Below are 56309 nucleotides of genomic sequence, written 5' to 3'. Positions count from 1 at the left end.
GCGGGACGTGGACGTCTCGCCCGGATTCTTTTTCGGTCATAGATGGAATGTGTAGGCACCACCCGTAATGCGTCGTTCCCTGTCCCGTGCGACGGCGGCTTGCGCGGCTTACGCCCTGGTCCTTTCGCTGGGGGCGGCCGCTCCCGCCACGGCCGTTGAGGAGGAGGCTCCCTCCGTCACCGACGGCACGGCCGTCTCCGGTGGGCGCGGCGCCTCGGGGGAGCGAAGCGGTGCACCGGGCAGGTACGCCTCGGCCGCTGGGGGACCCCGCGACCAGGCAGGGTCCGACGGCGCCTCCGCCGTCGACGGTCCTCCCGCTCCCGTGCGTTCCGGCGGTGGCCGGGCCGAGGCCGGGAGCTCCTTGTGGACCTACGTGGACCGCGCCTTTCCCGACCGCTCCTACGGCGGCGCCGATACCGCCAGCGTGGGCACGGGGCGCCTCGCGTGGGACCGTGTCTACACCCGCAGGGCCCTGTTCCGGTTCCCTGTCGCGCTCGGCCCCGGCACCGCCGTGGACTCCGCCGTACTGCGCACCGAGGTGGTGTGGTCCTACGACTGCGAGGGCGACTCCTTCGTGCAGCTGCACCGGGTCGACCCCTTCGACGGCGAGGCCACCTGGAACGACCAGCCGGCCGCTCGCGCCCTGCTCGACACCCGAAGGATCAGGGGCGGTCGGGCCGCCTGCCCCGTGAGCGGCGGTGTGGAGTTCGACGTGACCCAGGCCTACCAGTGGGCCGTGGACAACGGAGAACGCCACATCCACCTGCGGCTCGGGGAACGCGACGAGTCCGGAAGCACGGCCTGGCGCCGTTTCGACGTCGGGGGCGACCCGCCGGTGCTGGTGGTCGACCACGGCACACGGCGGACTCCGGGCACGGCCTCTGATCCGGGCGGCTCCCGGGGTGGTGCCGCGGACGCCGGGCCACCCGGTGAGCGCGCCGCCGTCCCCGGCGAGGAGTCCCCCGGCCCCGCACCGACCCGGTCCGCGGAAGGACCCGCCCTTTCCGGCGGCACCGTCCCCGGACCCGGGGGAACCGACGACGTCCGTGTCCGGGGCCTTGTTTCCGGCGGCCGGCTCCGGACCGGGGGTGAGCGCGTCCTTTCCCGGCGGGGGGAGCGGACCGGCCGCCCGACCGCTCCGGGCGGCCGTCGGCGACAGGGCGGGGACACGGTTCCCAGAGCCCGGGGACCCCCGAGCACCACACCAGTCGGAGACCGCACCTCGGTTCACCGGCCGCGGGGAACCGGTCGACAGGCGACGGACCCCTCTCTCCCGATGCGGCATCCGGGCGGGCGGAGGAACGCGTCGGCGGTGGCCCGAGGGGATCGGGCGGTCCGCTCCCGGAGCGCCACGGCGGGCGGCGCACGGACGCGGGCAGGGAACCGTCTCGCCGCCGCACCGGCCACAGGGCAGAGTGGCCGCCTGCGGTGACGGCACGGTTTCGCGCCGACAGGAGAGGTGTTCGTCCCCGACGCCGGACGCACCTACGGCGGAGCCCGGCGGGGGGCTCCGCCACCGGAGGCCGTGGTGGTCCGGAACCGCCTGTGCGCGTGGGCACCGCACAGGAGGACTCCGGGCCGCCACCGGCGTCTGCGCGCGGAGGCCGCGACGAGCACGGGCGCCGGCGGTGCCCATATCGCGAGGTCGCGGCAGCGGCCGACGCGCTCCTGGACACGTTGTCGAAGGAGCGGCGCCGGGCCGTCGTGTACGACTTCGACGACGAGGCCGAGGCGACGGGGTGGTCGAACTTCCCGGTCACCTCCATGGAGCGAGGCGGACCTCGCTCGCCGATCCGGACGAGGAGGCGGCCGGTGCGCCGGCCGACGGGTACGTCCTCGAGTACGACGGGTACGTCCTCGAGTACGACCGGACCCATCTGAGCCGGAGCGGTTCCACCGAGCCCGACGACGTCGGCACCTATGTCCGTCTCGACGGGCCGTCCGCGTGGACCGAGTACCCCGGCCAGCCCGGCGTGGAGGCCGGCCGGGTCCACCAGCACACCGTGTTCCGCGACCGGACGGCCGGCTACGGCGGGGAGCGGGACGGCGCACGGGGCCGCTCGGGGAACGGGGGACGCACCCGGCGGCCGCCGTCGCCGGAGTCACTCGGTACGCAGTCCCTCGGGGCTCGTCATCCGCCACAGGTACGGCAGGCTCGCCAGCGTCACCAGCGCGATCACGCCGAATCCGGCGCCCACGAGTGGGACGAAGCCCCACCAGTCGGTGACCGGGAGGCCGGCGAGCCGCAGCAGGAGGAGGCCGAGACCGACCCCGCCGGCGACGGCGACCACCAGTCCGAGCACCACCGGGATCGCGGTCTGCCACAGCACCGACGCGGCGAGCGTGGACCGGCTGGTCCCGAAGGCGATCAGCACCGAGAGCTGCCGTCTGCGCTCCCGCAGCTGCTCGACCGTGGAGACGACCATGCTCGCACCGATCACCAGCATCGTCAGGACGGCACCGGCCCGGAGCGCCTCGCCGATGTCCGCCAACACGCCGTTGCCGCTCTCCTGTTCCAGGGCGCGCAGTTCGCTCCCGGCGCTGTCGACACCGACATGGTTTCGCACGTGTTCGACGGCGTCCGGATCGCTCCCGTCGAGGGTGGCGAGCACCGTGGACCGGAGGCTCTCCACCTCCTCGACCGGAAAGGCCGACGGGGTGAGGAACAGGCCCTGGTGGGTCTGCCCGGCCAGGACGTCCGTGACCCGGGCCTCGCGCACCCGCGGAACGGTCCAGGGGCGGGGTTCGTCGGTGGGACCGCCCGTGCGGTCGTTGTCGAGGTCCAGCCGGTCCCCCGGACGCACGGCGGAGGCCCCGTCACCCGCGACGAAGGCGTCGCCGTCGGCGCAGGAGGAGAACTTGATCAGCCTGTCCAGGGCGGCGCAGTCGGCGACGACGACCGTCCGCGTCTCCTGTGTCCCGTCGGCGCGGGGCGGAACGTCCACCAGGGGGAGGCGGGCCACGAGGAACGGGAGGGAGGACTCCACACCCCTGGCGCCGTCGATGCCGCGGGCGAACTCCGTGCCCTCGGCGCCGCTCTCCACCGGGGCCGACGCGAGCACCCGCGCCCGGTCCGGGTCCGGGTCGTCGGCGGAGGGGATCTGGTCGTTCATCGCGGAGAAGAGCATCTGGAGCGCGATCGCCCCGGCCACGGCGACGGTGACGCCGCTGACGGTACGGGCCGCGATCCCGCTGTTCAACTGCAGGCGCCGCGTGGCCATCTGCCACGACAGCGGACCACCGCGTAGGCGGCCCACCACGGCCTCGACGACCCACGGCAGCAGCAGGGTGAACCCCGTCAGGGCCACCGACACGCCGACGGCGACGACCCACTCCGTGCCCTCGGAGTTCGTCCCCTGCCCGGGTGCGAACAGGACGGCGCAGCCGACGGCCAGGACCACCACGCGCCACCACAGTCGCCGACCGCGGTCGCCGCCCTCCCGGAAGACGCCCAGCGGGCCGACCTCGACCTTGCGCAGCGCGAAGAGAGTCACCAGGACGGCGCTGGCCGGGACGAGCACCACGACGAGGGCGGCGATCAGCGGCACCGGTGTGACGTCCGCGGGCAGTACGCCCGAGCCCGGGAGCCGCACGTCGTCGGCGAACGTCCGGGCCACCAGGAAGAACCCGGTGCCGAGGAGCAGGCCCAGGACCGCGCCGACGAGGGACTCGCCCGCGGCGATCCTCCGCGTCATCCCCCTGTCGGCGCCCACCAGCCGCAGCGCGGCCAGACGCCGGTCGCGGCTCTCGGCGCCGAAGCGCATCGCGGTGAGGATGAAGGCGGCGATCGGCAGCAGCAGCACCACGATGATGACGACGACGAGCAGTACGAGGACCGCGGTCATGCCATTGGCCGACCGGTCCGCGCCGAAACCGGAGACGGCGTGCTGCGCCGGGTCCTGGGAGAGGGTGTCCGTGCCCAGGTAGAAGTAGAGCTCGTGCGGCCCCCGCAGGCCCTCGTCGCCGATCACGCCGGTGATCGGGGCGCCGTCGAACCGCTCGGCGAGCAGGGCGCCCTCCGGGGAGTCCAGAAGGGCGCGCAGGGCCGGGGAGACGTAGAGCTCGCCCGCCTTCGGCAGCCGGTCGATCCCCGGCGGGCGGACGTCCGCGCGCGGGTTCCCGAGCGGTTCGAGCAGCATGCCCGTGAACATGTCGCCCCGGTACTCGACGATCTCCGGGTCCGCGAGAACCGTGTCCTCGGCGGCCCGCGCCCCCTCCTCCAGATACGCCGGTGCCCGCGCGTCCATCCGCTCCTGGGCCGCGGCGCGCACCGAGGGCGCCGCGGAAGCCAGCAGGAGCACCATCACCCCCAGGCCCACACCCAGTGCCGTGAGCAGGGTCCCCGTCCAGCCGGCACGCCCGCCGCTCAGGGTGAACCTGGCTCCCAAGGCCAGGTCGCGGTACCACCGTCCGATCACGGTGCACCTCCGAACCCGGTGGCGGGAGAGAGGGCCTGGCCGTCGCGGACGACGACCTCGCGGTCCGAGTAGGCCGCGACCCGGACGTCGTGGGTGACCAGGACGACCGCGGCCCCGGTGTCGCGTGCGGCGCCCGTGAGCAGTTCCATGACGCGCTCTCCGTTGAGCGAGTCCAGCGCGCCGGTGGGCTCGTCGGCGAAGACCAGGCGCGGGCCCGCCACCAGCGCCCGCGCGACGGCCACCCGCTGCCTCTGCCCGCCGGACACCTGGCCGGGGCGCTTGTCGTGGACGTCGTCCACTTCCAGGCGGGCCATCCACTCCATGGCGGAGGACTCCGCCCTCCCGCGCCCGGCACCGGTCAGGCGCAGGGACAGCGCGACGTTCTCGACACAGGTCAGCTCCGGGACGAGCTGGCCGAACTGGAAGACGAAGCCGAAGTCGCCGCGCCTGAGCCTGCTGCGCTCGGCGTCGGACAGGGCCGACAGTTCGCGGCCGTCGTAGCGCACCGTTCCGCCGTCGGGTTCGAGGATGCCCGCCAGGCAGTGCAGCAGTGTGGACTTGCCGGATCCGGAGGGTCCCATGACGGCGACGACCTCACCGGAGTCGATGGTGAACTCCGCTCCGTTCAGCGCGGCGGTCGAACCGAAGTACTTGCGAAGCCTGGTGGCGGTGAGCAGGGCTGCCGTGTTCTCGGCCGCCGTGGTGCCGCTCATGCGACCTCCCCGGCGAGCTGGTCGAGGCGGTCGGCGGCCAGCTCCAGCCACCGGATGTCGGCTTCCAGGTGGAACAGGGCGTGGTCGCAGACGAGGCGGTCGGCGAGGTCGCCCTCCGTCTTGCGGCGGGTGAGTTCGCGCATCAGGCGCAGGTGCTCGCTTCGCTGGACGTCCAGCAGTCCGGCGGCGTCACGGCCGGTCAGCAGCGCCAGCACGACCTTGGCGTAGAGGGTGCTCTGCAGGTACGGCTCGGGCCTCTCCGGCGTGGCGAGCCAGCGGCCGACATCGGTGATGCCGGCGTCGGTGATGGCGTAGCGCTTGCGCTCGGGACCGCTTCCCGTCTCCACGCCGTCCACCTCGACGAGGCCGTTCCTCAGCAGGCGCGACATCGTGGAGTAGACCTGGCCGTAGTGCAGCGGGCGGTCGTGTCCGAACCGTTCGTCGAAGAGGCGCTTGAGGTCGTAGCCGTGGCGGGGGCCCGATTCGAGCAGACCGAGCAACGTGTTACCGATAGACATGACGGTGACTATACACAATATGTATACATGGGGTGTATAGAGCGGATGGGGTCCGAGCGCGGTACCGGTCCGCGAGCCGCCCTTGGGCGGGCGGCGTCCACGGGGACGCGTCCACGGGGCAGTCCGACGCCCCGATCCGCGGGATGACCGTCATGCACCGGTCCCACCGGCTTGGCCTGCCGGAAGTCGACGGCGGCGGTGTGGTCCAGCCACCAGCGGGCCCAGGCTGACCGGCAGCATGCGCCGTTCGCCGTACATGTCGCCCAGACGGCCCGCCACAGGGGTGGCCACGGAGCCGGCGAGCAGGGTGGCGGTGATCGCCCAGGCGGCGTTCGCGCTCGAGGTGCCCAACAGCGGAGGGAGGTCGGGCACCAGGGGAATGATCAGGGCCCGCACCGGGGCGGTGAAGCGGTCGACGGGTCGGCTCCGGTCCCACCCGAGCAGGCCCGCCGGGGCTTTTCCGTTCCGAGGGCACGGCACACAACCGGATCGAAGCCGCCAGGCCGTCGGCCCCGGCCGACGGAGGCCGTGTCAGCCCGGGAACCTGGCACGGCTCCCTCGTCCAGGGGTCAGTCCTGTTCGCTCATCCGGGATATCTGCCTGCCCACGGCCCGGAACCCCTGTTCGAGTGCGAGCAGGTCCTCCATGGGCAGGTTCATGAGGATGTCGCTGTGAAACGGTCGGGCCATCATCAGGCGCCGCACGACCGAGGCGCCCCGGGGCGTGGCACGGACGCGGCGGACGCGCTGGTCGTCGGGGTCGGCCGAGCGCTCGGCGACACCGTGGGCCACGAGCCGATCGAGCACGCCGGACATCGACGCCATGGAGACGCCGAACGAGGTCGACAGGCCCCTCCCCGTCGCACCCTCCTCCGTGGTGACCAGGACCATCAGCACCCTGAGCTGCTGGATGGTGAGATCCATCGAAAGCAGCTGCTGGAGGAGGGCGGCCATCACGGTCTCCTCCATGGCCCCGTTCAGGGTCTGGATCTCGTGCACGATGCGTTCGCGTTCACCCTGTTCGACCACCTCTTGCCGCATGCCGCCATGATAGAGCGCCGCTTCGGCCACCCCCGAACACGATTACTTAGCCTGATGCTAACCTTTTTCGTGCACGGTTCGACGACACCACCGTCGCAGCAGGGCGACGGCCGCCCGGATTCCGTTCCACGCTCCCGTGAGCACCACGGTCATCCCCCGCGCGAGCCCGGCGCCGCGTCCGCGTCGTGTGCGACGGCAACGAAGTGAGGACGGCACATGGGCACAGCCTCCGACACGCCCCCAGGCGCCAACGACCACACCGAGATCGATCTCGACGCGCTGCGGGCCAGGTACGCCCGCGAGCGCGACCGCCGCGTCCGCCCGGACGGTGCCACCCAGTACCGCTCGGCCGCGGGCGAGTTCGGCTACTACGCCAAGGATCCCTACACTCCCCGCGCCGAACGCGAGGCGCTGACGGACACCGTGGAGGTGCTCGTGGTCGGCGGCGGGTTCGGCGGCCTGGTGACCGGGGCACGGCTACGGCAGGAGGGCGTGGAGTCCATCCGGATGATGGACGAGGCCGGCGACTTCGGCGGAACCTGGTACTGGAACCGCTACCCGGGCATCCACTGCGACATCGAGTCCTACTCCTACATGCCCCTGCTGGAGGAGGTCGGCTACGTGCCCGAGTGGCGCTACGCCCCCGGCGAGGAGATCCGCCGCCACGCCGTGGCGATCGCCGACACCTTCGGCCTGTACCGCGACGCGGTGTTCCACACACGCGTCACCGGTCTGAGCTGGGACGACCACAACGACGAGTGGGTGGTCGAGACCGACCGGGGCGACCGGATGCGCGCCCGGTTCGTCATCACCTCGTCCGGCACGCTGACCCAGCCCAAGCTGCCCGGCATCCCGGGGATCGAGACCTTCAAGGGCCACACCTTCCACACCAGCCGGTGGGACTACGACTACACCGGCGGCGACGCGGGCGGCGGCCTCACCGGACTCGCCGACAAGAGGGTCGCGGTCGTGGGCACCGGGGCGACCGGTGTCCAGGTCATCCCGCACCTGGGGCGCGACGCCCAGCACCTGTACGTGTTCCAGCGCACGCCCTCCTCGGTGGACGTGCGCGACAACCGCCCCACCGACCCGGAGTGGGCGGCCTCCCTCAAACCGGGCTGGCAGCGCGAGCGCATGGAGAACTTCCTCGCGATCGTCTCCGGCGAACGGGTCGAGACCGACCTGACGAGGGACGGCTGGACCTCCACGGCCCGGCTCCAGCGCAAGATGATCTCCGGGGCGCTGGACACGAGCATGTCCCCGGAGGAGCGCGAGCGGATCGACGAACTCGTCGACGCGCAGAAGATGAACCAGATCCGGGCGCGCGTGGACGAGGTCGTCGAGGACCCGGCTACGGCCGAGGTGCTCAAGCCCTGGTACCGCTACATGTGCAAACGGCCCTGCTTCAGCGACCACTACCTCCAGACCTTCAACCGGCCCAACGTCACCCTGGTCGACACCGCCGACCACGGCGGCATCACGCGCATGACCGAGGACTCGGTCGTCGTCGGCGAGACCGAGTACCCCGTGGACTGCGTGGTCTTCGCCACCGGGTTCGACGTCGGCGTCTCCGGGGTGATGTCCGGAACGATGCCGGTCAGCGGCCGCGGCGGACAGGACCTGCTCGCCTCCTGGAGCCGCGGGCCCCGGACACTGCACGGCTTCTACAGTGACGGGTTCCCCAACTTCTTCCAGTTGGGCGCCGTCCAGAACGCCAACTCGGTCAACTTCGCGCACATCCTGCTGGAGCAGGCCGGGCACATCGCGGCCGTCATCGCCCAGGGCCGCAAGGACGGAGCCCACGTCGTCGAACCCTCGAAGGAGGCGGTCGAGGAGTGGGTGCGGACGGTACGGGAGACCGCGCACGACAACTCCGCCTTCCAGGCGGAGTGCACACCCGGTTACTACAACCGTGAGGGCGCGGGCATCCACGGCGGTTTCTCCTACAGCCCCGGCCCCGTGTCCTTCCACCGGCTGCTGGCGGACTGGCGCGGCGACCGCATGCACGAGGTGCTGGGCACACGTTCCTAGCGCTGCGCCGGTACGGCGCGACCACTCGCGAACGGGGCGCCTCCGCCGTAACCGGCGTTCCCCCGTGGCGCCCCGGCACCCCGGTCCCAGGAGAGCCCCATGCAACCGCCTTTCCACAGGCCACGACGGACCGCGACCACCCGCACACTCACGGCGCTGGCCCTGGTGGGCGCGGTGGCGGGATGCTCCACCACCGCCTCCACGAGCACGGACCAGGCAAAGGACCCGACGGCCGAACTCCTGGTCCAGGTGACCTCCGTCCACGAGGCGACGGGGATGACCCTGCTCGAGGGCCCCACCTTCGACGCCGACGGAGGCCTCGTCGTCGTCGACGTCACCGCTCCTCCCGGAGAACCCAAGGTACTGAGGGTGGACACCGGCTCCCAGGAGGTGGAACCGGTCTTCACCAACGAGACCAGTGCGTACACCTCCGCGCAGTTCAGCCCGTCCGACGGCCGGCTCTACCTGACGGACTTCGTCAGCGGGGAGATCGACAGCATCACGCCGGAAGGGGACGACCACACCACGTTCTTCTCCGGTGACGTCGACGGGACGCCGATGAAACCGGACGATCTGGCCTTCGACGAGGCCGGGAACATGTACGTCAGCGACACGACCGGCCATGCGGGCCCGGCCTGGGAGGCGCGAGGCAGGATCGTCAGGATCGACGGGAAGACGGCGGAGGCCACCGTCCTGGCGGAGAACCTCCCCGCGCCGAACGGCATCTCGTTCAGCGAGGACTTCGCGGGCCTGTGGGTCAGCCAGTACGCCGCGAACCGCGTCGACTACCTCGCGCTCGACGAGCACGGGACCGGGGTGGAGACCTCCCACGCCGCCGTCCACTTCGACGGCGGCACGAGCCAGGTCGACTCCAACGCGGTGGACGCCGCCGGGAACGTCTACCAGGCCGTCCACGGGCAGCCCGCGATCTTCGTGTACAGCTCGACCGGTGAGCACCTCACGACGATCAGCGTCCCGCCCGACGATGCCGAAGGGCTGGACTCGGCCACGAACGTCGCCATCGCGCAGGGGACGACCGACGCCTACATGACGGTCAGCGGGAACGACGGTGGATTCGTCTACACGTTCGACGCACTCGACGAAGGGATCCGCCAGTCCAACGGTGGCTGAGACGGCGACGGCCGTCCCGGCGCCGGGTCCGTCACACCCTCGACCCTCACCGCCGTGCCGGAGGCCCCTTCCGCCCGAAGGAAATGGTGCTTCACGTCTGTGGGAGGCGTTCCCGCCATGTCTGCTGTCGGAGCCACGGGGAGTCCTTCCCCTTTCCGCGCGCGCGTGTCGCCGAGAAGACCTCGGTGGACACCGTGAGGTGTATCGCGCCCACAGCCGCGAGGCCGTGGGAAACCCCGTGGTCCACTTCGATGAGGACGTCAGGCGGTGGAGCTCGACGGCCGACAGCCGTCCCGCGAAGACAGGAGCGCACGGTTCCAGCCCGCAGGCCCGGCGGCGGGGCTCCGAGGTGCGGTACGGACTCCTCCTCTTCCTTCGCGACAAGGCCTGGTTCCTTCGCGACAAGGCCTGGACGAACGCCGCCGAAACCGGACGCCCCGGCGTTCGCCGAGGACGGGACCGAGGTGAAGAGGGCTGGGGCCGCTGCCGTCCCGGCGACGTGTGCCGGGGCCCGGACCGGGCATACACGCCGCATGGAACTGATCACCGCGGACGACGTCCGCGCCGCGGAGACCCGCCTGCAGGGACAGGTCGTGCGCACCCCTCTGACGGCGGGGCCGCCGGACGGGCCGCCCTTCCTCCTCAAGCCCGAGAGCCTCCAGCCCACCGGGGCCTTCAAGCTCCGCGGCGCCACCAACGCCGTCGCCCTGCTCGACGGCGCCCAGCGCGGGACCGGCGTGGTGACCCACTCCTCGGGCAACCACGGCCAGGCCCTCGCCTACGCGGCCGCCCGGCACGGGGTGCCCTGCACCGTCGTCGTCCCCGAGGGCTCTCCCAAGGTCAAGGTCGACCGCATACGCGCCTTCGGCGCCCGCGTCGTCACGGTGCCGCCCGACCAGCGCGAGGCCACCGCCCGCGGACTCCGGGAGAACGAGGGGCTCGCCCTCATCCCGCCCTTCGACGACCCCCGCGTCATCGCGGGCCAAGGCACCGTGGGCCTGGAGATCCTGGAGCAGTCCCCCGAGGTGAGGACCATCGTCGTGCCCGTGGGAGGCGGAGGCCTGGCCTCCGGTGTGGCCACCGCGGCCCGGACCGTCCGCCCCCACCACGTCCGCGTCGTGGGCGTGGAACCCGAGCTGGCCGCCGACGCCGCCGAGAGCCTGCGCACCGGGAGCCTCGTCACCTGGCCGCCCGAGCGCACCGGCCGCACCATGGCCGACGGCGTGCGCGTCTGCCTGTCCGAGCGCACCTTCGCCCACCTCCGGGCCCGCCTGGACGAGATCGTCACCGTGACCGAGGAGGAGATCGCCCACGCCGTCGCCACCCTCGCCCACGGGTCGCGCCTGGTGACCGAACCCAGCGGTGCCCTGGCCGCCGCCGCCGTCCTCACGGGCCGCGTGGCCACGGCCCCCGGCCGCCCGGAGGAGACGGTCGCGATCGTCTCGGGAGGGAACGTGGACCCGGAGGTGTTCGCCCGCCTGGTGGCGTGAGGAGACCGGTTCCCCACCACCCGGCGCGGGCCGGGGAACCACCGGGTCCGGTGCCCGGAAGGGCCGGGCCGCAGAAAACCGGTGGTCCCGTCCGCCGCGGGCACGGAACGATGACGCCCATGACCCCTGGACAGGACTCCCCTCCGGCTCGCCCGCTCGCCCTGGTCACCGGTGTGGGGCGCACCGTCGGCATCGGCTCCGCCGTCGCCCGCCGTCTGGCGGTCTCGGGCTGGGACGTGGCCTTCACTTACTGGACGTCCTACGACGCGCGCATGGAATGGGGCGTCGAACCCGGTGCGGCCGACACCGTGCTCGCCTCCCTGGCCGGGCACGGCGCCCGATCCGTCGCCGTCGAGGCCGACCTGGAGGACCCCGCCGCCCCCGCCCGAGTCCTCGACACCGTCGAGGAGCGCCTGGGCGGTGTGAGCGCACTGGTCATGTGCCACTGCGAGTCGGTCGACTCCGGGCTGCTGGAGACCACCGTGGAGAGCTTCGACCGGCACTTCGCCGTCAACGCCCGTGCCACGTGGCAGCTGGTCCGCGAGTTCGGCCTGCGCTTTCGGGGCGAGCACGGAACCGGGCGGATCATCGCCCTCACCAGCGACCACACCGTCGGCAACCTGCCCTACGGCGCGAGCAAGGGCGCCCTGGACCGTATCGTGCTCGCCGCCGCCCGCGAGCTCGCCCACCTGGGAGTGACCGCCAACACCGTCAACCCGGGTCCCGTCGACACCGGCTGGATGTCGGAGCGGACCAGGGCCGAGTGCGCCGGCCGCACCCCGCTGGGACGCCTGGGCACCCCGGACGACACCGCGGACCTGGTGTACTTCCTCTGTTCGGCGCGGGGCCGGTGGGTCAACGGCCAACTGCTGACGAGCGACGGGGGCATCTCCGCCTGAGGGAGGGAACACGGCACGCCGTCACCGGGCGGGGTCCTCAGGCGCGGGGCGCGCCTCCGTCGGACGCGCCGCCGTCGTGTCCGTTCACGGACGCGACGGAGTCCTGCCAGCGGGTGGAGTCCTGCCAGTGGGCGGATCCCCGCTGGTGGGAGGGGTCCTGCGGGCGCACGGAGCCCCGCCGGTGCCCACCGGTCCGGTCGGCCCGGGTGGTTCGCTCGGCACGGTCCTCGCGGCGGCGCATGACCATGTCCGACAGGGCGGCCAGACCGAAGGCGACCACGACCGCGGAGACGGTCAGCATGGTCCACAGCGCGGTGCTGAAGGAGGTCGGATCGGTCACTGGGTTCTCCGAGGGGCGTAGGGGACATGCCGGCACGACAACCGTAATAGGCGTTAACTTTCGAACCCAGTGTTCGCGCGGGTGAACTGCGCCATACGCGTCGTGTGCACCACGACACGCACGGCGGGCGCACGACGGACGCATACGACAAGGGCCCGCGAAGGTGCCGGAGCACCCTCCCGGGCCCGAGGTCCGCGGTCGGAGACCGCTGAGGACGCTAGAGGATCGAACCGGGGGAGTAGGCGGCCGCCTCCGGGTGCGCGGCCGTGACCTCCTCGATCCGGGCCACCACGGCCGCCACCTGGTCGGCGGCCGCACCGGTGAAGGTGATCCGGTCGGCCAGCAGCGCGTCCAGCTCCGCGCGGTCCAGGGGGAAGCGCTCGTCCTGGGCCAGGCGGTCCAGCAGCCGGTTGCCCACACCCTCCTGGCGCATCGCCAGGGCCGAGCCCACGGCGTGCTCCTTGATGAGCTCGTGTGCGGTCTCGCGGCCCACGCCGGCGCGCACGGCGGCCATCAGCATCTTGGTCGTGGCCAGGAACGGCAGGTAGCGGTCGAGCTCGGCGGAGACCACGGCGGGGAAGGCCCCGAACTCGTCCAGCACCGTCAGCATCGTCTCGACCAGGCCGTCGAAGGCGAAGAACGCGTCCGGCAGGGCCACCCGGCGCACCACCGAACAGGACACGTCGCCCTCGTTCCACTGGTCGCCCGCCAGCTCACCGGCCATGGACGCGTACCCGCGCAGGATCACGGTGAGCCCGTTGACCCGCTCGCAGGAGCGCGTGTTCATCTTGTGCGGCATCGCCGAGGAACCCACCTGGCCCTCGGCGAACCCCTCGGTGACCAGCTCCTGTCCGGCCATCAGCCGGATGGTCTTCGCCAGCGACGAGGGCCCGGCGGCCGACTGCACCAGCGCGGTCAGCACCTCGTAGTCCAGCGAGCGCGGGTACACCTGGCCCACGCTCGTGAACCGCCGCTCGAAGCCCAGGTACGCGGCCACCTCGTTCTCCAGCGAGGCCAGCGCATCGCGGTCCCCGCCCAGCAGGTCCAGCATGTCCTGCGCGGTGCCCACCGGGCCCTTGATCCCGCGCAGCGGGTACCGGGCGATCAGCTCCTCCAGCCGCCCGTGGGCGACCAGCACCTCGTCGGCGATCGAGGCGAACCTCTTGCCCAGCGTCGTGGCCTGGGCCGCCACGTTGTGGGACCGGCCCGCCATCACCGTCTCGCCGTACCGGGCCGACAGCCTTCCCAGCCGGGCCAGCAGCGCCACCACGCGGTCGCGCGCCAGCAGCAGGCTGTCGCGTACCTGTAGCTGCTCGACGTTCTCGGTCAGGTCGCGCGAGGTCATGCCCTTGTGGACGTGCTCGTGGCCGGCGAGGGCGTTGAACTCCTCGATGCGGGCCTTCACGTCGTGCCGGGTGACCCGCTCGCGCTCGGCGATGGAGGCCAGGTCCACCTGCTCCAGGACCTTCTCGTAGTCCTCGACCACACCGGCGGGCACGTCCACGCCCAGACGCGCCTGGGCACGCAGCACGGCCAGCCACAGCCGCCGCTCGGCGACCACCTTGTACTCGGGGGACCACAGCCGGGTCAGCTCCGCGGACGCGTAGCGGGCAGCCAGGACATCGGGGATCACAGGTTTCGCGCTCACGTCGCCCGACCCTATCGCCTGAGCTGCGACGGCCGCGCGGCCACTCCCCTGGGGGAGCGGCCCCTCCCTGGTACCCGTCTCCCGCGACCGTGCCCGGGCTCGCGCCCCGGCCCGGCTCGGGAACCGGCGCACCACCCCCGTGCCGACGGCCTCCACGGGTAGGCCCAGCCCCACCTCCGACCGGGTGGCGGAACCGATTCCCCGCCGCTTCCGGCCTGCCTAACGTTGGGGCATGACCACGTTCGACGCGTTGGCGTCCCCCGATGCGCCCTCCGGTGACGACCGCCGTGAGGGCTTTCGCGAGAACCCCCGGAGGCGGCCGCGCACCCTCTTCCAGGCCCTTCTGAGCCCGCGCTTCCTCCTGACCGCGTGGCCCTGGCGGGCCCTGGCCCACTCCGTGAACACCATGTTCGTCGGATGGGCCCTGGCCGCGGTGGCCATGCCGGTCTACCTGCCCTGGGTCGTCTTCGCGGCGATGCTCGCCACCAGGCCGTGGGACACCCTTCCGGCGGTGTCGATGACGGCGGTGTTCGTGGTCGGCCTCGTCATGGTCGTGGTCTTCACCCCGCTCATCGCCCTGCCCCTGGGCGCCCTGGAGCGCCGCCGCCTCCCACTCGTCACACGCGGCCCCTTCAGCAGCGGCCACCGCCCTCCTCCGCCCGGCCTGTGGGGGTGGGTCCGCACCCGCTGCACCGAGGGCGCGACCTGGCGCGAGATGGGTTACGCGGCACTGCTGATGCCCTTCGCCCTCGCGGTCACGATGGTCCTGGGCGCGCTGTTCTCCATGGCGATCGTCATGGCCGTGGGACCGGTCCTGGTCAGCCAGGGGGGTGAGGCCGAGATCGCCCTCGGCCTCACCACCGTCACCACGCCGGAGGAGGCGGTGCCCTACATGCTGCTCTCCCCGGCCGTGCTCGTCGTGCTGCTCTACGCCTCGGGGATCCTCGCCCAGGGGCACGCCGTGGTCGCCCGCGCCCTGTTGGTGGGACCGCCCAAGGACGAGCTGCGCGCCGAGCTCAGCCAGGTCACCGAGTCCCGCGCCCGCCTGGTCAGCGCCTTCGAGTACGAGCGCAGGCGCATCGAGCGGGACCTGCACGACGGGGCCCAGCAGCGGCTCGTGGCCCTGTCCATGGACCTGGGCCTGGCCCGTCTGGACATGGAGGAGGGCAGTGAGGCGGACCGGCGCGTGGCCGCCGCCCAGGCCAAGGCCAACGAGCTCATCGACGAACTGCGCGAGCTGGTGCGCGGCATCCACCCGCGCGTCCTCACCGACCGGGGCCTGCCCGCGGCCCTGGCCGAACTCGCCGACCGCTGCCCCGTTCCCACACGCGTGGACACCGACATCCCCCGCCGCCTGCCCGCGCACGTGGAGGGCACCGCCTACTTCGTGGTCGCCGAGGCCCTCACCAACGTGTACAAGCACACCGGGGCCGACGCCGCCGCCGTGCACGCCGGCACCGCCTCCGGTGGCCCCGGGCGGCCCGACACCCTCCTCGTGGAGGTCACCGACCACGGCCCGGGCGGAGCCGACCCCGCACGCGGGTCCGGACTCACCGGGCTCAGGGACCGCGTCGCCGTGATGGGGGGAACAATGGAGCTGTCCAGCCCCGAGGGCGGGCCGACCCGAATCCGAGTGGAGCTGCCGTGCGGACCGATCCCTCCGACGCCGCTGACGTGAACGCCGACGTGGACGCCTCCGGTCCGGCCCCCGTGTCCACCGTCCTGGCCGAGGACGACGTCCTGCTCCGGGAGGGCCTGTCCGGGATCCTGGAGCGCTTCGGCTTCCCCGTGGCGGCCTCCGTCAGCGACGGGGACGCGCTCCTGGCGGCGGTGGCCGAGCACGGCCCCGGCCTGGTGGTCACCGACATCCGCATGCCGCCGGGATTCACCGACGAGGGCCTGCGCGCGGCCGTCCGGCTGCGCCGTGAGCGCCCCGGCCTGGCGGTGGTGGCGCTCAGCCAGTACGTGGAACTGAGCTACGCCTCCGACCTGCTCGACTCCGGTGACGGCCGGGGCGTGGGCTACCTGCTCAAACAGCGGGTGGGCGACGTCCGCGAGTTCGCCTCCGTGCTGCGCCGGGTGGCGGAGGGCGCCACCTTCGTCGACCCCGAGGTGGTCCGCCAACTGCTGCGCCGCCGCGCCGACCCGCTGGCGCGCCTGACCCCGCGTGAGCGCGAGGTGCTCGCCCTGATGGCCGAGGGCCACTCCAACGGGGCGATCGCCCGCCGGCTCGTGGTCGGCGACGCGGCCGTCGGCAAGCACGTGGGCAACATCCTGGCCAAACTCGACCTGCCGCCGGACGATGACGTGCACCGCCGCGTCCAGGCGGTCCTGGCCTACCTCCGCGGCCGTCCGGCCTGAGGCGCGGAGCGGGCCCGTACCCGCGCTCAGCGGGTGCGGGCCTGGCGGACCCGGGCTCAGCCGGGGTTGGCGGCGCGCCAGTCGATCACGGTGGCGGTCTCGTCGCCGACGACCCAGGCGTCGTGCCCGGCCGGGACGAAGGCCACCTCTCCGGTGTGGAACTCCTTCTCGGTGCCGTCGTCCATCCGGCAGCACAGGGTGCCCGACACGATGTAGCCGCAGTGGGTCATCATGCACGAGTCGGTTCCCTGGAAGGGCTTGGCGTGCTCGGACCAGCGCCATCCGGGCTCCAGCTCCAGGCGCACGACGGTCTGGCCGCCCACGGTCGCCGCCTCGAGGTTCTCGTGGTCGGCCTGCTCCCTCTCCGGGACCGGTGCGAAGCGGGCCGACTCCATGGCCCGGGCCTCCTCGTCCCAGGCCTGCACGGTGGACTGGTGCACGATGCGGCCGTCCCGCAGGTCCAGCATGGTCATGCTCAGGACCTCGTTGCCGTCGGGATAGGTGCACCGTTCGGTGTAGGCGACGTGCTTGTCGTCCGCCACGGACTGGAGCACCTCGTGGGTCATCTCGCGCGAGCAGAGGTCGCGCACGGCCTCACCGATCTCGTCCCTGCCGTGCAGGACGGTGGGGGCGCTGGGCGGGGTGCGCCGGTCGATCATCTCCATCTCGGCGTCGTCGCTGTACTGGGAGACCAGGGCGTCGGCGTCGGAGGCCTCCACGGCCCGGGTGTAGCGGTCGACGTCGAAGCCCGGGCGGGACTGCGTTGGGGCGGACATGGTCTTGCTCCTTCCTCGCCGGAACCGTCTCTGGCGAGGGCGGTCCCACTACCCAGCCTGCGCCCGCCGTGTTCCTCGATTCGCTCAAGCCCCGGCCATGGATCGGTCTCGTCGCGGACCCGCCCGGGGCCCCGGCGACACCGGACGTATCGTGGGAGCAGAGCCCGACACACGGCGCGAGCCCCCTCGCGGCCCGGAGGAGACCGGATGCAGCCGACCGTCGCCGCCCCCGAGAGCGTCACCTGGAAGATCCACCTGGACCGGTCGATGTGGGTGGCGGGCGTGCGCGCCCTGATGCTCCAGGCCCTGCACCCGGTGGCCATGCAGGGGGTGTGGCAGCGCTCGGACTTTCGCTCCGACCCCACCGGCCGCCTGCTGCGCACCGCCCACTTCGTGGCCGTCACCACCTACGGCAGCCCCGTGGAGGCCGACGAACTCGGCGAGCGCGTCCGCCGGGTGCACCGAGCCCTGTCCTTCACCGACCCGGCCACCGGCCGCCGCCACCGGGTGGACCAGCACGACCTTCTGGTGTGGGTGCACTGCGCGGAGGTCTCCTCCTACCTGGAGACCGCCCACCGCGCGGGGGTCGCGCTGACCGGCCGGGAGGTGGACCGCTACATCGACGAGCAGTCGCACACCGCCACCTACGTGGGCCTGTCGCGCGAGGACGTGCCGCGCGGCCTCGCCGACATGCGCCGCTACCTCGCCTCGGTCCGGCCCTCCCTGCGGGCCACCCCCGAGGCGCGCCAGGCGGTGCGGTTCCTGCTGTGGCCCAAGGTGCCCGAACACCTGTCCTGGCTGGCCCCGCTCAAACCGCTCTGGTTCCCGGTCGGGGCCCTGTCCTACGCCACCCTGCCCGCGTGGGCGCGCCGGGCCTACGCGGTCCTGCCCGAGGTGCCCGGAGGGGAGGCCGCGGCCACCGCGTCGCTGCGGGTCCTGCGCACCGCCCTGAACCAGGTTCCCGAGCGCTACTACAACCTCGTCTTCGACGAGGCCACCGTGCGCAGCGCGGACGAGGCCCGGCAGCGCCTGCTGGAGGCGGGGTACGAGATCGAGAACGGGTTCCGGGCCCTGCGCGCCCGCACCCTCTTCCGCGCGCCGTCCGTGCCGCCTCCCCGTGCTCCGGCCGAGGCCTGACCAGGCGGGGAGCGGGTCCGCGAGGCGTGTCCGGGGTAGCGTGGGGAGTTCCCGCTGCCGAGGGGGGACTTCCTGTGAAGCGCCGGGTACGCCGGTACGGCCTCGTCATGGGAGTGTGCCTGGCCCTGTTCGCCGGTGCGCTGCCCGTCTACTACCTGTTCGGCACCGGATGGGCGGTGGCCATGTGCGTGGTGGCGGCCTTCCTGCCGCCCGTCGCCGTGACCCTGGGCAACCTCGCCGACCCCGAGGACCACGACACCAGGTACGGGCCCAACGCCGACTGACGGCCGCACCCGGCACCCCCCGGGTGACCCGGCCCCGCGCACGGCCCGGCCGACCCGGTCGGGAAGGCGGGGCCGGCCGGCGCGTGCCGCCCGGAGGAGGGGGCGGGCGGCGCGCAGAGACGACGGGCCGGGGGTGAGCAATCCCGCATGGTGCCTCCGGCGGGCCCGCGCGTAGTATTCCGGCGGAATCGGGCACCGTACGCCGCCGTGGCGACGGGAGCCCGGAGCGGCGCACGGCGGGGGAGACGCGGTGACACACACCAGTACCGGAGGCACCGGGACGGACCGGCGGACCGACGGTGTCCGCATGCTGCGCGTGCACCACGACGATCCCCGGGTCGCAGGGCTGCTCGCCGGGCTGCGGGAGGAGTACACCGAGCGCTACGGCGCCGAGGGCGCGGCCAACGAGATGGCGCGCTACCCGGTGACCGAGTTCGCCGCCCCGCACGGCCGCGTCGTGCTGGCCGAGGAGGACGGGGAGATCGTCGCCGGAGGGGCCGTGCGTCCCTACAAGAAGGACCGCGCCACGATGGCCGACACCGCCGAGTTCAAGCGCATCTGGACCTCGGCCCGGCACCGTCGCCGCGGCCTGGCGCGCAGGGTGATGACCGCCCTGGAGGAGGCCGCCCGCGACCTCGGCTACACGAGGGTCCTGCTGTTCACCGGCCCCTCCCAGCCCGAGGCGGTCGCCTTCTACGAGCAGATCGGCTACCGGCCGGTCGACCGGGCCGACATCGACGAACTGCCCTACCCGTCCACCATTCCCTTCGCCCACGACCTGGCCTGAGCCGGTCGCGCTCCCTCGCGGGGCCGTCCTTTCGCACGCGCTCCGCGAGTCCACCCTGGATCCACCGGACCTCCCGCACCGGGGGCATGGCGGGAGTCCGCGCGGCGTTGTTATGGGGACCGCTATGCCCACGGGGCGGCCAGGTGTTCGGGCGCCCCCGTACGATGGGCGGCGACGGCCGTCACCAGCGGTCACTCCGACGAATCCGACGAGGAGAGCACCAAGTGAGCGAGCAGCAGCGCCCCCAGGACGAGACGAACGCCCCCGTGTTCAGTCCACGCAAGAACGGGCAGGCGCAGTCGGTCTCCGACGAGCTCGCCGCGTGGATGAGCACCGGGTGGGCCGACACCGAACTGCGCGACCTGGAGCCCGTCGAGCAGGCGGAGCACACCGCCCGCCGCCGCGCCGCGATCAGCGCGGCCTTCCCCGGGGACCGCCTCGTGGTTCCGGCCGGACAGCTGATCACCCGCTCCAACGACACCGAGTACCCCTTCCGGGCCGCCACGAACTACGCCTACCTCACCGGTGACACCTCCGACGGCGGCTGCCTGGTGTTCACGCCCGACGCCGAGGGCGGCCACGACGTGGTCCTGTACCTCAAGCCCCGCTCCAACCGCGACAACGGCGAGTTCTGGCTGGGCGGCTACGGCGAGCTGTGGACCGGCCGCCGCAACAGCCTCTCCGAGGCCGCCGACCTGCTCGGCGTGGCCACCGCAGACGTGACCACCCTGGCCGACGCGCTGCGCTCCGGTGAGGCCACCACCCGCATCGTGCGCGGCCACGACGCCGAGCTCGACGCCCTGGTCGACGAGCTGCGCGCCGACGCCGACGAGGAGTCCCGCGCCAAGTCCGCCCAGCTCGACGAGGACCTCTCCGTCACCCTGGCCGACCACCGCCTGGTCAAGGACGAGTGGGAGGTCGCCCAGCTCCAGTTGGCCGTGGACGCCACCGTGCGCGGCTTCAACGACGTCGTGAGGGCGCTGCCGCAGGCCAAGGACACCTCCGAGCGCTACGTCGAGGGCACGTTCTTCCTGCGCGCCCGCGTGGAGGGCAACGACGTCGGCTACGGGACCATCGCCGCCTCCGGCTCCAACGCCACCACCCTGCACTGGACCCGCAACGACGGCCCGGTGCGCGAGGGCGACCTGCTGCTGCTGGACGCGGGCGTTGAGACCACCACCCTGTACACCGCCGACGTCACCCGCACCATGCCGGTGTCGGGCACCTTCACCGACGTCCAGCGCCGGGTCTACGACCTGGTGTACGCCGCCCAGGAGGCCGGTATCGCCGCCGTCGCCCCGGGGAGGCCGTTCGTGGCCTTCCACGAGGCGTCCCAGCGGGTGCTGGCCGAGGGCCTCGTCGAGTGGGGCCTGCTGGAGGGCCCGGTCGAGCGCGTCCTGGAGCTGGGCCTGCAGCGCCGCTACACCCTGCACGGCACCGGGCACATGCTCGGCATGGACGTGCACGACTGCGCGGTCTCCCGCCAGGAGGTGCACCTGTACGGCGACCTGAAGCCGGGCATGGTGCTCACCGTCGAGCCGGGCCTGTACTTCCAGCCCGACGACCTGACCGTCCCCGAGGAGCTGCGCGGCGTCGGCGTGCGCATCGAGGACGACGTGCTGGTCACCGAGGAGGGCCGCACGGTCATGTCGGCCGGTCTGCCCCGCTCCTCCGCCGAGGTGGAGGCCTGGCTGGCCGAGCGCCTGCCGCGCTAGACCCGTCCCGCAACGCGGGCGAGGGCCGTCCCACCGCTCCGGTGGGGCGGCCCTCGCCCGTCAGGGACGAGAACCCACACCGGGTTCGGTCTGCAACAGGCGCGGGGAAACGGCGAACCCGTGACGGGAGTAGGCGGAGACGGCCCGGTCGCTGGAGTGGACGCTCACCCGCTCCAGCGCGAGCTCGCGGGCCAGTTCCAGCACCGCCTCGATCAGCCGGCCGCCCAGGCCGTCATCACGCCGCTCCGGTAGTACGTACACACACTGCACATCTCCCGAGGCCCGCTCGAACGCGTGCGGCTGTGGCACCCGCCGTGTGACCGCCAGCCACGCCATGCCGATGACCGACTCGTCCAGGACCGCGACGAAGCAGTGGTGGGAGGCGTCGTTCCTCTTCCCCCAGTCGACGAACCGGGGCACGAACTCGTCGAGGGGGAGGTCGGGCTCCCCGTGGTTCTCACGTGTCCACCGCCATCGCAGTTCGGCGACGGAGTCCAGGTCTTCGGGTCGGGCCGGGCGCACGACGACATCGCTCATGTCCGCGGATTGTGTCACGGCGGTCCGGGTGCTCCTGCCGTCGCCGCCCAACCGGCGCCGACGGCCCCGCGTTCGCCGGAGCGCGGGGCCGTGCCGCCTCCTCCGTCAGTCGAGGACGGCGAACGCCTCGACCTCGACGAGCACGTCGGGCTCGAACAGGTAGTCGACGCCGATGAGTGACACGGGCGGCCACGGCTGCGGAATCCCGAGCTCGTCGGCCACGCGCTCCACACCCGCCATGAAGTCGTCCATCCTCTCGGGGCTCCAGTGCGTGACGAAGAACCTGAGGCGCACGACGTCGGTGAAGCCCGCCCCGGCGCCGGCCAGCCCGCGCGCGGTGTTGCGCAGGGCCTGCGCGACCTGGCCGGTGAGGTCGCCCGTCGCGACGGGGTTCGCCTCGGCGTCGCGCGCGATCTGGCCGGCCACGTGCACGTGACGGGTGCCCGTGCCGGTCGCGACGTGGTGGTAGGGCACGGGCTGCATCATGCCCTCGGGGGTGAACAGCTGCACGGTCATGGGAGTTCCCTCACTTGCCAACGGTAGGTATCCAATGTCTACTTGGTATACGCAGGGAACTTCAACGAAACCAGGTGTCATGCAGGAAACCGCCCACTCCGCGCCCGACGGCCAGATCACCGGGGCGCACCGTGAACTGCTCGACCAGGTGCTCGACAAGTGGTCGCTGCAGGTGCTCGACCAACTGTGCGAGCGGCCCTCGCGCTTCAACGAGCTGCGCCGTGCGATCCCCGTCGTGACACAGAAGTCGCTCACGGCGGCGCTGCGGCGCCTTGAGCGCAACGGGATGGTCGAACGCGTCGTCGTGAGCTCGCGGCCCGTCGCCGTCGAGTACCGCATCACGCCGTTGGGAAGGACGCTCCAGGAGCTGATCGACGCGCTCCTGCGCTGGACCACCGTCAGCATGCCCGGTGTCGAGCGCGCACGCGCGCGGTTCGACGGCGAGGCGTGACGGGGGTTCTTCCCCGAGCCCTCTCGCCTAATATGAATCTACGTCGTAAAGGTGCTGCTTCGTTCAAGCACCTTGTCGCGTGAGGAACGACAATCCCTAGAACAGACGCCACCGCACGCGCCGTCGTCTCGCGGGGCAGGGGAGGGGCGGGTTCCACCGGCCTCGGCGGGTACCGGACGGCCCCGGCCCCGGATCAGGCCAACGGGGTGGAGAGCCGGGCCAGGTCGTCCTCCAGGAGCGGTCCGACGAACGCGCGGGTCCGGGCGGCGGTGTCGCGGTCGTGGCCGCGCGGCGTGGGTTCGGTGAACATGATCAGGTACAGGTAGACCCGGTACAGGGTGAGCCTGCGCAGCAGTTCCGGTGTGAAGTCGACGGTGCCTCCCGCCTCGCGGTAGCCCTCCAGGAACGCGGTGTCCTCCCGGATGTCGCCGAAGAGCGCCAGGGAGACCAGGTCGGCCGCCGGGTCGCCCCAGAAAGCGCGCTCGGCGTCGATGATCCCCGAGAGCCCGGGGGCGCCCGCCCCGTCGGGGCCGGTGACCAGGACGTTGCCGTCCCACAGGTCGAAGTGCGTGAGTACGGGGGTGCGCACCGCGGCCAGGTGGGCGAGGTTGGCCCACACCAGCCGCAGGGCCCGCGCCCCGCCGCCGGGCAGCTCGACGGCGAACCGGGAGGCGTCGGCCACCACCGCCTCCACCATCGCGCCGAAAGCCTCGGGCCAGGTGGGCGCCCGCAGCCCCTCCTGTGCCGGGTAGCCGAACTCGTGCCCGGTGACGGTGTGCAGGGCCGCCACGGTGCGGCCCAGCTCGCGGCGGACCGGGGCCAGCCGTCGCGGGGCCAGGCCGGACCGGACGTCGTACAGGGGCGTTCCGGGCAGGTGGCTGAGGAACAGGTACTCGCGGCGCGGGTCTTCGGGCACCGTGCCCGCGTGCAGGACCTCGGGCGCGAGCGGGCCGGCCGCGGCGCGGGCCCGCTCGTAGACCATCGCCTCGGTGGCCATGATGCCGTGCTCGTAGGTGAGCCGGGGACGGTCGGGAGGGGGAGCCAGTTTGAGTACCGACCGGCGGCCGTCGTGCAGGAGGAGGCGGTGCACGGTGTTGTAGGTGCCCCCGGTGAGTGCCGCGTGTTCGCGTACGCGGGCGTCCTCACCGAACGCGGCGCGCACGAGTGTGTCCAGGGCGGCTTCGTCGGGGGACGGATCGGCCGTGGGGGACGAGGAGGTCATGTCGTCTAATTTAGGCGGGCCGGAACGCCGGAGGTAGGTCCTGTTCGTGCCGGATCCGGTTTCGGGGGCGGACACCCGGCCGTCGGTGCGGTCGAGGCGACGGGGCCGCGTGTCGTCGGGCCGCGTCGTCGTGAGGTTTCGTGGGGACCGATCGGGATAGCCGGGGGAGGGGAGCCGCGGACGGCGGCCACGGCAGGGGAGGGGAAGGACATGGGCGCGTTCTCGGGATCGGGCATGGTCCGTACGGTGATGCTCGGCCTCGCCACGGGGTCGCGCGGCACGCTCGGGAGCGCGCCGCTGTGGACCGCCGCGGGACCCGGCAAACGTGCGGCCATGGTGCTGGCCGCCCTCGGGGAGTTCTCCGGGGACAAGATCCCGGGTATTCCCAGCCGTCTGGTCCTGCCGAGCCTGGCGGGCAGGGTCTTCAGCGCGGGCACCGGCGGGGCCCTGCTGGCCCGGAGCCTCGGCGCGCCGGTCGCCCTGGGCGCGGTGCTCGCGGCCGCGGCCACACCGGTGGGCGCCGCGGCGGGTGTGGGGTGGCGCCGGTACTGGAGCGGCACCGGGCGTCCGGGATGGGTCGGCGGCCTCCTGGAGGACGTCTGCGCGGTCGCGCTCGCCGGAGCCGCCTGCCGGGGTGTGCCCGTGGAGGCCTCCGAGGAGGACTGAGGCGGTACGGCGGCGGGGCGGCGGGCTGTTCCGCCGTGTTCGGCGGGGCTCGCGTGAGTATGGCCCATACCACCGCCGTTCCGGGAACGGGCGGATGGTCGGAGGCGTTGGGATGGCTCTGGGGAGGTTCCTCGGAACCCCCGCGCACACCCGATCGACCATCACGACCAGAGGACACCTGTGACAGGGCAGCCCAGTTCACCCGAGGCCGACGGCGGTTCGGTCCAACAGCACGGTGGCGGCGACACGCGCGCCAACCGCTTCGTCATCCCGCTGCTCCTGATGTCGGCGTTCGTCGTGATCCTGAACGAGACGATCATGGGTGTGGCCCTGCCCGCCCTGACCCGCGACCTGGGTGTCTCCGTGGCCACCGGGCAGTGGCTGACCTCGGCCTTCATGCTCGTGATGGCCGTGGTGATCCCCGCGACGGGGTACCTGCTCCAGCGTTTCCACGTGCGCCAGGTGTTCATCGCGGCGATGACGCTGTTCAGCCTGGGCACGCTGCTGTGCTTCCTCGCGCCCGGGTTCGGCTTCCTGCTCGTGGGCCGGGTGGTCCAGGCGACGGGAACGGCCATCATGATGCCGCTGCTCATGACGACCGTGCTGAACCTCGTGCCGCAGGACCGCCGTGGCCGCACCATGGGCAACATCTCCATCGTCATGTCGGTGGCGCCCGCGGTCGGTCCGACGCTGGCGGGCCTCATCCTCAGCGTGCTCGACTGGCGGTGGATGTTCGGGCTCGTCCTGCCCATCGCCCTCCTGGGCCTGGCCATGGGCGCGCTCTTCATCCGCAACCTCACCGAACCGCGTGCCGCCAGCATCGACCTGCTCTCGCTGCCGGTGTCGGCGCTGGCGTTCGGCGGGCTCGTCTACGGCTTCTCGGGTCTGGGTGAGGGGGAGGCCACCGCCGTGGTCCCGCCGGCCGTGGCGATCGGGGTCGGGGCCGTGGCGCTGGTGCTGTTCGTGTGGCGGCAGTTGCGCCTACAGCGTGGGGACCGGGCCCTGCTCGACCTGCGTGTGTTCCGCTCGACGCAGTTCTCCGTCTCGATCGGCCTGGTCATGATCAGCTTCATGGCCCTGTTCGGCACGCTCATCCTGCTGCCGGTCTACATGCAGAACGTGCTGGGCCACGACACGCTCGTCACCGGCCTGACCCTGCTGCCGGGCGGTCTGGCGATGGGTCTGCTCGCCCCGGTGGTGGGGCGCCTCTACGACCGTCTCGGTCCGCGCCCCCTGGTCATCCCGGGGGCGGCGGTGGTGTCCCTGGTGCTGTGGGGCATGACCCTCTTCGACGCCCACACGCCGATCGGCATGATCGTCACCGCCCACATCCTGCTCAGTGGTGGACTGGGGTTCATGTTCACGCCGCTGCTCACCGGTGCCCTGGGGTCGCTGCGGCCCGAACTGTACTCGCACGGCAGCGCCGTGGTCGGCACGGTGCAGCAGGTCGCCGGCGCGGCCGGTACGGCGACGTTCGTGGCGGTCATGTCCGCGACCTCGGCGGGTCTGCTCTCCGACGGGTTCACGGAGGTCGGGGCCCAGGCGGGTGGCGTGCACGCCGCCTTCCTGCTCGGGGCGGTGGTCTCGGTCGTGGCCTTCGCCATGACGTTCTTCGTGCGCCGGGTGGGACCGGGCGCTCCGGAGGGTGCTCCGGCGGCCCACTAGGAGTGGCCGAAGGACGTGCCGGGGGCCGTGCGCGGGAGGGATGCCCCTTCCGTGCGCGGCCCCCGTCGTCTTCACGGGGGCGCCGGCCGGGTCCGGTTCGCGGTGCCTCGGTCGACACCGGCCCGCCGCGACGGGAACGGTTCGGATCGTCGCGGTGCGGGGTAGGAGGTCGGCGCAACGCTATCCGTCCCGGGAGAGACTCATGGCACGACTGATCGACCTGCACGGCACCGCGATGGGGGAGTTCGACCGGCGGGTCCGGGAGATCAGGTTGACGGACTGGGCGCTGCCCACGCCCTGCGCCGACTGGGACGTGCACGACCTGGTCAACCACCTGACCACCGAGCAGTTGTGGGTGCCGACCCTGCTGGGCGGTGCGCGGGTGGAGGAGGTCGGCGACCGCTTCGAGGGGGACAACCTGGGGGAGGAGCCCATCACGACCTGGGAGGTCGCCTCCCGTGAGGCCCGTACGGCCTGGTTGGCGCCCTCCTCCCTGGAGAGCACGGTTCACCTGTCCTTCGGCGACGCTCCCGCCGAACTCTACCTGTGGCAGATGACCTTCGACCTGACGGTGCACGCCTGGGACCTGGCGCGCGCCCTGGGCGTGGACGAGACCCTGGACCCCGACCTGGTCAAGGAGGTCCACACCTGGGCGAGCGGTCAGGGGTTCGGCCCGGGGCCGATGTTCGACGCGCCTGTGGAGGTGGGGCCCCATGCCGGTGTCCAGGACCGGCTCATCGCCCTGACCGGCAGGACGCCCTGACCGTGGCGGGTCCGGCGCGGAGGGCGGGCGCGGCCCGGCGGTGACGCGGGGCCGGGCGGGAGGCCGGCGGCACGGGGTGGGCGCCGGGAAGCGGTGCGGTGTGGCAGGTTTGCGCGGCGGGGCCCGCGGTCAGTGCGCCTGGGGGAGAAGCTTTTTCGTCCGGTGCCCGGCGCCGGAGAACCTCAGGGAGCGGCATGCGCGCGGTGCGGGTACACGAGTACGGAACGGCCCCTTCCGTCGACGAGGTCCCCGATCCGCGGGTCAGGGGGCCGTGGGACGTCCTGGTGCGGGTCGACGCGGCGGGTGTGTGCCGGACGGACCTGCACATCGTCGAGGGCCAGTGGGCGCGAAAGAGCGGGGTCGCCCTGCCCTACGTCCTCGGGCACGAGAACGCGGGGACCGTGGTCGAGATCGGTTCGGCCGTCACCAACGTCCTGGTCGGGGACAAGGTGATCCTGCATCCGCTGGTCACGTGCGGGCTGTGCCGCCCCTGCCGCGCGGGCGACGACGTCCACTGTGAGAACTCCTCCTTCCCCGGCATCGACGCCGACGGCGGGATGGCCGAGTTGCTGCTCACCAACGCGCGTTCCTGCGTCAAGCTCGCCGAGGGGCTGGCACCCGTGGACGCGGCCGCGCTCGCCGACGCCGGACTCACCGCCTACCACGCCGTGCGCAGGGCGGTTCCGCTGCTGTACCCGGGTGCGCACGTGGTGCTGGTCGGAGCCGGGGGCCTGGGCCACATCGGGATCCAGGTGCTCACCGCGCTCAGCCCCGCCGAGCTGACCGTCGTGGACCGTTCGCGGGAGGCGCTGCGTGTGGCCGGGGAGCTGGGCGCCGAGCACACGGTGGTGGCCGACGGCGCCCACGTCGACGCGGTCATGGAGATCACCGGTGGCCGGGGCGCGCAGGTGGTGCTCGACTTCGTCGGTGAGGGCGGTACCGAGAGGGAGGGCGTGGCCATGACCCGCGACGCCGGGAGCTACTTCGTCATCGGCTACGGCGGTGCGCTCGACGTCTCGACCATCGACCTCGTATCCCGGGAGATCTCCGTCGTGGGCAACCTGGTGGGCAGCTACAACGACCTGGACGAACTCATGCACCTGGCCGCCCGGGGCAGGGTGCGCCAGCGCACGAGGACCTACCCGCTGGAGGCCGCGCCCCAGGCCTTCGACGACCTCGACCACGGGCGGCTGCCCGGGGCGCGGGCGGTTCTGGAGCCCGTCACGGGCTGAGTCGGGAGGAGGCCCGGTGCCGTTGGTGCCGGGGAGCGCGCCGTGTCGGCTTTCGGTGGCCCCGAAGGTGTCACAGACTGTGACGAGCCTTCGACGCGGTGCGTGGAGGGGCGAGGACACTGACCGCACACGAGGGAGGACACCGCCGTTGGAGGCCACGATCACCCTGCACGTCGACGGGGAGAAACACGATCTCACCGTCGACACCCGTACCACCCTGCTGGACGCGTTGCGCGACCGGTTGGGGGTGACCTCGCCCAAGAAGGGCTGTGACCACGGCCAGTGCGGAGCGTGCACGGTCCTGTTGGAGGGGCGCCGCGTCGTGTCCTGCCTGGCCCTCGCGGTCGCGCACGACGGCGCCAGTGTCACCACCGCCGCCGGGCTCGCCGAGGAGGGGCGGCTGCACCCCGTCGCCCGCGCCTTCGTCGATCACGACGGTTTCCAGTGCGGCTACTGCACGCCCGGGCAGGTCTGCTCGGCGGTGGGCATGCTGGAGGAGGCCGCCGCGGACTGGCCCAGCCACGTCACCGGGGATCTACAGGCGCCGGTGCGCCTGAGCGACGAGGAGATCCGTGAGCGTATGAGCGGCAACCTGTGCCGTTGCGGCGCCTACGTCAACATCGTCGCCGCGATCAGGGAGGCCGCCCGGTGAGACCGTTCGACTACAGCCGGCCCGCCGAGGCCTCCGCCGCCGTGGCCGCGGTCGCGGGCGATCCCGGCGCCGCCTACATCGGCGGGGGCACCAACCTGGTCGACCGCATGAAGCTGGGCATCACCCGGCCCACCGCGCTCGTGGACGTGCGCGAGGTGCTCAGCGACCGGATCGAGGACCTGCCGGACGGGTGGATCCGTGTCGGCGGCGCCGTGCCCAACAGCGACCTGGCCGCCCATCCCGAGGTGCGCAGGCGCTTCCCCGTCCTCTCCCAGGCCCTGTTGGCGGGTGCCTCCGGGCAGTTGCGCAACGCGGCCACCACCGGCGGCAACCTCCTACAGCGCACCCGGTGTGTGTACTTCCAGAACCGTGCCATGCCCTGCAACAAGCGCGAACCGGGTACGGGCTGTTCGGCGGTGGGGGGCTATGGCCGCTACAACGCCGTCCTGGGCGCCTCCGAGCACTGCGTGGCCACCCATCCCTCCGACATGGCGGTCGCGATGACCGCCCTGGGCGCGCGGGTGCACGTGCTCGGCCCCGCCGGTGAGCGCACCGTGGACATGCCCGGTCTGCACCGGCTGCCGGGCGCGGAGCCCGAGCGCGACACCGTCCTGGAGCACGGTGACCTGATCACCGCCGTGGACCTGCCCCACCTGCCGCTGGCCCTGCGGTCGGCGTACCGCAAGGTGCGCGACCGCGCCTCCTACGCCTTCGCGCTGGTGTCGGTGGCCGCCGCGCTCGACGTCGTGGACGGCACCGTGGTGGACGCGCGCGTGGCCTTCGGCGGCCTGGCGCACGCGCCCTGGCGTGCCCACCGGGCCGAGGAGGTGCTGCGCGGGGGGCCGACGACCGAGGAGGCCTTCCGTGAGGCGGGGCGGGCCGAGCTCGCCGGCGCCGACACCGGGCCGGGCAACGCCTTCAAGGTCCCCATGGCCGTGAACACCCTGGCCCTGGTCCTGCGTGAGCTGACCGCCGAGGAGGCACGATGACCGAGACGACGTCGCAGCCGCGGGCCATGGGCCGGCCGCTGGCCCGGTTGGAGGGCGCGGACAAGGTCACCGGCCGGGCGCCCTACGCCTACGAGCACGCGCTCGAGGACCCCCTGTACCTGCATCCGGTGCTGTCCACCTTCGCTCGGGGGCGTGTCACCGGGGTCGACGCCTCGGAGGCCGAGGCGCTGGAGGGGGTGCGCGCCGTCCTGACCCCCGGCAACGCCGAGCGGCTCGCCGACACCGAGGACCGCGAGTTCGCCGTCCTGCAGTCCGATGAGGTGGCCTTCCACGGCCAGTTCGTCGCCGCGGTCGTCGCCGACACCCCCGAGACCGCCCGCCAGGCGGCCGGGCTGGTGCGGGTGGACTACGAGCGGTCCCAGCACGACGTGGTGCTGACCGTCGACCACGAGGGGCTGTACCGGCCCGAGAGCGAGGGCGGGCCCGCATCCGACACCGAGCAGGGTGAGGTGGAGGAGGCGCTGGAGCGCGCCGAGTTCCTGGTCGACCACACCTACAGCACGCCCACGGAGCACAACAACCCCATGGAGCCGCACACCACCGTGGCCCTGTGGGAGGAGGAGGCCGGGCGCCTGACCCTGTACGACTCCACCCAGGGTGTGCACGTGGTGCGCGCGTCGGTGGCCGCGGTGTTCGGCCTGGAGCTGGAGCAGGTCCGGGTGGTCGCGCCCCATGTGGGGGGCGGTTTCGGTTCCAAGGGGGAGGCGCACGCCCACGACGTCCTGGCCGCGATGGCCGCCCGTGCCCTGCCCGGGCGGCCGGTCAAGTTCGCGCTGACGCGGCAGCAGATGTTCTGCCTGGTCGGCTACCGCACCCCCACGATCCAGAGGGTGCGTCTGGGCGCCGACCGGGAGGGGCGGCTGGGTGTGCTCGTCCACGACTCGGTGGAGCAGACCTCGACCGTCAAGGAGTTCCCCGAGCAGAGCGCGATGTGCTCGCGGTGGATGTACGCCGCGCCCCACCGGCGTACGACCCACCGGATGGCCGCCCTGGACGTGCCCGTCAACTTCTGGATGCGCGCCCCGGGGGAGGCGCCGGGGATGTACGCGCTGGAGGCGGCCATGGACGAGCTCGCCCAGGCGTGCGGGCTCGACCCGGTGGAGCTGCGGGTGCGCAACGAGCCCGAGACCGATCCCCAGAGCGGCAACCCGTGGTCGGACCGGCAGTTGGTCAGGTGTCTGCGTGAGGGCGCTGAGCGTTTTGGCTGGTACGGGCGTGATCCCGCCCCCGGGGCCCGCCGTGAGGGGGACTGGCTGGTGGGCACCGGTGTGGCCTCGGCGAGTTACCCGCACCTGTTCAACCCGGGTTCGGTGGCCCACGTTCGCTACGGCGACGACGGCCGTTACGAGGTGGGGATCGGTGCGGTGGACATCGGTACCGGGTCGTGGACCGCGCTCACCCAGATCGCGGCGGACGCGCTGGGCTGCTCCGCGGACGGGGTGCGGTTGCGCATCGGTGACACGGCTCTGCCCGAGGCCTCGGTCGCGGGCGGGTCCAGCGGTACCAGTTCCTGGGGTACGGCGATCGTGACCGCGGCCCGTGCCTTCCGGGCCGAGCACGGGGACTCACCGGCGCCGGGCGCGAGCGCGCGGGCGAGTGCGGCCCAGGACACCGTCGACGAGGGGTACGCGGTCTACTCCTTCGGGGCGCACTTCGCCGAGGTGCGGGTGCACTCCTACACGGGTGAGATCCGGGTGCCGCGCATGTTCGGCATGTTCTCGGTGGGGCGGGTGGTCAATCCGCGTACGGTGCGTTCGCAGTTCCTGGGCGGGATGGTCATGGGGATGTCGATGGCGCTGCACGAGGAGAGTTTCCGGGATCCGCGCTACGGCCACATCGCCAACGGGGACTTCGCCGAGTACCACGTCCCCACCAACGCCGACGTGGGCGACCTGCGGGTCGACTGGTTGGAGGGGGAGGACCTGCGTGCCACTCCGATGGGGTCGCGGGGCGTGGGCGAGATCGGCATCGTGGGGACGGCCGCGGCGGTGGCCAACGCCGTGCACCACGCCACGGGTGTGCGGGTGCGGGACCTGCCGGTGACCCCGGACAAGGTGTTGCGCTGAGGACGGGGACGCGGGCCGTGGGCGGGCCCGGGTCAGGTGCGGGGCGCGCCCACCAGGGACGGGCACACACCGGTGGCCACGCCGGGCGACCACAGGAGTGACACGGGCTCGCGGTCGCCGACGTGCACGCCCGCGGCCCGGAGCAGGTCGCCCTGGTAGGTCCAGGAGTGGGCGCGGTACAGGGGCCAGGGCCGGTGGTGGACCCGGATCCACAGGGTGCGTCCCGCGTGGCGGGTGTGCAGGCCCCACCGTGCGGTGACGAAGCGCTCCAGCGGGCCGGGATGGTCCATGCGCTCGCCCACGGTGAACCGCCAGCGGCCACGGGCCCCGCCCCGGGGCAGTCGGCGGCGCACCGCGCCCGCGTGCACGTGGCCCCGGGAGCGCAGGGAGACGTCGGACCACATGTAGGGCAGGCCCGTCAGGGTGCGGGCCGCCAGGACGTTGTGGGCCGAGTCGGCGTCCATGGACAGGAAGACCACGCCCCTGCGGCCGTACCCGTCCACCGAGTACAGGCGCACGTTGACCTCGCCGAATCCGCCGACCGGGATTCCGGCGGCCGTGGTGGTCGGGACGCGGAAGGCCACGAGTCCGACGTAGGAGAGCCCGTCCAGTACGTCGGGCCGGGTGTGCTCGGGCAGCAGCGGCGCCACCTGCTCGGGTGGAAGTGCCCAGTGCGCGAAGACCGTCTCGCGCCAGCTCTGCCTGAGCAGCGGCGGTCCGGGCAGCGGAGGCGGGTCGGCGAAGGGCGTCGGCCGTCGCCTCGCGTGTGCGGACGGCTCCTGCACCGGCTCCTCCCCTCGGGGCGGGTGGTGCGACGGTGTCGGTCGCGTGGGAACGGGGCCGCGCCCGGAAAGACGCGGTTTCCAGGCGCGGACCCGCGAACGCGTGTGCGTCCGCTCGGGGCGGACCGCACGGGCCTGGTCTCCCGGAGGGACTACTCCAGGGTGTCCTTGATCTTACCCACGATGCCCTCGCCCTTGGTGGCCTTGGACGGGCCCTTGGCCGACCCCTCACCGCTGGGCTCGCCGTTGGTTCCGTACAGCTTGGGATCCGAGGGCGGCGCGGAGGCCTTCTCGCCGATCGGCTCGGGCTGGTCGAGGTAGCGCAGCTCGTGCCGGCCGTCGGGTGCGGGCCTGTTCGACCAGCCGGCCTGGGCGGCGGCGGTGCCGTCGGACAGGCCCCAGATGGTGTTGGCGTGCTCCTGGTTCTCCTCGTCGAAGAGGGCGGTGGGGGCGATGTCGCCCTCCAGGCCGTCCTCCTGCAGTTCCTCGATGGCGGCCAGCCACATGTTCTGGTGGACGGTGTCCCGGGCCAGGTTGAACTGGAGCATCGCCTTGACGCCGGGGTCGTCGGTCATGTTGTACAGGCGCGCGGTCTGGAGGCGGCCCTGGGCCTCGGCGGCGACGTTGGCGCGAAAGTCCGCCAGCAGGTTGCCGCTGGCCACGATGTACTTGCCGTTCCAGGGGGTGCCCCCGGAGTCGGCGGGTACGGCGCCGCCCCCCGAGACGATGGCCTGCTGGGGATTCATGCCGCCCACGAGCGCCGCCACCACCGGGTCCTCGACGGCCTTGGCCACGGTGGTGGAGGGGGCGCCCTCCAGCAGGCGGGCCACCATGGTGGCGAGCATCTCGACGTGGCCGATCTCCTCGGTGGCCACGTCCATGATCAGGTCCTTGTACTTGCCCTCGATACGGCAGTTCCAGCCCTGGAACAGGTACTGCATGGTGACGGTCATCTCGCCGTAGGCGCCGCCGATGAGCTCCTGGAGCTTCGCGGCGAAGAGCGCGTCGGGCTCCTCGGGCTTGGCGTCGAACTGCAGGTGTTTGGTGTGTCGGAACATGGTCTCGCCTCATCACTGGGGGATGTGGTCGGAACACTGACTGTTGCGAGCCGCTACCCGGGGTCCTGGTGCGTATGCATCGTTGACGGAGAGTTTGTTCTCCGTGGACCGCCTCCGGCCGTGCGGTAGCCGGGCGAAGGCGCGGGTAGGCGGAGGGGGCCGTCGAAGGAGGGGAAGGAGCGAGGAACGACATGGTGGAGGCGCTGTCCCCTCCCTGGCCGCTGGGGTGGAGTGTGGGACTCTTCGCCCTGGTGGCCGTGGTGACGGTGGTGGCCAGTATCAGGATGGCGGGGCTGGGCGACGTGCTGGCCGACCGCACCGGGTGGGGAGAGGCGGTCTTCGGAGCGGTCTTCTTCGGCACGGCCACCTCCCTGTCGGGGATCGTGATGACGGCGGTCAGCGCCTCGGTGGACCATCCGGGGCTGGCCTACGGCAACGCCGTTGGGGGTATCGCCGCGCAGACGCTCGCGCTGGCGGTGGCCGACTTCTTCCACCGGCGCGCCAACCTGGAGCACGCCGCGGCCTCCTCGGCCAACCTGCTCTTCTGCTGCATGCTGATCGGGCTGCTGTCGTTGGCGCTGCTCACGGCCTTCGGCCCGGACGTGGTGGTCCTGGGCGTGCATCCGGCCTCGGTCGGGCTGGTGCTGTTCTACGCGGGCGGGCTCTGGCTGATCCAGAAGGAGAACAAGCATCCGATGTGGCGGGCCGTGCGCACCACCGAGACGGTGGTGGACGTTCCCGAGACCGAGGACGAGGACGGTACCGGTGCCCGGACGAGCGTGCTGTGGGCGCGCTTCCTCGTGGTGGGCGCCGTGGTCTCCGTGGGCGGGTGGGCGCTGGCCCGGTCGGCCGCGACGATCGTGGAGGCCACGGGGGTCAGCGCGGGGCTGGTGGGCGCCGTGGCGATGGGGTTGGTCAACGCCCTGCCCGAGACGGTCGCGGCGGTCGCCGCGGTCCGGCGGGGCGCGATGACGCTGGCGGTGGCCGCCGTCATCGGCGGCAACAGCCTGGACGTGCTCAACCTGGCCGTGGGCGATGCCTTCTACCGGCGGGGGTCGCTGTTCCACGCCGCCACGGCGGACGAGTTGTTCCTGACGGCCGGGGCGCTGTTGATGACCGTGGTGCTGTTGGCCGGGCTCATCCTGCGCCAGGTGCGCGGTTGGGGCCGGATCGGTTTCGAGGGTGTGCTGCTGATCGCGGTCTACGCGGGGATCGTCGGGGTGCTGGCCTTCTGAGGGGGCCGGTCCCGGGGCCCGTTCAGCGCACCTGGTGCAGGCGGACGTCGTGCAGGCGCGCGTCTCGCAGGGTCGCGGTCATGTAGGTGTGGTGGGGCTGGCGGCGCCGGTCGGTGGGCGAGCCGGGGTTGAGCAGCCGCAGCCCGGAGGGGGCGGTGGTGTCCCAGGGGATGTGGGAGTGTCCGAACACGAGCACGTCGTGGTCGGGGAAGCGTTCCTGGCAGCGTTTCTCGCGTCCCCGCGCGTCACCGGTCTCGTGGACGACGGCCAGGCGTACCCCGCCGAGGGTGGCGTGGGCGACCTCGGGCAGCCGTGCGCGCAGGTCGGGGCCGTCGTTGTTGCCGTACACGCCGATCAGGTGCGCGGCCCGCTCCTGGAGGCGTTCCAGGCTGGCCAGGTCGCACCAGTCCCCGGCGTGGACCACCGTGTCGGCCCGTTCGACCTCCCGCCACACCTGGTCGGGCAGGTCGCGCGCGCGGCGCGGGATGTGGGTGTCGGACAGGAGCAGTACACGCATGCTCCCAGCGTAGGTCGGCCGTGTCCGCTCCCCGGGGAGCGGCGGGGGTGTTACTCGTCGCCGCGGAAGGAGTTGTACTCCCCGGCCCGCTCCTGGCCGGACAGGGCGTGGACGGCGTCCATGACGCGGTCGGTGATGACCCGTCGGGCCTTGCCCGGGGGCAGGTGGTCGTAGCCGGCGGAGAAGTCCATCGGTGTGCCGAAGCGGATGGTGAAGGGGTGCGGGCGCGGCATGGACGCGCCGATGGGCTGCACGTGCTGGGTGCCGCTCACGGCCACCGGTACGACCGGGGCCTTGGACTCCATGGCCAGGTGGCCCACGCCGGTGCGGCCCCGGTACAGGCGGCCGTCGCGGGAGCGGGTGCCCTCGGGGTAGATGACGCAGGCCTCGCCCGCGTGCAGCCGGTCCAGCATCATCTCCAGGGAGAGCATGGCGCCGCGCGCGTCGGCGCGCTGCACGGGCATGGCCCCCAGGGAGGAGAACACGGTCTTGGTGAGGCGGCCCTTGAGGCCGGTGCCCTCGAAGTAGTCGGACTTGGCCAGGAACCGTACCCGGCGCTGGGTCACGGACAGGGGGATGACGACGCTGTCCACGAACGACAGGTGGTTGCTGGCCAGCAGTACCGCGCCGGTGGCGGGGATGTTCTCACGGCCCTGGATGGTCGGGCGGCACAGGGTACGGGCGAGCACCGATGCCGTCTGCCGCAACGCGCCGTAGAGCACGTGGTCTCCCTCACGAATGGTCGGATGCCGGAGTCCAATGTAAGGGCGACCAGTGGGTAACAACGGCGTCGGGGCGGGGAGAGTGCCCCAGGTCACCGGTCGGGTGGAGCGGTCCGCGGCGGCGGGCGGGGGACGCGTGCCCGCCCGCCGTGCGGGCACGCGGTGGCTCCGGGGCGCGCGGGCGGGTCAGTCGACGCGCTGCCACTGGGCGTTGGCTCCGCACACCACCAGGCAGGGGCGCTCGCCCGGGACCCGTCCGGCCAGCCAGGCGGCGAAGGGCACGGCCGCGGCCGGTTCGGTGGCGATGCGGAACTCCTCCCACAGCCGGTCCTGTGCCTGGACGATCTCGGCGTCGCTGACCAGCACCGGGGTCACCGGGTGCTCGCGCAGCACCTCGAAGGGCACCCGGCCCAGGGAGGCGGCGCCCAGCGCGGAGGAGGCCACCGAGTCCACGGTGCCCTCCACGGGGTGGCCCGCGGCCAGCGCGGCGTGCATGCTCTGGCAGCCCTCGGGTTCGGCGCCCACGACCTGGCGTCCCTGCGCGCCCAGGCGGACGCCGGCGACCAGTCCGCCACCGCCCACGGCGACGGCGATGGTGTCGCACTCGGGGGCGTCGGCGGCGATCTCCAGCCCGATCGTGCCCTGGCCGGCGACGACGAGGGGGTCGTCGAAGGCGTGCAGGTAGGGCACGTTCTCGGCCTCGGATCGTGCCCTGGCCGCCTCGGCGGCCACCGCGTAGTGCTCGCCGACCCGGACGATCTCGGCGCCGGTGGCGGCCAGGGGCGCGGCCTTGGCCCGGGGGACGGTCTCGGGGACGTAGACCGTGGCGTGGACGCCGAGCAGGCGGGCGGCGGTGGCCACGCCCAGGCCGTGGTTGCCGCCGGAGGCGGTGATCACCCGGTCGGTGGGAGGTCCGCCCAGGAGGGCGTTGAGGGCCCCGCGCAGTTTGAACGCGCCGGTGCGCTGCAGGTGCTCCAGTTTGAGCGTCAGCGGACGTCCGTCGACCTCGGTGTGCAGTACCGGGGTGCGGCGGGCGTGCGGGGCGATGCGTTCGGCGGCGGCACGGACGTCGGTGGCCGTGGGCACTGCGTGTGCGGTCTGAGGGCTCATGTGTCCCACTGTGCCGCTACCGGTCATTAACTTAAAGTTGGGTCTGCTAAAGATCATTAAGCAGGTCTTTGCGTCGTCCGTCGTCGGAGGGAGTGTGGTCGCCGTGTTGGACGCCCACCGGTTGCGTGTGCTCGTGGAGGTCGCGCACGCGGGATCGATCGCGGCCGCGGCCGAGCGGCTCTCCTTCACCCCGCCCGCCCTGTCCCAGCAGCTCACCAAGCTGGAGCGTGAGGTGGGCTGCCGCCTGGTGGAGCGCGGCCGTACCGGTGCCGTCCTGACCGGGGCGGGCCGGGTCCTGCTCGAACACGGCGAGCGGGTGCTGGGGGAGCTGCGTGAGGCCGAGCAGGCGGTGCGCGCCTTCGCCGGCGCGGTCCCCGAGCGGTTGTCGCTGGGTGCCTTCGCCAGCGCGGGCAAGGTCCTGCTGCCCGCCACCCTGGCCGCGTTCGGTCACGAGCACCCCCAGGTGCGCCTGTCGCTGTCCGACGTCGAACCTCCCGGCGGATACGACCTGGTCACCTCCGGTGAGCTGGACCTGTTGCTGACCCACCGCTATCCGAGTGTGCCCCTGCCCCGCGCGGGCGGGCTGCACCGCGAGCGCGTCCTGGTGGATCCGCTGATGGTGGTCGCTCCCACCGGACATCCGGTCACCGACCGCGACCCGTCGCTGGCCGACCTGGCTGGGGAGGAGTGGATCTGCGGTGCGCCGGGCATCCACAACCGGGTCAGCCTGGACACCGCCGCCGCCGACGCGGGGGTGCGTCTGGGCGTGGCCTATGAGACCCGTGACTACGAGGTGGCCCTGGCGCTCATCGAGGCCGGTGTGGGTGTGGCCCTCATTCCGCTCAGCATCCTGGTGTCGGCCCGCCGGGGCGGCTGGGTGAGCCGTCCGCTGCGCGACGTGCGCCTGGCCCGTGAGATCTACGCCGTGCACCGGCGCCGTCCGCCCGATCCGGTTCCGGCGATGGTCGCGATCCTGCGGGGTGTGGCGGCCCGTGCCCTGGAGCCGCAGGGCGGGGACGGCTGAGGGGGCCGGTGCGCGCACCGCACAGCCCGTGCCGCGTGCTCCCGCTCCCGCCGGTCCGCTCGCGCGGGTCCGTTCTGGTCCGTGCCGTGCGGGTCGGCGCGGGGTCTCACAGGGGCGGGGCGCCGGGCGGGCTGGGCGCGCTCCACCGGTACAGCAGGGACAGCAGCCGCACGGTGAAGCACAGCAGCGCCCCCACCACGGCGATCCAGCCCCAGGTCAGGCCCACGGTGTAGAAGGTGGCGACCAGGCCCGCGCCCAGCAGGGCCGGGGTGGCGTACAGGTGCGAGTTCGCGCTGAGCACGGTCGGTACGCGGTTGAGCAGGACGTCGCGGATGGTGCCGCCGCCCACACCGGTGACGACGCCGAGCAGGGTGGCCTGCAGGGGGCCGAAACCCAGCTCCAGGGCCTTGGTCGACCCGATCACGGCGAACAGGCTCAGCCCGGCCGCGTCGAAGACGAGGATCGGTTTGGTCAGGTGGGTGAGCTGGCGGCTGAGGAAGAACGCGGCGGTCGCGCCCAGCAGGGCGGTGCAGATGTAGCGCCAGTCCTGGAAGGTGGCGGGGGTCACGCCCAGCAGCAGGTCGCGGATGACGCCGCCGCCCAGCGCGGTCACCATGCCCAGGGTCAGGACGCCGACGATGTCCACGCGCGCGGTGCGGATGGCGGTCAGCGACCCGTCGATGGCGAAGGCGAGGATACCGATGAGGTCGAGGACGAGGATCAGGGTCTGGGTGGACATGCGCGTGTGCCGGGGAGGGCGCTTCCTTCCGGGTGGAGCGGCTGGGACCGGTGCCGACCGACCATTCCACCACGTCCCGGGCACGCCGGCCGCCCGTTGGCCCTGTGACGCGCCGCACGGTCGGCGCGGGGCGAGGACCTCCCGCGCCTTCGCCCCGCCCCGCGCGGTCGCGGCGGCGGACGGCGCGGGGCCGTGCGACGGCGTGTCGGCCCCTTCCGCGTCCCGGGCGGGGACACCATCGTGGTGAGTGGGACGCGGGCGGAGTGAGGGCACATGGAACACGAACACGTGGACGCGGTCGTCATCGGCATGGGGCCGGGCGGTGAGACCGTCGCGGGCAGGCTGCTCGCCGCGGGCAGGCGGGTGGCGGTGGTCGAGCGCGAGCTCATCGGCGGCGAGTGCGGGTACTGGGCGTGCATCCCCACCAAGGTGCTGCTGCGCCCGCCGGAGGTGGGACGGGAGGCGGAGGGCGCCGCGGGGCTCTCCCGCCCGGACCTGGAGTGGTCGGGGCTGCGCGCCTACCGGGACCGGATGATCCGCCACCTGGACGACTCCGCGCAGGTGCGGGGCTACCGGGACCAGGGTGCGCTGGTGCTGCGGGGCGCGGGGCGCCTGACGGGCCGCGACCCGTGGCGGGTCGGGGTGGGCGAGGCCGAGCTCACCGCCGACCACGTGGTCGTGGCCACCGGGTCGGAGCCGGTGCTCCCGCCGATCGAGGGGTTGGCGGAGCTGGACTCCTCGGTGGTGTGGACCAACCGGGAGGCCACCACCCTCACCGACGTTCCGGAGCGCGCGCTCGTGGTGGGCGGCAGCGCCGTGGGGGTGGAGCTGGGCCAGTTTCTGGCCCGGGTGGGCTCGCGGGTGACGGTGGTCCAGCGCGGCCCCCGCCTGGTGGACCGCGAGGAGCCCCGGCTGTGCGAGCTGATCGGTGACCAGTTCGAACGCGAGGGCATCACCGTGCACCTGAACACCCAGGTCTCCTCGGTGGCGCGCGACGGCGACGGGGTGGAGGCCACCCTGGAGGGCGGTGAGCGCGTGAGCGCCGACGTGGTGGTGCTCGCCACCGGGCGCCGTCCCCGTACCGGGGGGCTGGGGCTGGCGGAGGTCGGCGCGGAGCTGGACCGCTCCGCCCTGGTGGTGGACGAGCGCTGCCGGGCGGCGCCGGGGCTGTGGGGGATCGGCGACGTCACCGGTCGGGCGATGTTCACCCACGTGGCCAAGTACCAGGGGCGCGTGGTCGCCGACAACATCCTGGGCGGGGACCGCGGCGCCGACTACACCGCCGTGCCGCGGGTGGTCTTCTCCCACCCCGAGATCGCCGGGGTGGGGATCACCGCGGACCAGGCCCGGGAGCGGGGGATCGACACGGTCACCGCCGAGGTCGACCTGCCCGCGTCCCTGGCCCGGCCCTGGACCTATGACACCGATCCGCGCGGCACGCTGGGCCTGGTCGCCGACCGCGGGCACGGGGTGCTGGTGGGCGCGTGGGCGTTCGCCCCCATGGCCTCGGAGTGGATCCACACCGCGGCGCTGGCGATCCGCACGGGCCTGCCGGTCGCGGCGCTGGCCGACTCGATCCCGCAGTTCCCCACGTTCAACGAGGCCTACCTCGTCGCCCTGGAGGAACTGGGCCTGTGAGGGGGAGGGCGCTCAGCTCCGCCTGGCCAGGGCGGCCTCCTCCTCGGCCTCCACCCCCTGGTTCCACTCGCCCTTGGATGCCTGCCAGCCGTCCTCGTCGCGGCCCAGGCGCCAGTAGCCCGACACCGACAGCTGCTCCTTGGGCAGGCCGTGCTCGACGCGCAGCAGGCGGCGCAGGTCGCGGACGAAGGCGGCCTCACCGTGCACGAAGGCGTGGACGCGCCCCTGGGGGAAGTCGAGCGCGCGCACGGCGGGGACCAGGGCCGAGCCGGGGACCCGGCCCGCGCGGTGCAGCCAGTGCACGTGCACGCCCTCACCGCCGCCGAGGCCCTGTTCCTCCTCGGGGCCCTCGACCTCGACGAACACGTGGGCGGTGGCGTCGGGCGAGAGGTGCTGCACGGCGGCGGCGATGGCGGGCAGGGCGCTCTCGTCCCCGGCCATCAGGTGCCAGTCGGCACCGGGGTCGGGGGAGTAGCCGCCGCCGGGGCCCAGCAGGCGCAGCCGGTCGCCCGGCTTGGCGCCGGCAGCCCACACGCCGGCCAGTCCGGTCCCGCCGTGGTGGACGAAGTCCAGGGTGAGCCTTCGGGAGCGGGGGTCCCAGGCGCGCACGGTGTAGGTGCGGGTGACCGGCCACTCCTGGCGGGGGCGCTCGGCGCGCACACGCTCCAGGTCGAAGGGCTCGGGGTCCTGCGGGGCGGGCGGTGGGAAGAGCAGTTTGACGTAGCTGTCGGTGTGTCCGTCGGTGGCGAAGGCCGCCAGGCCCTCTCCGCCGAGTACGACCCGGACCATGTGCGGGGTGAGCCGCTCGACCGTCTCCACCCGTCCCGTGTGGACGGTCCTGGCGGGTCGTTCCTGCCGCTGGGCCACGGCGCCCCCTTCTGCCAAAATGAGTTAGGCAAACCTAAGTAAGACATACCGTATGGCATGGGGTGCTACCCGGGCAAAACACGGGACGTTACCGGGGCAGAGCCTGCGCGGGCCGGTCGGCGGGGTCCCTGCCGTGGTCCCTCTCCGGGCGGGTGAAGACCGCGTGCAGCCGGTGGTCGTCCTCGGGCGCTCCCGCCCGCAGGGCCGCCAGCCAGGCCGCCCCGCCCGCCGTGCACCCGGCCATGGCGACCACGGACCCGGCCGTGCCCACCGCCAGCTTGCGGGTGAGCGCGCGGCGCACCGGCTCCGACCCCGCCAGCACCCCGCCCGCCAGCACCACGGGCAGCCTCTCCCCGGGGGCGCGCACCTGGTGCACCGAGTGCGCCAGGTGCCCGGCGGCGGCCTCCACGATCACCTCGGCCGCCGGATCGCCCAGCGCGTGGGCCCGGCTGACCAGCGGTGCGAGCTCGGCGAGCGTGACCGGGGCGGCGGCGGTCAGGGTCCGGGCGAAGTCGCGGGCGTGCTCCTGGGACAGGTGCTCCTGCCCGTCCCGCGGGCGCCGGCCCGGGATGACCCGTTTGGCCACCGCGCGCGCCAGCGGGCTGAGCGGGCCGCCCCGGGACAGCTGCCGCGCCGTCTCCCGCGCGGCCTGGTGCCCGATCCAGAACCCCGAGCCCTCGTCGCCGATCAGCCACCCCATCCCGTCCGCGGAGCGGGTCCGCCCGCGCTCGTCGATGCGGGTGGCGATGGCCCCTGTCCCGGCGATGAGCACCGTGCCGTGCGCGACCGGGGTCCCCGAGGCGAAGGCGATCTCGTCGTCGCCGGTGAAGACCCCCAGCCCCGGGGGAAGGCCCGCCCGGGCCAGGGCCCGCTCCATGTGCTCGCGCACCTGTTCCTCGCGCAGTGAGGACACCCCGGCCAGACCGACCACGGCGGCGGACACGGCCCCGCGCGCACCCCGGCCGGCCGCGTCCAGAGCGCCCCCGACCGCCTCGGCCAGGTGCTCGGCGGCCCTCTGGGCGCCGTGGGCGTTGGGGTTGGCCCCCTCGGCGCGGGCCCGGCCCACCCGCCTGCCGGCCAGCGTGGTCACCAGCGCACGGGTGGTGGTGCCCCCGGCGTCCACCCCGAGGACGAGTCCGGGCCGCCCGTCCGGCTGGTCGTGTCGGGCCCGGGGTGAGGAGATCGTAGGCGTCACAGGGAAGAGGTGCCCCGTGGCGGCGCGTGTTACTCGCCGGGGCGGCCCGCAAGAGGGGCGCCGTGGCGGGCGCCACGCGAAAAACCACTGGCCTCGGGACGGGTGCGGTTGAGAGAGTCGCCCCATGACAGGTGCGCGACAGGACGGTTCCTCCCGAGACGGCGACTCCGCGTGGACCGTGCGCGGGGGCACGGAGTCCGAGCATCCCGAGGCCCTCAGGGTCTTCACCGAGGCCCTCAACATCCCGCTCCAGGAGGAGCTGCGGGGTGAGCGCGAACATCCCGTGATCGAACACGACCGCACCCTGCTCGCCCTGGACGGAGACCGGATCGTGGGCACCGCCATGGCCCACAGCTTCGAGATGACCATGCCCGGCGGGCCGCGCCCGGTGGCCGGTGTGACGGGTGTGGGCGTGTGGCCCACCTACCGCCGCCGGGGCGTGCTCAGCGCCCTCATGCGCCGACAGCTCGCCGACATCCGCGCCAGGGGCGAGAACCTGGCCGCCCTGTGGGCCTCCGAGGGCGGCATCTACGGCCGGTTCGGCTACGGGGTGCCCTTCCGGGAGATGCGGGCGAGCGTCCAGCGCGTCCACGCCCGCCTGCGCCCCGACGCGCCCCGGGACCCCTCCCTGACCGTCGAACTGGCCGAGCCCGCCCAGGCGCGCGAGGAGATGGAGCGCCTCCACCGGCAGGCCGTCCCCACACGGGTGGGGCAGTTCCCCCGCGGCGCCAACTGGTGGAGCCGCATGCTCACGGACAAGCCCGGCCCCGAGGCCGGGCGCACGCGCGTGGCCCTGGTACACGGCCCCGACGGCCCCCAGGGATACGCGCTGCACCGCCTCCTCAGCCGATGGGAGGTGGGCCTTCCCCAGGGGCAGGTCATGGTGCGCGAGCTGGTCGCCGCCACTCCGGCGGCACGGGTCGCCCTGTACGAGCACCTGCTGGAGCGCGACCTGATCGCCGAGACGGTCTTCCAGAGCCTGCCCGAGGACGACCCCCTCACCGCCCTGGCGGCCGACCCCCGGCGCGTGGACCAGCACGGCTTCGACGCCTTGTGGATGCGCCTGGTGGACGTGCCCGGCGCCCTGTCGGACCGCCCCTACAACCTTGGGGTGGAGGTCGTACTGGAGGTCACCGACCGGTTCGCGCCGTGGAACGCCGGGCGCTGGCGTCTGAAGGCCGGCACCGGCGGCGCCCGGGTGGAGGCCACCGACGCCGCCCCCGACCTCGGCCTGGACGTGTCCCACCTGGGCGCGGCCTACCTGGGCCGCGTCGCCCTGACCGCCTTCGTGGACGCGGGGGTGGCCACCGAGTACACCCCGGGCGTGGCCGCGCGGCTGGACACCGCCCTGTACGCGCCGCGCGCACCCTTCTGCGGCACCGACTTCTGACGAGGCGACACCGAACACCGCACACACCAGCCGTGGCGCGGGCCACGGCGCAGTCGACAGGCTTTGGCACATGACAACTCATCCCAGTTCCCGTACCGAGTGGACCGTGCGGGGAACCGACCGCGACGAGTACATCGAGGTGATGCGCGTCGTCGGCGAGGCTCTGCTGTCCCCGGAACCCCCGCGAGAGCGCGAGCACCACCTGCGGCCCCTCCTGGACGCCGAGGGCTATGACCGCGTCCTGGTCGCCGTGGACGGCGACGAGGTCGTGGGCTCGGTCAACGACTTCGCCTTCGAGATGGCCATGCCCGGCGGGCCGCGCCCGGTGGCCGGTGTGACGGGTGTGGGCGTGTGGCCCACCTACCGCCGCCGGGGCGTGCTCAGCGCGATGATGCGCCGACAGCTCGCCGACATCCACGCGCGCGGGGAGCACTACGCGGCCCTGTGGGCCTCCGAGGGCGCCATCTACGGCCGCTTCGGCTACGGACCGGCGGTCGCGGAGATGGAGACCGGCCTGCGCCGGCCCCACGCCCGCCTGCGCGCCGACGCGCCCCGCGACCCCTCCCTGCGGATCCGCCTGGCCGACCCCGAACAGGTACGCCCGGACCTGGAGCGGGTGCACCGCGAGGTCGCCGCCGTCCAGGCGGGCCGGTTCCAGCGCGCCGAGCACTGGTGGGACCGCACGCTGCGGGACCTGCCCGAGCAGCGCGACGGCGGGGGACCGCTGCGGGCGGTGGTGGTCAGCGCTCCCGGCGGGCCGCTGGGATACGCCCTCTACCGCACCCGCAACAGGTGGGAGCGCGACGGCTCCCACGGCGAGGTGCACGTCCAGGAGGTCACCGCCACGGCGCCGGCCGCGTGGACCGCCCTGTACGAGCACCTGTTCAACCGCGACCTGGTCGGTGAGGTCCTCTTCGCCTCCCTGGCCGTGGACGACCCGCTGCACCACCTGCTCGCGGACCGGGGACGGGCTGTGCCCACGCTCTACACCTCCCTGTGGGTGCGCCTGGTGGACGTGCCCGCAGCCCTGTCCGAGCGCTCCTACGCCGCACCCGTCGAGGCGGTCCTGGAGGTCGCCGACCGGTTCGCGCCGTGGAACGCCGGGCGCTGGCGCCTGAGGGCCGGCACCGGCGGCGCCCGGGTGGAGGCCACCGACGCCGCCCCCGACGTCAGCCTGGACGTGTCCCACCTGGGCGCCGCCCACCTGGGCCAGACGGCGTTGGACGGCTACCTGCGCGCGGGCCTGCTCACCGAGCACACCACCGGCACGGTGGAGCGCCTGGACACCGCGCTGCACTGCTCCCGGGCGCCGTTCTGCGGCCAGGTCTTCTGACACGGCGCCCGGTCCGCGCGCACCGCCGCGCGCGGACCGGGCCTGCGGTTCTCAGCCCCTGAGCGCCTTGACCAGGCGGTCCACGTCGGACTCGTCGTTGTACAGGTGGAAGGCCGCCCGTAGCCGCCCGTCGCGCACGGCGGTGGTGATCCCCTCCCGGGCCACGCGCTCCATGGCGTCCTCGGACACGGGCAGGGACACGATCGCCGACCCGGCCGGCTCCATGTCCATGGCCTCGCGGAAGCGGTCGCCCAGGGCGGCGTCGTGCTCGCCGACCGTCGCGATCCCCACCTCCTCCAGCAGGGCCAGGGACTCCTCCAGGGCGATCCAGGCCGACCACACCGGTGGCAGGTCCAGGCGCCGGGCCCGCTCGGCGAGGCGCAGCGGTCCCCCGTACAGCGACTCCCACCGGTCACCGCCCGCGTACCAGTTCGCGGCCAGGGGGTCGAGCGCGGCCAGGGCCTCGGCGGTGCCGGTGAGCAGGGCGGCCCCGCGTGTGCCCAGCAGCCACTTGAAGGTGGAGCACACCGTGTAGTCGATCCGGTCGGCGTCCAGGGGCAGCCACCCGGTGGACTGGGTGGTGTCCACCAGCAGCCTCGCGCCGTGGTCGGCGCAGGCCCGGGTGAGGTCGTGCAGCGGGGCGAGGACGCCGTCGGCGGACTGCACGGCGGAGACGGCCACCAGGGAGGTGCCGGGGCCGACCTCCTCGGGCAGGTGTTCCAGGGGGACCTCGCGTACCCGCACCCCGTCCTTCTGGCGGTTCAGGAACGGAAAGACCACGGAGGTGAACTCCTCGCGTGCGAGCAGCACCTCCGAGCCCGGGGCCAGGCCGGCGGCCACCGTGCCGACGAGCTGGGCGACGTGGCTGCCGATGGCCACGCGGTCGGCGGACACACCGCTGACGCGGGCGTAGGCGGCGCGGACCCGCTCGATGGCGGGGTCGGTGTCGGCGGGGGAGAACCGGCCGGCGGCCACCTCGCGGGTGTGCCGTTCCAAGGCTCGCAGTGTTCGGTGGGGCGTCAGGCCGTGTGTGGCGGTGTTGAGGTAGGTGTTCTCCGCGGAGAACTGCTGCCTGGCGGAGCGTAGGCGGGCGCGGCTGGAGTCGTCCATGCTCTGATGCTCACAGCCGTGAGGGGAGCGCTCAAGGTCCACTTCGGGCCGCGGCGGACTGGGTTTCCCGGGGGAGTGCGCCAAGCGCGCCGGATGTGCCGGGTGTGCCGGACGTTGCGGGTGGCGCCGGTGCGGCGGCGGGCGGGCCGGGTCCGGCGCGGGCCCGGGGCCCTCAGCTGCGGAACTTGGCCTTGGCGTTGGTGGAGCCCGCCATGAGTTTGTTGAGCAGGCGCACGAGTTCCTGGCGCTCCTCGGGTTCGAGCGCCTGGGCCCAGGCGCTCTCGCGCCGGTTGTGGGCGCGGAAGCCGCCGAGGATCGCCCCGTAGCCGGCCTCGGTGAGGCTGAGCTGGAGGGCGCGCCGGTCGTGGACGGCGCGCTCGCGCACGATGAGCCCGTCGCGTTCGAGGGTGTTGAGCAGTGCGGACAGCGCGGCCCGGCTCATGCCGGAGATCTCGGCGGTGGTCTTGGCCTCCATGGGGCCGGCCAGCCACAGCGCGAAGATCACCCTGAACCCGGGCCAGGTGAGTCCGCGCGGGCGGTGCACGGACGACTCCAGGTCGTAGATGACCATGCTCGTGGCCCGGTTGAGGGTCAGGACCATGCGCATGGCGTCGGCGTTGACGGAGGGCAGTTCCTGCTCGGCCTTCTGCACCGCGTAGTCCACGAATGACCAGAAGGTGAGATCGCTTGGGGGGGCGGTGTTATGGGTCACGGCGACCACCCTAGTACCTGGGGTACGCGCGCTGTTTACCGCGTTTTTCCTCCCCGGCGCCCGTGTGGAGTGGATATGGCACGGCCTGAGTGCTTTGTGAATACGCGCTTCGCGCGACTCCGCGGACGGCGGGGTGAGGGTCCCGGAGCCGGGGTCAGGGGGCTCGGCGCGGAGGCGGCGGGGCGACGGGCCGGTGGAGTGCCGGGCGGTGGCCGGTGGCGGGGTGAAGAGTAGCCTTGCCGTGTGACCTGCATCACGTGGGGACCGGGCCCGTGCCTCTTGGCCCTGTGGCGTGGGGCACGTTATGGTCATAATCATCAAACATTTGATCAATTGGGCGGCCGCGTCCGTCCCCGAGCGAGTGAAGGGTCCTTCGACCATGGCAGCCAAGCCGTTCGCCTCATCCGCCGACACCGAGGCCAAGCCGCAGACCCTGGAGGTCCTGGCCGACGGGGTCTACGCACTCACCGCCGAGGGCGACCCCAACGTGGGCGCCATCGAGGGCGAGGACTTCCTCGTGGCCTTCGAGGCCCTGGCCACCCCCGCCGCCGCGCGGGACTGGCTCGCCCTGCTGCGCCAGCACACCGACAAGCCCGTCCGCTACCTGGTGCTCTCGCACTACCACGCGGTCCGCGTCCTGGGTGCCAGCGCCTTCGACGCCGAGATCATCCTCACCCACGAGAAGACCCACGAGCTCATCCGCGAGCGCGGTGAGGAGGACTGGGCCAGCGAGTTCGGCCGCATGCCCCGCCTGGCCAAGGACGCCGACTCCGTGCCCGGCCTGACCTGGCCCACCCAGACCTTCGCCGACCGCACCACCATCGACCTGGGCGGCGACCGAGGCGAGCTGGTCCTGCAGTACTTCGGCCGGGGCCACACCGAGGGCGACGTCGTCGCCTGGCTGCCCAAGCACAAGATCCTCTTCGCCGGCGACCTCGTCGAGGCCCAGGCCGCCCTCTACACCGGCGACGCCTTCCACCACGACTGGTCCGGGGCCACCCTGGACGGCGTCAAGGCCCTGGGCGCCGAGATGCTCGTCGGCGGACGCGGCGCCGTCAGCCGCGGCCGCGCCGAGGTCGACGCCGCCATCGAGCAGACCCGCAACTTCCTCAACGTCATGATCGCCGAGGTCGGTGCGGTCCACGGTCGCGGCGGTACCCTCAAGGAGGCCTTCGAGGCCACCCACGCCGCCCTGGCCGGCGACTACGGCCACTGGCCCATCTTCGAGCACTGCCTGCCCTTCGACGTCTCCCGCCTGTGGGACGAGTTCTCCGGCATCGAGCGCCCCGTCATCTGGACCGCCGAGCGCGACCGGCAGGTCTGGGACCAGCTCCAGGGCTGACCCCGGCACGCCCACCCCCTCCTTCTCCCGTCCGCGCCCATACGGGGCGCCCACGCCGAACGGAGCCACCACATGCGACCCCCTGCTCCACGCATCCCCGCCGATCCAGCGGCGGACCCCGCCGCCGAGCCCGTCCTGGTGCTCGGCGCGGGGCCGGTCGGCCAGACCGCGGCCCTGCTGCTGGCCCGGCGCGGAGTCCCCGTACTGGTCGTGGACGGGCGCCCCGAACGCGACGCCGTCGGATCCAAGGCCATCTGCCAACAGCGCGACGTACTCGACGTCTGGGACTGGCTGGGCGCCGGGACCATCGCGAGGGAGGGCCTGACCTGGGACACCGCCCGAACCTTCTACCGCGGACACGAGCTGTTCAGCGTCCACCTGGCCGACCCGGCGGCCTCGTCCCTGCCCCCGTTCGTCAACATCTCCCAGTCCCGCACCGAGGAGGTCCTGGACGAGCGCATGGCCCAGGCGGGCGTGCCGGTCCTGTGGAACCACCGGGTCACCGGCATCGCCCAGGACGGGCACGGCGTCACCGTGGAGTGCCACACCCCCCAGGGGCCGGTGAGCCTGCGCGGCTCCCACGCCCTGTCGTGCCTGGGCGCCCACGGCGGCGTGGTCCGCGAGGCACTGGGCCTGGCCTTCGACGGCACCACCTTCGACGACCGCTTCCTCATCTGCGACATCCGGGCCGACCTCGCCGGCTGGGAGCGCGAGCGCCGCTTCTACTTCGACCCCGAGTGGAACCCCGGCCGCCAGGTGCTCATCCACCCCTGCCCCGACTCGGTGTACCGCATCGACTGGCAGGTCCCCGCCGACTTCGACCTGGCGGCCGAGGAGTCCAGCGGCCGCCTGGAGGCCCGTATCCGCCAGATCATCGGCGAGCGGCCCTACGAGATCGTCTGGCACTCGGTCTACCGCTTCCACACCCGCGTGGCCGAGCGCATGCGCGAAGGCCGCGTCCTGCTGCTCGGCGACAACGCCCACCTGGTCGCCCCCTTCGGCGCCCGCGGCCTCAACTCCGGCGTCCAGGACGCCGAGAACGCCGCCTGGAAGCTCGCCTACGTCCTGGCCGGATGGGCGGGCGAGGAACTGCTGGAGAGCTACCACGCGGAGCGCCACGCCGCGGCCCTGGAGAACGCCGACGTCACCAGCGCCACCATGCGCTTCCTGGTCCCCCACGACGAGGAGGCGCACCGCACCCGCGTCACAGTGCTCGAACAGGCCCTCACCGAGGAGGCGGCCCGCGCCCGGGTCGACTCCGGGCGCCTGGCCGAGCCGTTCTGGTACACCGACTCGGCCCTGACCACCCCCTGCCCCGAACGCCCCTTCGGCGGGCGGCCCCCGCGCGGACAGGCCCCCGCCCCCTGCCCCGGCGTGATCCTGCCCGACGCCCCCGTCACCCTGCCCGGCGAGGACGCGCCCACCCGCGTCCGCCCCCTGCTGCGCGAGGGCCTGACCCTGCTGGTGGGCGCCGCGCCCCAGGGCCGCGAGCCCGGCGCGTTCCTGGAGGGCGTGCGCACCGCCGCGCGCGAGGCCACCCGGGCCCCCGTCCACGCCCTGTACCTGGACGGGATCGACACCACCGGCGCGCTCACCAGGGCACTGGACCCCGCCCCCGGCCAGGCGTGGCTGGTGCGCCCCGACGCCCACGTGGCCGCGGTCGTCGCGGGCGGCGACACCGCCGCCGTGCGCGCCGCGGTGCGCACCGCGCTGGGGTTCACCCCCGGCGTTCCCGAGCCCGTCGGCGCGGCCGAGGCGGCCGGCCTGTCGGCCGAGCCCGCCGCCGACACCCCCGGCACCGACCCGCGCGGCGACGAGCCCGCCCCGACCGCCTGACCCGGACACCCGACACGGAAGGGAGAACACGCCATGGCCCACTACCGCCAGGTCGGCGAGGTGCCCCGCACCCGCCACACCCAGCACCGCACCCCCGAGGGCGGCCTGTACTACGAGGAGCTGATGGGGGAGGAGGGCTTCTCCTCCGACTCCTCGCTGCTCTACCACCGGGCCATCCCCTCGGCCATCGTCGACGCCGCCGAGTGGCGGGTCCCCGACCAGACCCGCACCCGCAACGCGCCGATGGTGCCCCGCCACCTGAGGCTGCACGACCTCTTCTCCGACCAGGAGTGGAAGGCCGCCGACGTCGTGGAGTCGCGCCGCCTGGTCTTGGGCAACGACGACGTGCGCATCTCCTACGTCGTGGCCGGGGCCCCCTCCGAGCTGTACCGCAACGGCATCGGCGACGAGTGCGTGTACGTGGAGTCGGGCACCGCCCGTGTGGAGACCGTCTTCGGCCTGCTGGAGGTCGGACCGGGCGACTACGCCGTCCTGCCGCGCGCCACCACCCACCGCTGGGTGCCCACCGGCGACGGGCCGCTGCGCGCCTACGTGGTGGAGGCCAACAGCCACATCGCCCCGCCCAGGCGCTACCTGTCCAGGTACGGGCAGTTCCTGGAGCACGCCCCCTACTGCGAGCGCGACCTGCGCGGCCCCTCCGAGCCGCTGCTGGCCCAGGGCGAGGACGTCGACGTGCTCATCAAGCACCGCGGCGACGGCCCCGGCGGTATCTCCGGCACCCGCTACACCTACCCCACCCATCCCTTCGACGTCGTGGGCTGGGACGGGTGCCTGTACCCCTACGCCTTCAACATCGAGGACTTCCAGCCCATCACCGGGCGCGTCCACCAGCCGCCGCCCGTCCACCAGGTGTTCGAGGGCCACAACTTCGTCATCTGCAACTTCGTGCCGCGCAAGGTGGACTACCATCCCGGCGCCATCCCGGTGCCCTACTACCACTCCAACGTCGACTCCGACGAGGTCATGTTCTACTGCGGCGGCGACTACGAGGCCCGCAAGGGCTCCGGGATCGGCCAGGGATCCGTCTCCCTGCACCCGGGCGGCCACTCCCACGGCCCCCAGCCCGGCGCCTACGAGCGCAGCATCGGCGCCGAGGCCTTCGACGAGCTCGCCGTCATGGTGGACACCTTCCGCCCGCTGGACCTGGGCGAGGGCGGCCTGGCCGGCGACGACGGCGTCTACGCCTGGAGCTGGGCCGGCGGCCGGAGGGAGCAGCGGTGAGCGCGGTGCTGTACCGCGGGCTCTTCGACGACGCGGCGCTCTTCCCGCCCGGCAACGCGCCCATGGGCGGGGCGCTGCCCGCCCACCGGGCCCACCGGGCGGGCCCGCGCGCCGAGTACGTCGGCCCGTTCCTGGTCTCCGACGCCCGCGTGTGCGAGCTGCGCGCGGTCCTGGCCCGAGAGGAGGACCCACCCGGACCGCTCACGGTCGTGGTCACCGTCCCCGGCGGCGCCGACGATGTGGCGCCCGCCGTGGAGTCCGTCCTGGCCGATCCGGCGCTGTGCCTGGCCGGGGTGGAGGCCGCGGCGGAGCCCGGCGGGGCCGCGGCCCTGGCCGAGCGGCTCCGCGCCCACCTGCCCGAGGGAGCCGAGGGATTCGTGGAGGTCTCCCGCCGGGGTGACGTGCGCGCCGACGTGGAGGCGCTGGCGGGCACCGGCCACAGCGCCAAGTTCCGCACCGGCGGACTCACACGCGAGGCCCACCCCGACGAGGAGGAGCTGGCCGCGTTCCTGCGCACGGCGGTGGAGCTGGAGGTGCCCTTCAAGTGCACGGCCGGTCTGCACCACGCCGTGCGCCACACCACCGGCGAGGGCTTCGAGCAGCACGGGTTCCTCAACGTGCTGCTGGCCACCGCCGCCCTGCTCGACGGCGCCACCGAGCGGGAGGCCGCCCACGTGCTGGCCGACCGCGACGGTCCCCGCCTGGCCGCGCTCGCCGCCAAGCTCACCGACGCCGAGGCCGGGCGGGCGCGCCGCAGCTTCCGCTCCTTCGGCACGTGCAGCGTCACCGATCCCCTGGGGGACCTGGTCGTCCTGGGGGCGCTGCCCGCGTCCCGTACCCGCTGACCCGTCCACTTCTAGAAAGCGAACGCCATGCCCGTGCCCGACAGTTGGCTCGACCTCGCCCCCGACGCACAGTTCGGCCTGGCCACCCTTCCCTACGGGGTGTTCGGCACCGACGCCGACCCCGCCCCGCGCACGGGGGTGGCCGTGGGCGAGTACGTCCTGGACCTGGGCGCCGCGGCCCGCGCCCTGGACGCGCCCTTCGCCGACACCGTCTCCGGCCCGAACCTGGACGGTCTCCTGGCGGCCGGGCGCCCGGTGTGGGACCAGGTGCGCGCGGCCCTGGCCTCGTGGCTGACCGACCCCGCCCACGAGGCCGCGGTGCGCCCCCACCTGGTGGACCGCTCCACGGTCCGGCTGCACCTGCCCTTCACCGTGGCCGACTACGTGGACTTCTACGCCTCGGAGCACCACGCCACCAACGTGGGCCGCATCTTCCGTCCCGAGCAGGAGCCGCTCACCCCGAACTGGAAGCACCTGCCCATCGGCTACCACGGCCGCTCGGGCACCGTCGTGGTCTCGGGTACCGACATCGTGCGCCCCACCGGCCAGCGCAAGCCGCCCACGGAGTCCGCGCCGGTCTTCGGACCCTCCACGCGCCTGGACATCGAGGCCGAGGTGGGCTTCGTCGTCGGGACGCCCAGCGCGATGGGCGAGCGGGTGGAGGTGGACGAATTCGCCGACCACGTCTTCGGGGTGTTCCTGCTCAACGACTGGTCCTCCCGCGACCTGCAGGCCTGGGAGTACGTGCCGCTGGGGCCGTTCCTGGGCAAGTCCTTCGCCACGTCCGTCTCGCCGTGGATCGTGCCCGTCTCCGCCCTGGAGTCCGCCCGGGTGGAGCAGCCCGCCCAGGACCCCGAGCCGCTGCCCTACCTCCGGGGGTCGGAGCCCTGGGGGCTGGACCTGCGACTGGAGGTACGGCTGAACGGGCACCTGGTGTCGACCCCGCCCTTCGACCGGATGTACTGGACCGCGGCCCAGCAGCTCGCGCACATGACCGTCAACGGGGCGTCCCTGCGCACCGGCGACGTCTACGCCTCCGGTACGGTCAGCGGCCCCGAGCCCGGCCAGCGGGGCTGCCTGCTGGAGCTGACCTGGAGCGGCAAGGAGCCGCTGCGCCTGCCCGACGGCACCGAGCGCGCCTTCCTGGAGGACGGCGACGAGGTGACGATCACCGCAACCGCCCCGGGCCCGGACGGGACCAGGGTCGACTTCGGTGAGGTCGCCGGCAGGATCCTGCCCGCACGCTGACCCGGGTACGGCCCGGCCACCGGGCCGCCCGCCGCGTCGGGGGGCCGGTGCGCGCCCCGCGCACCGGCCCCGCGTCTCGTCTCACATATTCTTGTACGGTCCAGCGGTGGGCGTGAGGAACTATCTGATCGAAGGAGTTTCCGGAACCGGAAAGACCTCGGTCTGCGGAGAACCGCGGCGGCGCGGTCACCATGCCATCAACGGTGACCGTGAACTGGGTTACCAAGGCGACATCGGGCCTCTTTGCCCGCGTTCCAGAGTTCGACGTGGACCAGCGCGGCACCGCCACGCGCACCTGCCCCGATCACCTCGGTGTGCGCAACGTGCCCGGAGGCGCCTGCCGGGGCGGCAACCCCTGCCGGTCGGTGCCGAGCGAACTCCCGCACCCGCCGGCCCGGCCCCGGACGCCCGCGCCGGGCGGGGGAGGGAAGGACCGCCGAGGGCGGGGATCTGACGGGGGAGGGGCGCCCCGCCTCGGACCGGCCCTGACCGAGCGCATCCTGGCCTCCCTCCCGGCCTGTGGGCCGACCGCCGCCGACGGTTCCACCGAGAGGGCCGGCCCCGCGCATCCGCCCGCGCGGCGGGCGATCATCGACGGCATCCGCCAACGGCTCGCCGCCTGACCGCACCACCAGAATGAAATCTATGGTGTAAAGGTGCCGGTTGTTCTCATATCAATCACGGCTCAGGCGAACCGCGACGGTCAACCGAGCCCCGACCAGGGGTCCTCGCGGCGCCACACGGTGGGCAGGTGGAGCTGGACGTGCTGCTCGTGGGCGAGCCGGGCCAGGACGTGGAGCGTGGCGTCGAGGTCGTCGTGCGTGAACGGCAGCGCGCGCGGGGGCTCGTCGAGCGGGCGGAAGAAGTCGTCCCAGTGGACCAGGACCACGCGGCGGGCGCCGACCGTCTCGACGGTCTCCCGCCAGTAGGCGCGGATGTGGCCCTCGCCCCGGTGGCCGAGCTGTCCGACGCCGAGGTAGGCGACGTCGGCACGGCGGCCCCCGAGCGCACGCGGCGTGTATCCGGCGCTGCCCTGGACCAGGGCGGTACGCCCGCTGGTGTGCTCGACCAGGAGCGACCAGGCCTCCCCGCACTTGTAGGCCGTGGCTCTGGCCGGTGGCACCAGCGGCCGCCCGATCGATCCGGGGAACCGGTCGGGCGCGCTGTGCTCGGACTCGACCATGGTGAGTGTGAAGGCTCCGCATGAGACCGGCTCGCCCGGCCCGGCCACGACGATGCGGTCCTCGGCCAGGCCTGCTCCCCGCCCCACGTTCGCGGCGGACTCTCCTCCTACGAGCGTCGCCCCGGTGCGGGCCGCCACGAACGCGGAGTCGAGCGCGTGGTCGAAGTGGGTGTGCACGGGGACCACGGCGTCCAGGCGGCGACCGCCGTCGAGGGGGTCGAAGCCGAGCCGGCCGAGCGCACCGGTGACGCGGGCGGGGTCGGGCGCGAGTTTGCCGAGGGCGACCCGGAGCAGGCCCGGCCGGGAGAGGAACCCGTCCGTCATGAGGGCCGACTCCCCGTCGTCGAACAGCAGGGTGGACACGCCCAGGAAGGTGACGCCGAGGTGCGGCCCGGCCGGCGGGACGTCGAATCGGGCGGCATGGGCGCCCAGGTCGGGGCGGCCGGGTTTCCAACGCATGACCGGACGCTACCGGTGGTACGTGGTGCGCGATACGCCGGGGACGGCCTGGACGCGTTCCTCACGCGAGGTCGGCCGGTCAGCCCCGCCCGGTGGGCGTCGACGCGGCTTCGGGCCTATGCGGTTCGTGCGCCCAGGGCGCGCAGCAGGTAGGGCAGCAGCCGTTCGGCCATGTCCGTGCCGGGCCGGGAGCCGGGCGTGTGCGGGATGAGGAAGGTGTGGCTGACCATCGGTCCGATCACCATCTCGCCCACCACCAGCGGGTCCTGTCCCGGTGGGATCTCGCCCCGGTCGGCGGCCCGGGCCAGGAGCGCCTCGACACGGGCCTGGAGCGGTAGGACGAACTGCTCCATGAGCACGTCGGCGAGTGCCTGGTTGTGGGCGGCCTCGCCCAGCACGGCGCGCAGCAGGCGCCCGGAGGGGCCGTCCAGGGCGGCGGCCTTGTCGTGCAGGAGGGCGGCCAGGTCCGAGGGCAGGCTCCCGGTGTCGTGGTCGGGGCCCAGTTCCTCGGCCCAGGTCTGGGAGGCCCCCAGGACCAGGTCCTCCTTGGAGCGCCAGCGCCGGTAGAGCGTGGCGGTGGAGACACCGGCACGTCTGGCGACGGCGGCGGTGGTCAGGCCGCTGTAGCCGTGCAGTTGGAGTTCGGTGAGGGTG

Annotated in this window: 53 protein-coding genes and 1 pseudogene (1 of these 54 running past the window's edge); 31 read left to right on the top strand and 23 right to left on the bottom strand. The window is 73.2% G+C overall.

Annotation, left to right across the window (positions count from 1 at the left end; translation table 11 throughout):
• Positions 1-361: 361 nt before the first annotated feature.
• Both NOSIN_RS10090 and NOSIN_RS28175 read left to right on the top strand, forming a co-directional pair.
• The gene (locus NOSIN_RS10090; RefSeq protein WP_077690483.1) at positions 362-1432 is read left to right on the top strand and encodes a DNRLRE domain-containing protein; all 1071 of its coding nucleotides are present in this window, start codon (positions 362-364) and stop codon (positions 1430-1432) included.
• A pseudogene (locus NOSIN_RS28175) lies at positions 1416-2021 on the top strand (hypothetical protein); the annotation flags it as partial. The gene NOSIN_RS10090 and the pseudogene NOSIN_RS28175, both read left to right, overlap by 17 nt.
• A gap of 81 nt (positions 2022-2102) precedes the next feature.
• Here the strand turns inward: NOSIN_RS28175 and NOSIN_RS10080 are convergent.
• From NOSIN_RS10080 to NOSIN_RS10060, 5 genes are all read right to left on the bottom strand, one after another.
• Positions 2103-4418: an ABC transporter permease gene (locus NOSIN_RS10080; protein ID WP_077690481.1), complete on the bottom strand. Its 2316-nt coding sequence runs from the start codon at positions 4416-4418 to the stop codon at positions 2103-2105.
• Positions 4415-5131, bottom strand: coding sequence for an ABC transporter ATP-binding protein (locus NOSIN_RS10075; protein WP_077690480.1), 717 nt, complete (start codon positions 5129-5131; stop codon positions 4415-4417). Before NOSIN_RS10075 ends, NOSIN_RS10080 begins: the two co-directional genes overlap by 4 nt.
• Positions 5128-5649 carry a PadR family transcriptional regulator gene (locus NOSIN_RS10070; RefSeq protein WP_077690479.1) on the bottom strand — a complete coding sequence of 174 codons (522 nt, stop codon included), beginning with the start codon at positions 5647-5649 and terminating at the stop codon, positions 5128-5130. The genes NOSIN_RS10075 and NOSIN_RS10070 overlap by 4 nt, the downstream gene beginning before the upstream one ends.
• Positions 5650-5799: 150 nt before the next feature.
• Positions 5800-6021 (bottom strand): hypothetical protein, encoded by a 222-nt coding sequence (locus tag NOSIN_RS10065; protein WP_206057588.1) that lies wholly within the window; start codon positions 6019-6021, stop codon positions 5800-5802.
• Between the two features lie 197 nt (positions 6022-6218).
• Positions 6219-6689, bottom strand: coding sequence for a MarR family winged helix-turn-helix transcriptional regulator (locus NOSIN_RS10060; protein WP_077693524.1), 471 nt, complete (start codon positions 6687-6689; stop codon positions 6219-6221).
• Positions 6690-6905: 216 nt separating this feature from the next.
• Here NOSIN_RS10060 and NOSIN_RS10055 point away from each other — a divergent pair, with 216 nt between their 5' ends.
• The 4 genes from NOSIN_RS10055 (at position 6906) to NOSIN_RS10040 (ending at position 12240) form a co-directional block, all read left to right on the top strand.
• Positions 6906-8720 (top strand): flavin-containing monooxygenase, encoded by a 1815-nt coding sequence (locus NOSIN_RS10055; RefSeq protein ID WP_077690478.1) that lies wholly within the window; start codon positions 6906-6908, stop codon positions 8718-8720.
• Positions 8721-8819: 99 nt separating this feature from the next.
• The gene (locus tag NOSIN_RS10050) at positions 8820-9851 is read left to right on the top strand and encodes an SMP-30/gluconolactonase/LRE family protein (RefSeq protein ID WP_077690477.1); all 1032 of its coding nucleotides are present in this window, start codon (positions 8820-8822) and stop codon (positions 9849-9851) included.
• 533 nt (positions 9852-10384) lie between these two features.
• On the top strand, positions 10385-11341 hold the full coding sequence (locus NOSIN_RS10045; protein ID WP_077690476.1) for a threonine ammonia-lyase: 957 nt from the start codon (positions 10385-10387) through the stop codon (positions 11339-11341).
• A 119-nt stretch (positions 11342-11460) separates the two neighbouring features.
• Positions 11461-12240: an SDR family oxidoreductase gene (locus NOSIN_RS10040; RefSeq protein WP_077690475.1), complete on the top strand. Its 780-nt coding sequence runs from the start codon at positions 11461-11463 to the stop codon at positions 12238-12240.
• Positions 12241-12277: 37 nt separating this feature from the next.
• On the opposite strand, the gene NOSIN_RS27715 is transcribed toward NOSIN_RS10040, so the two are convergent.
• Both NOSIN_RS27715 and purB read right to left on the bottom strand, forming a co-directional pair.
• Complete coding sequence (locus tag NOSIN_RS27715) at positions 12278-12580, bottom strand: histidine kinase (protein ID WP_236743339.1); 303 nt, start codon at positions 12578-12580, stop codon at positions 12278-12280.
• 217 nt (positions 12581-12797) lie between these two features.
• Entirely contained in the window at positions 12798-14228 is a 1431-nt protein-coding gene (gene purB, locus NOSIN_RS10030; RefSeq protein ID WP_077690474.1) for an adenylosuccinate lyase, read from the bottom strand.
• A 232-nt stretch (positions 14229-14460) separates the two neighbouring features.
• Here purB and NOSIN_RS10025 point away from each other — a divergent pair, with 232 nt between their 5' ends.
• Positions 14461-15906: a sensor histidine kinase gene (locus NOSIN_RS10025; protein WP_077690473.1), complete on the top strand. Its 1446-nt coding sequence runs from the start codon at positions 14461-14463 to the stop codon at positions 15904-15906.
• Positions 15903-16589, top strand: coding sequence for a response regulator (locus NOSIN_RS10020; RefSeq protein ID WP_077693523.1), 687 nt, complete (start codon positions 15903-15905; stop codon positions 16587-16589). The genes NOSIN_RS10025 and NOSIN_RS10020 overlap by 4 nt, the downstream gene beginning before the upstream one ends.
• Positions 16590-16645: 56 nt before the next feature.
• Here the strand turns inward: NOSIN_RS10020 and NOSIN_RS10015 are convergent, their stop codons facing one another.
• Positions 16646-17365, bottom strand: a complete 720-nt coding sequence (locus tag NOSIN_RS10015; protein WP_077690472.1) for a nuclear transport factor 2 family protein — start codon at positions 17363-17365, stop codon at positions 16646-16648.
• Positions 17366-17572: 207 nt separating this feature from the next.
• On the opposite strand from NOSIN_RS10015, the gene NOSIN_RS10010 reads away from it, so the two are divergent.
• The 4 genes from NOSIN_RS10010 to NOSIN_RS09995 all read left to right on the top strand — a co-directional run bounded on the left by NOSIN_RS10010 (position 17573) and on the right by NOSIN_RS09995 (position 21288).
• A complete protein-coding gene (locus NOSIN_RS10010) occupies positions 17573-18502 on the top strand; it encodes an oxygenase MpaB family protein (protein WP_077690471.1) in 930 nt (309 codons plus the stop codon).
• Positions 18503-18576: 74 nt separating this feature from the next.
• A complete protein-coding gene (locus NOSIN_RS10005; protein ID WP_077690470.1) occupies positions 18577-18786 on the top strand; it encodes a DUF3099 domain-containing protein in 210 nt (69 codons plus the stop codon).
• A 250-nt stretch (positions 18787-19036) separates the two neighbouring features.
• The gene (locus NOSIN_RS10000; protein ID WP_077690469.1) at positions 19037-19573 is read left to right on the top strand and encodes a GNAT family N-acetyltransferase; all 537 of its coding nucleotides are present in this window, start codon (positions 19037-19039) and stop codon (positions 19571-19573) included.
• Positions 19574-19797: 224 nt separating this feature from the next.
• The gene (locus NOSIN_RS09995) at positions 19798-21288 is read left to right on the top strand and encodes an aminopeptidase P family protein (RefSeq protein ID WP_077690468.1); all 1491 of its coding nucleotides are present in this window, start codon (positions 19798-19800) and stop codon (positions 21286-21288) included.
• A 60-nt stretch (positions 21289-21348) separates the two neighbouring features.
• On the opposite strand, the gene NOSIN_RS09990 is transcribed toward NOSIN_RS09995, so the two are convergent.
• Entirely contained in the window at positions 21349-21825 is a 477-nt protein-coding gene (locus NOSIN_RS09990) for a GNAT family N-acetyltransferase (protein ID WP_077690467.1), read from the bottom strand.
• Positions 21826-21930: 105 nt separating this feature from the next.
• A complete protein-coding gene (locus tag NOSIN_RS09985; RefSeq protein WP_077690466.1) occupies positions 21931-22341 on the bottom strand; it encodes a RidA family protein in 411 nt (136 codons plus the stop codon).
• Between the two features lie 79 nt (positions 22342-22420).
• Here NOSIN_RS09985 and NOSIN_RS09980 point away from each other — a divergent pair, with 79 nt between their 5' ends.
• The gene (locus tag NOSIN_RS09980) at positions 22421-22792 is read left to right on the top strand and encodes a winged helix-turn-helix transcriptional regulator (RefSeq protein WP_077690465.1); all 372 of its coding nucleotides are present in this window, start codon (positions 22421-22423) and stop codon (positions 22790-22792) included.
• Between the two features lie 193 nt (positions 22793-22985).
• On the opposite strand, the gene NOSIN_RS09975 is transcribed toward NOSIN_RS09980, so the two are convergent.
• The gene (locus tag NOSIN_RS09975; RefSeq protein WP_077690464.1) at positions 22986-24014 is read right to left on the bottom strand and encodes a phosphotransferase family protein; all 1029 of its coding nucleotides are present in this window, start codon (positions 24012-24014) and stop codon (positions 22986-22988) included.
• A gap of 210 nt (positions 24015-24224) precedes the next feature.
• On the opposite strand from NOSIN_RS09975, the gene NOSIN_RS09970 reads away from it, so the two are divergent.
• The 7 genes from NOSIN_RS09970 to NOSIN_RS09940 all read left to right on the top strand — a co-directional run bounded on the left by NOSIN_RS09970 (position 24225) and on the right by NOSIN_RS09940 (position 32068).
• A complete protein-coding gene (locus NOSIN_RS09970; protein ID WP_077690463.1) occupies positions 24225-24680 on the top strand; it encodes a hypothetical protein in 456 nt (151 codons plus the stop codon).
• 180 nt (positions 24681-24860) lie between these two features.
• On the top strand, positions 24861-26345 hold the full coding sequence (locus tag NOSIN_RS09965) for an MDR family MFS transporter (RefSeq protein ID WP_077690462.1): 1485 nt from the start codon (positions 24861-24863) through the stop codon (positions 26343-26345).
• 202 nt (positions 26346-26547) lie between these two features.
• Complete coding sequence (locus NOSIN_RS09960; protein WP_077690461.1) at positions 26548-27108, top strand: TIGR03086 family metal-binding protein; 561 nt, start codon at positions 26548-26550, stop codon at positions 27106-27108.
• Positions 27109-27302: 194 nt separating this feature from the next.
• A complete protein-coding gene (locus NOSIN_RS09955; protein WP_077690460.1) occupies positions 27303-28340 on the top strand; it encodes an NAD(P)-dependent alcohol dehydrogenase in 1038 nt (345 codons plus the stop codon).
• A gap of 148 nt (positions 28341-28488) precedes the next feature.
• Positions 28489-28992 carry a 2Fe-2S iron-sulfur cluster-binding protein gene (locus tag NOSIN_RS09950; protein WP_077690459.1) on the top strand — a complete coding sequence of 168 codons (504 nt, stop codon included), beginning with the start codon at positions 28489-28491 and terminating at the stop codon, positions 28990-28992.
• Positions 28989-29981 carry an FAD binding domain-containing protein gene (locus tag NOSIN_RS09945; protein WP_077690458.1) on the top strand — a complete coding sequence of 331 codons (993 nt, stop codon included), beginning with the start codon at positions 28989-28991 and terminating at the stop codon, positions 29979-29981. The genes NOSIN_RS09950 and NOSIN_RS09945 overlap by 4 nt, the downstream gene beginning before the upstream one ends.
• Entirely contained in the window at positions 29978-32068 is a 2091-nt protein-coding gene (locus tag NOSIN_RS09940; protein WP_077690457.1) for a xanthine dehydrogenase family protein molybdopterin-binding subunit, read from the top strand. Before NOSIN_RS09945 ends, NOSIN_RS09940 begins: the two co-directional genes overlap by 4 nt.
• Positions 32069-32100: 32 nt before the next feature.
• On the opposite strand, the gene NOSIN_RS09935 is transcribed toward NOSIN_RS09940, so the two are convergent.
• Entirely contained in the window at positions 32101-32853 is a 753-nt protein-coding gene (locus NOSIN_RS09935; protein ID WP_077690456.1) for a DUF2071 domain-containing protein, read from the bottom strand.
• A gap of 149 nt (positions 32854-33002) precedes the next feature.
• Complete coding sequence (locus NOSIN_RS09930) at positions 33003-33908, bottom strand: manganese catalase family protein (RefSeq protein WP_077690455.1); 906 nt, start codon at positions 33906-33908, stop codon at positions 33003-33005.
• Between the two features lie 191 nt (positions 33909-34099).
• Here NOSIN_RS09930 and NOSIN_RS09925 point away from each other — a divergent pair, with 191 nt between their 5' ends.
• A complete protein-coding gene (locus NOSIN_RS09925) occupies positions 34100-35143 on the top strand; it encodes a sodium:calcium antiporter (RefSeq protein ID WP_077690454.1) in 1044 nt (347 codons plus the stop codon).
• A gap of 22 nt (positions 35144-35165) precedes the next feature.
• Here the strand turns inward: NOSIN_RS09925 and NOSIN_RS09920 are convergent, their stop codons facing one another.
• The 3 genes from NOSIN_RS09920 to NOSIN_RS09910 all read right to left on the bottom strand — a co-directional run bounded on the left by NOSIN_RS09920 (position 35166) and on the right by NOSIN_RS09910 (position 37492).
• Entirely contained in the window at positions 35166-35660 is a 495-nt protein-coding gene (locus NOSIN_RS09920; protein ID WP_077690453.1) for a metallophosphoesterase family protein, read from the bottom strand.
• 50 nt (positions 35661-35710) lie between these two features.
• A complete protein-coding gene (locus NOSIN_RS09915; RefSeq protein WP_077690452.1) occupies positions 35711-36382 on the bottom strand; it encodes a lysophospholipid acyltransferase family protein in 672 nt (223 codons plus the stop codon).
• A gap of 186 nt (positions 36383-36568) precedes the next feature.
• A complete protein-coding gene (locus NOSIN_RS09910) occupies positions 36569-37492 on the bottom strand; it encodes a threonine/serine dehydratase (protein ID WP_077690451.1) in 924 nt (307 codons plus the stop codon).
• Positions 37493-37595: 103 nt separating this feature from the next.
• On the opposite strand from NOSIN_RS09910, the gene NOSIN_RS09905 reads away from it, so the two are divergent.
• Positions 37596-38516, top strand: a complete 921-nt coding sequence (locus tag NOSIN_RS09905; RefSeq protein ID WP_077693522.1) for a LysR family transcriptional regulator — start codon at positions 37596-37598, stop codon at positions 38514-38516.
• A gap of 106 nt (positions 38517-38622) precedes the next feature.
• Here the strand turns inward: NOSIN_RS09905 and NOSIN_RS09900 are convergent, their stop codons facing one another.
• Positions 38623-39255, bottom strand: a complete 633-nt coding sequence (locus NOSIN_RS09900) for a trimeric intracellular cation channel family protein (protein ID WP_077690450.1) — start codon at positions 39253-39255, stop codon at positions 38623-38625.
• Between the two features lie 273 nt (positions 39256-39528).
• On the opposite strand from NOSIN_RS09900, the gene NOSIN_RS09895 reads away from it, so the two are divergent.
• A complete protein-coding gene (locus NOSIN_RS09895) occupies positions 39529-40893 on the top strand; it encodes a dihydrolipoyl dehydrogenase family protein (protein WP_077690449.1) in 1365 nt (454 codons plus the stop codon).
• Positions 40894-40905: 12 nt separating this feature from the next.
• Here NOSIN_RS09895 and NOSIN_RS09890 read toward each other — a convergent pair whose 3' ends face one another.
• Complete coding sequence (locus tag NOSIN_RS09890) at positions 40906-41760, bottom strand: siderophore-interacting protein (RefSeq protein WP_077690448.1); 855 nt, start codon at positions 41758-41760, stop codon at positions 40906-40908.
• 88 nt (positions 41761-41848) lie between these two features.
• Entirely contained in the window at positions 41849-42883 is a 1035-nt protein-coding gene (locus NOSIN_RS09885; protein WP_077690447.1) for an N-acetylglucosamine kinase, read from the bottom strand.
• Between the two features lie 196 nt (positions 42884-43079).
• On the opposite strand from NOSIN_RS09885, the gene NOSIN_RS09880 reads away from it, so the two are divergent.
• Together NOSIN_RS09880 and NOSIN_RS09875 are read left to right on the top strand one after the other, a co-directional pair.
• Complete coding sequence (locus tag NOSIN_RS09880) at positions 43080-44345, top strand: GNAT family N-acetyltransferase (RefSeq protein WP_077690446.1); 1266 nt, start codon at positions 43080-43082, stop codon at positions 44343-44345.
• A 70-nt stretch (positions 44346-44415) separates the two neighbouring features.
• Positions 44416-45678, top strand: coding sequence for a GNAT family N-acetyltransferase (locus NOSIN_RS09875; RefSeq protein ID WP_077690445.1), 1263 nt, complete (start codon positions 44416-44418; stop codon positions 45676-45678).
• A 51-nt stretch (positions 45679-45729) separates the two neighbouring features.
• On the opposite strand, the gene NOSIN_RS09870 is transcribed toward NOSIN_RS09875, so the two are convergent.
• Together NOSIN_RS09870 and NOSIN_RS09865 are read right to left on the bottom strand one after the other, a co-directional pair.
• A complete protein-coding gene (locus NOSIN_RS09870) occupies positions 45730-46788 on the bottom strand; it encodes an aminotransferase class V-fold PLP-dependent enzyme (RefSeq protein WP_077690444.1) in 1059 nt (352 codons plus the stop codon).
• A 172-nt stretch (positions 46789-46960) separates the two neighbouring features.
• Entirely contained in the window at positions 46961-47500 is a 540-nt protein-coding gene (locus NOSIN_RS09865) for a MarR family winged helix-turn-helix transcriptional regulator (RefSeq protein ID WP_077693521.1), read from the bottom strand.
• Positions 47501-47879: 379 nt separating this feature from the next.
• On the opposite strand from NOSIN_RS09865, the gene NOSIN_RS09860 reads away from it, so the two are divergent.
• From NOSIN_RS09860 to NOSIN_RS27180, 6 genes are all read left to right on the top strand, one after another.
• The gene (locus NOSIN_RS09860) at positions 47880-48842 is read left to right on the top strand and encodes an MBL fold metallo-hydrolase (protein WP_077690443.1); all 963 of its coding nucleotides are present in this window, start codon (positions 47880-47882) and stop codon (positions 48840-48842) included.
• A gap of 72 nt (positions 48843-48914) precedes the next feature.
• Entirely contained in the window at positions 48915-50678 is a 1764-nt protein-coding gene (locus tag NOSIN_RS09855) for an FAD-dependent monooxygenase (protein ID WP_077690442.1), read from the top strand.
• 33 nt (positions 50679-50711) lie between these two features.
• Entirely contained in the window at positions 50712-51920 is a 1209-nt protein-coding gene (locus NOSIN_RS09850) for a homogentisate 1,2-dioxygenase (RefSeq protein ID WP_077690441.1), read from the top strand.
• On the top strand, positions 51917-52765 hold the full coding sequence (locus NOSIN_RS09845; protein ID WP_077690440.1) for a hypothetical protein: 849 nt from the start codon (positions 51917-51919) through the stop codon (positions 52763-52765). Before NOSIN_RS09850 ends, NOSIN_RS09845 begins: the two co-directional genes overlap by 4 nt.
• Before the next feature lie 33 nt (positions 52766-52798).
• The gene (gene fahA / locus NOSIN_RS09840; protein ID WP_077693520.1) at positions 52799-54013 is read left to right on the top strand and encodes a fumarylacetoacetase; all 1215 of its coding nucleotides are present in this window, start codon (positions 52799-52801) and stop codon (positions 54011-54013) included.
• A 209-nt stretch (positions 54014-54222) separates the two neighbouring features.
• Complete coding sequence (locus NOSIN_RS27180; protein WP_170293582.1) at positions 54223-54636, top strand: hypothetical protein; 414 nt, start codon at positions 54223-54225, stop codon at positions 54634-54636.
• An 80-nt stretch (positions 54637-54716) separates the two neighbouring features.
• Here NOSIN_RS27180 and NOSIN_RS09830 read toward each other — a convergent pair whose 3' ends face one another.
• Positions 54717-55655 carry an MBL fold metallo-hydrolase gene (locus tag NOSIN_RS09830; RefSeq protein ID WP_077690439.1) on the bottom strand — a complete coding sequence of 313 codons (939 nt, stop codon included), beginning with the start codon at positions 55653-55655 and terminating at the stop codon, positions 54717-54719.
• A gap of 116 nt (positions 55656-55771) precedes the next feature.
• On the bottom strand, positions 55772-56309 hold the 3' portion of the coding sequence (locus tag NOSIN_RS09825) for a TetR/AcrR family transcriptional regulator (protein WP_077690438.1). Its footprint extends 89 nt past the window's final position; the window shows 538 of its 627 coding nt (coding positions 90-627); its start codon lies off the right edge, out of view — the gene reads right to left on this strand; it ends in the stop codon at positions 55772-55774.

It is taken from the genome of Nocardiopsis sinuspersici (genome assembly GCF_001998325.1).
GTDB lineage: Bacteria > Actinomycetota > Actinomycetes > Streptosporangiales > Streptosporangiaceae > Nocardiopsis > Nocardiopsis sinuspersici.
This window is presented reverse-complemented; position numbering and strand designations above follow the sequence as displayed.

Bases quoted from the DNA above. Each gene is read 5' to 3' on its own strand.
- NOSIN_RS10075 (WP_077690480.1), bottom strand. From the start codon at position 5,131: ATGAGCGGCACCACGGCGGCCGAGAACACGGCAGCCCTGCTCACCGCC.
- NOSIN_RS10070 (WP_077690479.1), bottom strand. From the start codon at position 5,649: ATGTCTATCGGTAACACGTTGCTCGGTCTGCTCGAATCGGGCCCCCGC.
- NOSIN_RS10060 (WP_077693524.1), bottom strand. From the start codon at position 6,689: ATGCGGCAAGAGGTGGTCGAACAGGGTGAACGCGAACGCATCGTGCAC.
- NOSIN_RS10055 (WP_077690478.1), top strand. From the start codon at position 6,906: ATGGGCACAGCCTCCGACACGCCCCCAGGCGCCAACGACCACACCGAG.
- NOSIN_RS10050 (WP_077690477.1), top strand. From the start codon at position 8,820: ATGCAACCGCCTTTCCACAGGCCACGACGGACCGCGACCACCCGCACA.
- NOSIN_RS10045 (WP_077690476.1), top strand. From the start codon at position 10,385: ATGGAACTGATCACCGCGGACGACGTCCGCGCCGCGGAGACCCGCCTG.
- NOSIN_RS10040 (WP_077690475.1), top strand. From the start codon at position 11,461: ATGACCCCTGGACAGGACTCCCCTCCGGCTCGCCCGCTCGCCCTGGTC.
- NOSIN_RS10025 (WP_077690473.1), top strand. From the start codon at position 14,461: ATGACCACGTTCGACGCGTTGGCGTCCCCCGATGCGCCCTCCGGTGAC.
- NOSIN_RS10015 (WP_077690472.1), bottom strand. From the start codon at position 17,365: ATGTCCGCCCCAACGCAGTCCCGCCCGGGCTTCGACGTCGACCGCTAC.
- NOSIN_RS10010 (WP_077690471.1), top strand. From the start codon at position 17,573: ATGCAGCCGACCGTCGCCGCCCCCGAGAGCGTCACCTGGAAGATCCAC.
- NOSIN_RS09990 (WP_077690467.1), bottom strand. From the start codon at position 21,825: ATGAGCGATGTCGTCGTGCGCCCGGCCCGACCCGAAGACCTGGACTCC.
- NOSIN_RS09985 (WP_077690466.1), bottom strand. From the start codon at position 22,341: ATGACCGTGCAGCTGTTCACCCCCGAGGGCATGATGCAGCCCGTGCCC.
- NOSIN_RS09980 (WP_077690465.1), top strand. From the start codon at position 22,421: ATGCAGGAAACCGCCCACTCCGCGCCCGACGGCCAGATCACCGGGGCG.
- NOSIN_RS09975 (WP_077690464.1), bottom strand. From the start codon at position 24,014: ATGACCTCCTCGTCCCCCACGGCCGATCCGTCCCCCGACGAAGCCGCC.
- NOSIN_RS09970 (WP_077690463.1), top strand. From the start codon at position 24,225: ATGGGCGCGTTCTCGGGATCGGGCATGGTCCGTACGGTGATGCTCGGC.
- NOSIN_RS09960 (WP_077690461.1), top strand. From the start codon at position 26,548: ATGGCACGACTGATCGACCTGCACGGCACCGCGATGGGGGAGTTCGAC.
- NOSIN_RS09955 (WP_077690460.1), top strand. From the start codon at position 27,303: ATGCGCGCGGTGCGGGTACACGAGTACGGAACGGCCCCTTCCGTCGAC.
- NOSIN_RS09940 (WP_077690457.1), top strand. From the start codon at position 29,978: ATGACCGAGACGACGTCGCAGCCGCGGGCCATGGGCCGGCCGCTGGCC.
- NOSIN_RS09930 (WP_077690455.1), bottom strand. From the start codon at position 33,908: ATGTTCCGACACACCAAACACCTGCAGTTCGACGCCAAGCCCGAGGAG.
- NOSIN_RS09925 (WP_077690454.1), top strand. From the start codon at position 34,100: ATGGTGGAGGCGCTGTCCCCTCCCTGGCCGCTGGGGTGGAGTGTGGGA.
- NOSIN_RS09920 (WP_077690453.1), bottom strand. From the start codon at position 35,660: ATGCGTGTACTGCTCCTGTCCGACACCCACATCCCGCGCCGCGCGCGC.
- NOSIN_RS09910 (WP_077690451.1), bottom strand. From the start codon at position 37,492: ATGAGCCCTCAGACCGCACACGCAGTGCCCACGGCCACCGACGTCCGT.
- NOSIN_RS09900 (WP_077690450.1), bottom strand. From the start codon at position 39,255: ATGTCCACCCAGACCCTGATCCTCGTCCTCGACCTCATCGGTATCCTC.
- NOSIN_RS09895 (WP_077690449.1), top strand. From the start codon at position 39,529: ATGGAACACGAACACGTGGACGCGGTCGTCATCGGCATGGGGCCGGGC.
- NOSIN_RS09880 (WP_077690446.1), top strand. From the start codon at position 43,080: ATGACAGGTGCGCGACAGGACGGTTCCTCCCGAGACGGCGACTCCGCG.
- NOSIN_RS09875 (WP_077690445.1), top strand. From the start codon at position 44,416: ATGACAACTCATCCCAGTTCCCGTACCGAGTGGACCGTGCGGGGAACC.
- NOSIN_RS09870 (WP_077690444.1), bottom strand. From the start codon at position 46,788: ATGGACGACTCCAGCCGCGCCCGCCTACGCTCCGCCAGGCAGCAGTTC.
- NOSIN_RS09860 (WP_077690443.1), top strand. From the start codon at position 47,880: ATGGCAGCCAAGCCGTTCGCCTCATCCGCCGACACCGAGGCCAAGCCG.
- NOSIN_RS09855 (WP_077690442.1), top strand. From the start codon at position 48,915: ATGCGACCCCCTGCTCCACGCATCCCCGCCGATCCAGCGGCGGACCCC.
- NOSIN_RS09850 (WP_077690441.1), top strand. From the start codon at position 50,712: ATGGCCCACTACCGCCAGGTCGGCGAGGTGCCCCGCACCCGCCACACC.
- NOSIN_RS09830 (WP_077690439.1), bottom strand. From the start codon at position 55,655: ATGCGTTGGAAACCCGGCCGCCCCGACCTGGGCGCCCATGCCGCCCGA.